The sequence below is a fragment of the Pseudomonas sp. PDM24 genome (genome assembly GCF_019218905.1).
Taxonomy (GTDB): domain Bacteria; phylum Pseudomonadota; class Gammaproteobacteria; order Pseudomonadales; family Pseudomonadaceae; genus Aquipseudomonas.
This window is the reverse complement of sequence record NZ_JAHUWR010000001.1, coordinates 1-57,671: the sequence shown is the minus strand read 5'-3', so window position 1 is coordinate 57,671 and position 57,671 is coordinate 1. Positions and strand designations below refer to the sequence as shown.

The window sequence follows — 57,671 nt, the reverse complement described above, 5'->3', positions numbered from 1 at the left end:
GTGGCAACTGGTCGGCTTCTTCCTCGGCTGGCAAGGCCTGCCGGGCCGCGGTCGCGCCCTGGGTTCCGGCGAAGTGAAATTCTTTGGCCAGGTACTGCCGACCGCCAAGAAAGTCACCTATAACATCCATATCAAACGTGTCCTGAAGGGCAAGCTGAACATGGCTATCGCCGATGGTTCGGTGACCGTTGACGGCCGCGAAATCTATACCGCCGAAGGCCTTCGGGTCGGCGTTTTCACCTCCACTGACAACTTCTAAGGGTTATTCGCATGCGCCGCGTCGTTATCACTGGTCTGGGCATCGTTTCGTGCCTGGGCAATGACAAAGAGACCGTCTCCGCTAACCTGCGTGCAAGCCGCCCTGGCATCCGGTTCAACCCGGAATATGCTGAAATGGGTCTGCGTAGCCAGGTTTCCGGCTCCATTGACCTTCCCCTCGAAGAGCTGATCGATCGCAAGATCTATCGCTTCGTCGGCCATGCGGCGGCTTACGCCTACCTGGCCATGAAAGATGCCATCGCAGACTCCGGCCTGACCGAAGAGCAGGTTTCCAACGTGCGTACCGGCCTGATCGCCGGTTCCGGTGGCGCGTCGACCTTGAACCAGATGGAAGCGCTGGACATCCTGCGCGAAAAAGGCGTCAAACGCGTAGGCCCGTACCGCGTCACGCGGACCATGGGCAGCACCGTTTCGGCTTGCCTGGCGACGCCGTTCAAGATCAAGGGTGTGAATTACTCGATCTCCTCCGCGTGCGCCACCAGTGCTCACTGCATCGGTAACGCTGTGGAGCAGATTCAGTTGGGCAAGCAGGACATCGTGTTCGCCGGCGGCGGTGAAGAAGAACACTGGAGCCAATCGTTCCTGTTCGACGCCATGGGCGCCCTGTCCAGCCAGTACAACGAGACCCCGGAAAAAGCTTCCCGCGCCTACGACGCCAAGCGTGACGGTTTCGTCATCGCCGGCGGTGGCGGCATGGTCGTGGTCGAAGAGCTGGAACACGCTCTGGCCCGCGGCGCGAAGATCTACGCGGAAATCGTTGGCTACGGCGCGACCTCCGACGGCTACGACATGGTCGCCCCAAGCGGCGAAGGCGCCATCCGCTGCATGCAGATGGCCATGGCCACCGTCGACACTCCGATCGACTACCTGAACACCCACGGCACCTCGACTCCGGTCGGCGACGTCATGGAAATGAAAGGTGTGCGTGAAGTGTTCGGTGACAAGGCTCCAGCCATCAGCTCCACCAAGAGCCTGTCGGGTCACTCCCTGGGCGCCGCCGGCGTTCACGAAGCGATCTACTGCCTGCTGATGATGGAAGGCAACTTCATGGCGGGTTCCGCCAACATCGACGAACTGGACCCGGAAGTGGCAGACATGCCAATCCTGACCAAGACTCGCGAAGACGCCACCATCAACACCGTAATGAGCAACAGCTTCGGCTTCGGTGGCACCAATGCCACGCTGGTACTGAAGCGCTGGCAGGCGTAAAAGCTGCCGCAGGCTGCGATCTTTTGATCTTTAGCGCCCGTTAAGACGCTGAAAAGATCGCAGGCTTCGCCAGCTCCTACAGGTTTCGCATAAACCTGATAGAGCCCCACACAAAAACGCCCCGACTGGTTCGGGGCGTTTTTTTGCCTCTGTTTTCCTGTAGGAGCCAGGCTTGCCGGCGAAGGCGTACTCAAGGACGCTTTCGCCGGCAAGCCTGGCTCCTACAAGTGGTAATCGGGTTCAAATCCGTGGTTTTCTGCCTTCTGAACATGAAACATTTGTCATGAAACTCAATGGCCTGCGACTGAATGTCGCGTATTTCGCGGGCTGCAGGACTTTTGCCGATTCTGCAAGAATGGGTTGCCGAACTCTGCCGTTTACTTAGCCAGCTAACAAAACATATAACGGAGGCCTGCACACGCCTTGCTGCAGATAACAGAGATTGGAGCTAGCAGATGACTGTAAAAGTAACTGAACGCGACGATTCACATATGTCCCATGAAGGCATCGCCGCCGGTATCCGCATCTGGGATGTACATCAACAAGACCTGTTGGTCGGGATGTTTCACTCCGAAACCGAAGCCCACAAATACAAGGCCGAACTTGAAACACTGGAGCAGCAGCGCGAAGCGCGTTCTGCATAATGACCGCATTGAAAACGACAAACCCCGCCATGAGCGGGGTTTGTCGTTGTTGCAGTCTCTAACGGCTTACCACATCAGATCGTCAGGAATCTGATAGGCCGCGTACGGATCGTCTTCGGCGCTGACTTCTTCTGTCTTCACATTCAGCTGCACGATGCGCTGTGGATCTCGCTCCTGAATCTTCAGGGCCGCTTCACGAGGGATCACTTCGTAACCGCCGGCATGATGCACGATCGCCAGCGAACCGCTGCTGAGCTTATTGCGCATCAGCGTGTTGACGGAGATGCGCTTGACCTTCTTGTCGTCGACGAAGTTGTAGTAGTCCTCGGTGGTCAGCTTGGGCAGACGCGAGACTTCGATCAATTGCTTGACCTGGGCGGCGCGGGCCTTCGCCTCTGCTTTCTCCTGCTGCTGACGGTTCAGTTCCTGGTCGCGCTTGACCTTCTCGGCCATGGCTTCCTGAGCGGCACGCTGCTGGGAGTCATCGAGTTCAATCTGACCTTTGTGGGCCAGACGTTGCTGCTTCTGCTTCTCTTTGCCGACCTGTTTGGCCTGCTTTTGGTTGACCAGCCCTGCTTTGAGCAACTGGTCGCGAAGGGAAAGGCTCATGGTGCTTATTTCTCACTTAGGCAACTGCTCAACCGCAGCTGGGCAAATTCTTTTCCTGACGTTTGGCTTCGCCCCACAAGGCGTCCAACTCTTCGAGGGTGCAATCTTCTATGGGACGGTGGGTGTCGCGCAATGCCTGTTCGATAAATCGGAAGCGTCTTTCAAACTTTGAGTTCGCGCTGCGCAGTGCGGTTTCCGGATCGACCTTGAGGTGTCGCGCCAGATTGACCACGGAAAACAGCAGGTCGCCGACTTCATCGGCAATCGCCGTCGAGTCATTGTCGGCCATGGCTTCGAGCACTTCATCGAGCTCTTCGCGCACCTTGTCGAGCACCGGCAAGGCGTCCGGCCAGTCGAAACCGACCTGCCCTGCGCGCTTCTGCAGTTTTGCCGAACGGGACAGCGCCGGCAACGCGGCAGGCACATCGTCGAGCAAGGACAACTGCTGCGGCGCCGAAGACTTCTCGGCGCGCTCTTCAGCCTTGATCTCTTCCCAGCGCTGCTTGACCTGCTCTTCATTCAGACGCGGGATGTCCAGCGGCGCATACAGATCACCGGTGGGGAACACGTGAGGATGACGGCGGATCAGTTTGCGCGTGATGCTATCGACCACGCCATCGAACTCGAAACGCCCTTCTTCCCGGGCCAGCTGGCTGTAATAAACCACCTGGAACAACAAATCGCCCAACTCACCCTGCAAATGATCGAAGTCCCCGCGCTCAATCGCATCGGCGACTTCGTAGGCTTCTTCCAGGGTGTGCGGGACGATGGTCGCGTAGGTTTGCTTGATGTCCCACGGGCAGCCGTATTGCGGGTCGCGCAGACGGTTCATCAGGTGCAGCAGGTCTTCAAGTGAATACATCTTCTAATCTCTACACACTTCACTTGTAGGAGCGAGGCTTGCCCGCGAAGGCGGCATACCTGACACACCGCCTTCGCGGGCAAGCCTCGCTCCTACAGGTGTCACCATCAATTTCCGTGCAGGTCTCTCACGGTGTACGGTTACGGCGGGTTTCGATGATGTTCGGCAACTGGGAAATCCGCCCCAGCAACCGCCCCAGCGCATCCAGCCCCGGAATTTCGATGGTCAGGGACATCAACGCCGTGTTGTCCTCTTTGTTCGAACGGGTGTTGACCGCCAGCACATTGATCCGCTCGTTGAGCAGCACCTGCGACACGTCACGCAGCAAACCGGAACGGTCGTAGGCGCGAATGATGATGTCCACCGGATAGGTGAGCACCGGCACCGGGCCCCAGCTGACCTGGATGATCCGCTCCGGCTCGCGCCCGGCCAGTTGCAGCACCGAGGCGCAGTCCTGACGGTGAATGCTCACGCCACGGCCCTGAGTGATGTAACCGACGATCGCATCCCCCGGCAGCGGCTGGCAGCAGCCGGCCATCTGGGTCATCAGGTTGCCTACGCCCTGGATCTGAATGTCGCCACGCTTGCCCGGTTTGTAGCCGGTGGCTTTGCGCGGGATCAGTTCCAGCTGTTCGTTGCCGCGTTCCGGCTCGACCAGTTGCTGCGCCAGATTCACCAATTGCGCCAGGCGCAAATCGCCTGCGCCCAATGCAGCGAACATGTCCTCGGCGGTCTTCATGTTGGCCTTCTCGGCCAGCTTGTCGAAGTCCACCTGCGGCAGACCGAGGCGATTGAGTTCGCGCTCGAGCAAGGTTTTACCGGCCGCGACGTTCTGATCGCGGGCCTGCAATTTGAACCAGTGAACGATCTTCGCCCGCGCCCGCGAGGTGGTGATGTAACCCAGGTTCGGGTTCAGCCAGTCGCGGCTCGGCGTGCCGTGCTTGCTGGTGATGATCTCGACCTGTTCACCGGTTTGCAGGCTGTAGTTGAGCGGTACGATCCGCCCGTTGATCTTGGCGCCGCGGCAGTTGTGACCGATTTCGGTGTGTACGCGGTAGGCGAAGTCCAGCGGTGTCGCGCCCTTCGGCAAGTCGATGGCGTGACCGTCCGGGGTGAAGATATAGACCCGGTCCGGTTCGATATCGACCCGCAGTTGTTCGGCAAGGCCACCAATATCACCCAGCTCTTCGTGCCACTCGAGCACCTGACGCAGCCAGGAGATTTTCTCTTCATAGTGGTTCGAGCCGGACTTGACGTCGGTGCCCTTGTACTTCCAGTGCGCGCACACGCCCAGCTCGGCTTCTTCGTGCATGGCATGGGTGCGGATCTGCACTTCCAGCACTTTGCCTTCAGGGCCGATCACCGCGGTGTGCAGCGAGCGGTAGCCGTTCTCTTTCGGGTTGGCGATGTAGTCGTCGAACTCTTTCGGGATATGCCGCCACAGGGTGTGGACGATGCCGAGCGCGGTGTAGCAGTCGCGCATTTCCGGCACCAGCACGCGAACCGCGCGCACGTCGTAGATCTGGCTGAACTCCAGACCCTTGCGCTGCATTTTGCGCCAGATCGAATAGATGTGTTTGGCCCGACCGCTGATGTCCGCATCGACGCCGGTGGCCTGCAACTCTTCTTTGAGTTGGGTCATCACGTCGGCGATAAAGCGCTCGCGATCCAGCCGTCGCTCGTGGAGCAACTTGGCGATCTGCTTGTACTGGTCAGGCTCAAGATAGCGGAAGGACAAGTCCTCCAGCTCCCACTTGATGTGACCGATACCGAGGCGGTGGGCGAGCGGCGCGTAAATGTCGAACACTTCACGGGCTACGCGGTTGCGCTTCTCGTCGTCGGCGGTTTTCACCGCGCGGATCGCGCAGGTGCGTTCAGCCAGTTTGATCAGCGCGACGCGCACGTCGTCGACCATGGCCACGAGCATTTTGCGCAGGTTTTCGACCTGGCCTTGAGTGCCCAGCACCATGGATTGACGGGGGCTCAGGCTGGCGCTGATCGCCGCCATGCGCAACACGCCGTCGATGAGTTTGGCGACCACCGGACCGAAGCGTTGGCTGACCGCCGGCAACTGGATCTGGCCTTCGCGCACGCCGCGGTAAAGCACGGCTGCGACCAACGAATCCTGGTCGAGTTTGAGGTCGGCGAGAATCTCGGCGATCTCAAGGCCCGTGCGGAAACTCGAGGTCCCTTCGGACCACAGATTCTTCGCCGCATTGGCTTGTTGTTCGGCCTCGCGAGCGAACTCGCAGGCTTCCTTCAAGGCTTCGCGATCCAGTGCCAGATCGACACTGACCGCATGATCGAGCCAAGCCTCGAGGTTGATACTGCCGTCAGTATTGATCGGCTGGTGTGCTCTCACCTGTACCATCTTGCTTTACCTTCCCTACGACGCAGATTCAATGCGTCAAATCGCTGACCTTCGCTGCCCGTGTGCACTCGCGGGGCTAAGACGAATGCGCTTTGCACGAGCGGGTCAGTCGGACCAGACGAGCCGTCCTAGCTCGCTTCAAATAACGCCATGGCCTCGACATGTGCCGTCTGAGGAAACATATCGAGAATCCCGGCACGTTTTAACCGGTAGCCCTGCTTGATCAATTCGACTGTGTCGCGCGCCAGCGTTGCAGGGTTACACGACACATACACCAATCGTTTGGCGCCCAAAGACGCCAGCTTGCGCACCACCTCAAAAGCACCGTCGCGAGGTGGGTCCAAGAGTACCGCACAAAAGCCTTCATCGGCCCATTCGGCATCGGCCAAAGGCTGGGATAAATCGGCCTGAAAAAACTTCGCGTTATGCAGATTATTGCTGACAGCATTCGCGGCGGCACGCTCGACCATCGCCTGCACCCCCTCCACCGCCACCACTTCGCGAACGGTTTTGGCCAGCGGTAAAGCAAAGTTGCCCAACCCACAAAACAGGTCCAGAACCCGCTCATCAGATTTCGGTGCCAACCACGCCAACGCCTGGGCCACCATCGCTTCGTTGACCCCGGCGTTGACCTGAATGAAATCTCCCGGCCGATACGCCAGGTTCAAGTCCCACTGCTCAAGGCGATAGCCCAGCGACTGATCGGCCTCGACCGGTTGCGGCTCGCCGTCGCCATGCAGCCACAACTGGGCTTCATGGAACGCGCAGAAGTCCTTGAGGATGGTCATGTCGGATTCGGACAACGGCGCCATGTGCCGCAGCAATACCGCCAATGACGAACCGCTGAACAACTCCACATGCCCCAACGCCTGAGGTTTGCTCAAGCGCCGCAGCATCTCCGGCAAGCGGGTCATGATCGATTGCAAGGGCTGTACCAGCACCGGGCATTCGTTGATGGCGACGATGTCCTGACTGCCGGCAGCACGGAAGCCGACTTCGAGTTTTTTCGCTTTCATGTCCCAACGCACCGCCACTCGGGCGCGACGACGGTAGCCGAATTCCGGACCGCTCAACGGCGCTGCCCACTCTTCAGGTTCGACACCGGCAACCCGCGACAATTGCTCGGCGAGCATGCGCTGTTTCAGGGCGAGCTGTTCGTTGTGGGGCAAATGCTGCACGCTGCAACCGCCGCAGCGAGCGACATGAGCGCACGGTGCCGGGCGGCGCAATTCACTGGCCTGGAACACGCGTTCGGTGCGCGCCTCGACCACTTTGCCGTGGGCACCCAAGACCCGCGCCTCGACGTCTTCACCGGCCAATGCGCCGATGACGAACCACGTGCGACCTTCGAAAAACGCGATACCGCGACCGTCATTGGCCAGGCGCTCAATCGTCAAGCGCTGCTTTTTGCCGGTCGGGACTTGCGGGGCCTTGCTGCCGCCTGTGGGCTGGAAGCGCAGGCCTCTCTCTTGCCTGGCCATCAGTTGGGCGCGTCGAAAATGCCGGTCGACAAGTAACGGTCGCCACGGTCGCAGATGATCGCGACGATCACCGCGTTTTCAACTTCTTTGGACAGGCGCAGCATCGCCGCCACGGCACCGCCCGAAGACACACCGCAAAAGATGCCTTCTTCGCGTGCCAGACGACGGGTCACGTCTTCGGCTTCGCTTTGCGCCATGTCGACGATCCGGTCCACGCGCTCGGCCTGGTAGATCTTCGGCAGGTATTCCTGCGGCCAGCGACGGATGCCCGGAATCGCCGAACCTTCCATCGGTTGCAGCCCGATGATCTGCACGTTGTCGTTCTGCTCTTTCAAGTAGCGCGAAACGCCCATGATGGTGCCGGTGGTGCCCATCGAGCTGACGAAATGAGTGATGGTACCTTCGGTCTGACGCCAGATTTCCGGACCGGTGGTGGTGTAGTGCGCCTCGGGGTTGTCACCGTTGGCGAACTGATCCAGCACCTTGCCGCGGCCTTCGGCTTCCATTCGCTGGGCGAGGTCGCGAGCGCCTTCCATGCCTTCTTCCTGGCTGACCAGAATAAGCTCGGCGCCATAAGCCGTCATGGCGGCTTTACGCTCGGCGCTGGAGTTGTCCGGCATGATCAGGATCATCTTGTAACCCTTGATCGCCGCAGCCATGGCCAAGGCAATCCCGGTGTTGCCCGAGGTCGCTTCGATCAGCGTATCGCCGGCGTGGATCTGCCCGCGCAATTCGGCACGGGTGATCATCGACAGCGCCGGACGGTCCTTGACCGAACCCGCCGGGTTATTCCCTTCGAGCTTGAGCAAAAGGGTATTGCTGGTGGCGCCAGGCAGGCGCTGCAAACGGACCAGCGGAGTGTTGCCGACGCAATCGGCGATGGTTGGGTACTGCAAGGTCATGGCGTATTCGCAATCCAGACTGCGGGGGCGCCTATCATACCGGCAAACGTGCGCAGGCCATATCACGCAAAGTAAGGGGCTTATGGCGAATGGGAATAAGAGGAAGATTACCCGCTCTTCTCCTGCTCAAAATCCAGCGCATAAAACTCATGCAATTTAGCCTGCAACAACTGCTTGTCCGGCAGGCGAGTCTGGTATTCGGCAATTAACGCTGGCGACAGGCTACGGTTAAGGGCGTACTCGACCACCTCGTCATCCTTGCTGGCACAAAGCAACACACCAATGGCAGGATTTTCGTGGGGTTTGCGCTCATTGCGATCCAGCGCTTCCAGATAGAAATCCAGCTTGCCCAAATACTCCGGCTCAAACCGACCGACCTTGAGCTCAATGGCTACCAGACAGTTGAGCCCACGGTGGAAGAACAGCAGATCCAGGGCGAAATCACGCCCGCCGACTTGCAGCGGGTATTGGGAGCCGACAAAGCAGAAGTCACGACCCAGTTCGATCAGAAATTCCTTGAGACGCGCCAGCAGCCCCTTATGCAGATCGGTTTCGGCATGGCCGCCGGGCAGGTCGAGAAACTCGACCATGTAGGCATCGCGGAAAATCTCAAGCGCCGCAGGGTGAGTATGTCTTAGCACTGCGGAGGTTTTTGCCGGTTGGGTCACGCTACGCTCGAACAGTGCAGTTTTGAACTGACGCTCCAACTCGCGCTTCGACCACTTCTCCTGAACCGCCATTCGTAGATAAAACTCCCGCTCTTCCGGGAGTTTGCCCTGACTGAAGATGACCAGATTATGGGTCCAGGGTATTTGTCTCACCAGTGGTGAGACTTTCTCGTCCCCCCGGTAAGTCTCGTAGAACTGACGCATGCGGAACAGATTGGGGCGAGTAAAACCGCGCAACCCAGGTTGAGACGTGGCCAGATGCTCAGCCAGTTGGCTGACCACAGAATCGCCCCACTCAGCCTTTTCCAGCTTGCGACTGATATAGGCACCCACCTGCCAATACAGCTCAATCAGCTGAGTATTCACCGCCTGCATGGCTTGCTGTTTGGCACTTTGAATCAACGCAAGCACTTCATTGAAACGGTTGTCGGGGACGCTGGATGCATTCATGCCGAACTCCTTGAGGACGAGGAAAAACGCGAGTCTATTCCGTCGAATCAGGCATAAGGTGTCGGCAATCCCCTTTAGGAAAGGTCGTACAAATAAACGGGAACGCTCCGGCATGATCAGTGCGGTGGTGGCTGGGAGGGCCTCTTCGCGAGCAAGCCCGCTCCCACATTTGATCGGGGTTGATCACATATTGTTTGCCTGGCACATTTCCAATGTGGGAGCGGGCTTGCTCGCGAAAGCGGTCTGACAAACACCACCATCATCAGCTACTAAACGCATATTCAGCCGCAACCCTGCCCCAGCATTCTCCGCCCACAAACGCCCGCCCTGGCGCTGCACCGCATTCCTCGCAATGCTCAACCCCAACCCGAACCCACCATCCCCCGGTCGCGATCCATCAAGCCGGATGAACGGCGAGAAGATCCGTTCAAGATCCTCGTCCGCCACTCCACCGCCCTCGTCCTCCAGCCACAGGTGCCAGAAGTCGCCATCGCGCCGACCAGCGAGCGTCACGACACCGCCCGCAGGTGAATGACGAATGGCGTTGCGCAGTATGTTTTCCAGCGCTTGGGCCAGGGTATTGAGATGGCCGCGCACCCAGCAGGATGCATCCACGGCACAGTGCAACTGACCCGCCGGCCAGCCACTTTCATAGCAGGCGTTTTCCGTGAGCATTTCCCACAAGGCCTGGACCTGGATCGCTTCATCGGGTAACGGCGCGCGCTCGGTGTCGAGCCAGGCGAGTTGCAGGGCGTCCTCGACCAGACGTTGCATGCCGTCGACTTCCCGGCCAATGCGTTCGCGCAATTGCCCCTTGTCTTGCTCGCTATCGCTGGCCACCCGCAGCCGGCTCAGTGGCGTACGCAATTCGTGGGAAAGGTCGCGCAGCAATTGTTGTTGCAGAGCCACCGTGCTTTGCAGGCGCTCGGCCATATGATCGAAGGCCCGGCCCAGTTCACCCAATTCATCCTTGCGGTTGGTGGTGCGACTCGATAAACGCACAGTCAGTTGGTCGGCGCGCCAGGCGTTGGCCTGCTCGCGCAGGCTGTTCAGCGGGACGACCAGCAATCGATACAGCCCCACGCACAGCAGCAGCGTGAACAGCCCGGGAATCACCCCATTGGTGATCACCCGCCAAAACACCCGGTAGCGTCCTGGCACAAAACGCTGAGGCAACTCGATCACCAGGCTGCCGGCAGACGGGTCATTGGGAAACGGGATCTTCAGCCACGGCCGGCCCTGGTGGCGCCGACTCACCGGCCAATCCAGACCGCGCAAAAAGGTCAGGCGCTGGATTTCCTGATGGGTCAGCGGGTAGTTGCTCAGGGATTGCAAGTCGCCACCGATGACACCGACCCAAGTCGACTCGCGCTCGCCGACACGCTGCAACCAGGCATCAATGCCTGCACTCTGCTGTTCGTTCCACGCCCGCTCCGCCTCGGCGGCGTAGCGCGTCAGGCTGCCCCGGGCCTCGTCGGACAGGAACAGGTTTTTCTTTTCCATGTAGCGGCCCCAGGACCAACTCAACCAGATCATCAGCAGACAGAACGCTACCAACAGGCAAGCCAGTTTCCAGAACAGTGAATGCTTGCCCGGCACGTCAGACCATTTCATCGGCCGCACTCAATACATACCCCTTGCCCCAGACAGTACGCACTTCACGCTCGGTGTAACCGATGGCCTTGAGCTTGCGGCGAATCTGGCTGATGTGCATGTCGAGGCTGCGGTCATGGGGCGCATAACCGCGCTGCAGTACCTGCTGATAAAGGAACGCCTTGCTCAGTACTTCATCACCGTTGCGATTCAATGTATCCAGCAACCGATATTCGCTGCGAGTCAGGCCGGCCGCGTGTTCGCCCAAAAAGACCTCGCACCGTTCATCGTCGAAATGCAGGTTGTCCATCGCAGGGGCAATCGATGCCGACGCTGGCCGCCGATCGAGCGCCACCCGCCGCAGGATCGCCTCGATGCGTACCCGCAGCTCGGCCATGCTGAACGGTTTGGGCAGGTAATCGTCGGCGCCGAGGCGAAAGCCACTGATGCGATCCGCCTCCGCCCCCAGCGCCGACATCAGCACCACTGGTGTTGAGTGGCTCTGGCGCAGTTGGGTCAGCACCGCCAGGCCATCCAGCCCCGGCAGCAGAATATCCATCAACACCACATCGAAGGCTTGCTCGCGCGCAATGGCCAACCCTTCCTGGCCGTTCTGACACCAGGTCACCTGAAATCCACAGCGCCCCAGATGCTCATGGACATAAGCACCGAGCACCAGATCGTCTTCGATGGAGAGGACGCGGGGGGGAACGACAGAGATGGGAGTCATGAGTATCTGCAAATAATTCTCAGTTGCCGATTATTCAAGATCGCCTCGCCAGGGGCAACCCATGGTTTGCTCCCCAAGACCAAAGCGCGGAACTGGCCGACGAATGACGACATCAATTTTACGAGGATTGCCTGCATGCAAATCGCTACACTGCGCAAGTGGCGCGTGCCGGACGCATGTGCAGGTCAATAAACAGCTGGATGCGGGAGAGATGCGTGCTCAAGAAACTGGGAATTAAAGGCCGCGTGCTGTTGCTGACCCTGTTACCGACCACCCTGATGGCGCTGGTTCTGGGCGGCTATTTCACCTGGATGCAGCAATCGGACCTGCAATCGCAACTCATGCAGCGCGGCGAAATGATTGCCGAACAGCTGGCACCGCTGGTGGCCCCGGCCATGGGTCGCAAAGACAACGACCTGCTGGAACGCATCGCCACCCAGTTCCTGGAACAAACCGACGTGCGCGCGGTGACTTTCCTCGCCCCCGACCGCACTCAGCTGGCCCATGCCGGCCCGACCATGCTCAATTCGGCGCCTTTGGGCAACGGTTCACAGCTGCTGCGCCGCAGTGGCAATGACGCCACGCGTTACCTGCTGCCAGTGTTCGGCAAGCACCGCAACCTGGCCGGCGACCTGATCCCCGATGAAGCCGACCGTCTGCTGGGCTGGGTCGAACTCGAACTGTCGCACAGTGGCATGTTGCTGCGCGGTTACCGCAGTCTGTTCGCCAGCCTGCTGCTGATCGGCGGTGGCCTGGTCGGTGCGGCGCTGTTGGCGTTGCGCATGGGGCGGACCATCAACCGGCCATTGAGCCAGATCAAACAAGCCGTGGCACAGCTCAAGGACGGTCACCTGGAAACCCGCCTGCCGCCCCTCGGCAGCCAGGAGCTGGATGAACTGGCGTCCGGCATCAACCGAATGGCCGGAACCCTGCAGAACGCGCAGGAAGAATTGCAAAACAGCGTCGACCAAGCCACCGAAGACGTGCGTCAGAACCTGGAAACCATCGAAATCCAGAACATCGAGCTGGACCTTGCGCGCAAGGAAGCCCTGGAGGCGAGCCGGATCAAGTCCGAGTTCCTGGCCAACATGAGCCATGAAATCCGCACGCCGCTCAACGGCATTCTCGGCTTCACCCATTTGCTGCAAAAAAGTGAATTGACCCCGCGCCAGCTCGATTACCTGGGCACCATCGAAAAATCCGCGGACAGCCTGCTGGGGATCATCAACGAGATTCTCGACTTCTCGAAAATCGAGGCCGGAAAACTGGTGCTCGACCATATTCCGTTCAACCTGCGCGACCTGCTGCAAGACACCTTGACCATCCTCGCCCCCGCCGCCCATGCCAAAGAGCTTGAGCTGGTGAGCCTGGTTTATCGCGATACACCGCTGTCGCTGGTGGGCGATCCGCTGCGACTCAAGCAGATTCTCACCAACCTTGTGAGCAACGCGATCAAGTTCACCCGCGAAGGCACCATCGTCGCCCGAGCCATGCTCGAAGAAGAGTATGAAGACAGCGTGCAATTGCGCATCAGCATTCAGGACACCGGCATTGGCCTGTCGAACCAGGACGTGCGCGCCTTGTTCCAGGCCTTCAGCCAGGCCGATAACTCGCTGTCCCGGCAACCTGGCGGCACCGGCCTGGGGCTGGTGATTTCCAAACGGCTGATCGAACAGATGGGTGGTGAGATCGGCGTCGACAGCACACCAGGCGAAGGCTCGGAATTCTGGATCAGCCTGAGCCTGCCCAAAACCCGCGACGACGCCGAGGACCTGCCCGGCCCACCCTTGCTCGGACAGCGGGTGGCGGTTCTGGAAAACCATGAGCTGGCCCGTCAGGCCTTGCAGCATCAACTGGAAGACTGCGGCCTGGCAGTCACGCCGTTCAACACCCTCGAAAGTCTGGCCAATGGCGTGACCGGTGCCCATCAGACCGATCAGGCCATCGGCCTGGCAGTGCTCGGCATCACCAGCAACGACATGCCGCCGGAGCGCCTCAACCAGCATATCTGGGACCTCGAACACTTGGGCTGCAGAGTGTTGGTGTTGTGCCCGACCACCGAACTGACGCTGTTCCACCTCTCGGTGCCCAACCCCCACAGCCAGCTGCAGTCCAAACCGGCCTGCACGCGCAAACTGCGTCGGGCCCTGTCCGATATGGTCAACCCTCGCCAGCAGCGCAGCGACCCCGGCGAGCCGCTTTCGAGTCGCGCACCGAAGGTCCTTTGCGTCGATGACAACCCGGCCAATCTGCTGCTGGTGCAAACCCTGCTCGAAGACATGGGCGCCAAGGTGCTCGCGGTGGAAAGCGGTTACGCCGCGGTCAAGGCCGTACAGAACGAGACCTTTGACCTGGTGCTGATGGACGTCCAGATGCCCGGCATGGATGGCCGCCAAAGCACCGAAGCCATTCGTCAGTGGGAAAGTGAACGGCATTGCACACCACTGCCGATCGTCGCCCTCACCGCCCACGCGATGGCCAACGAAAAACGCGCATTGCTGCAAAGCGGCATGGATGACTACCTGACCAAACCCATCAGCGAACGGCAACTGGCGCAGGTGGTGTTGAAATGGACCGGTCTGGCGTTGCGCAATCTGGGGCCGGAGCGCTCCAGCGAAAGCAACAACGATAATGACTTGCAGGTGCTTGATCACGACGAAGGCCTACGCTTGGCGGCGGGCAAGGCCGATCTGGCGGCGGACATGCTGGCAATGCTGCTGGCCTCCCTGGAGGCCGACCGCGAGGCCATCCGCGTCGCTCGTGAAGCCAATGACCAGAACGCGCTGATTGAGCGAGTCCATCGCCTGCATGGGGCGACCCGTTACTGCGGCGTCCCGCAATTGCGCGCCGCCTGCCAGCGCAGTGAAACCCTGCTCAAGCAACAGGACCCGAAAGCCCCCGGCGCGCTGGAAGAACTCGAACGAGCCATCAATCGCCTGGCGGCCCATGCGCGTATCAATGCCTGATGCAGCGCAATAACACGGAGTGCCTGGAAGGCTAAGCTCAAATACATTCTGTGTAGCAGCTGCCGAAGGCTGCGTCCGGCGGCGAAGCCGTCGTTAAATCAGGCACCGCAATCGTTCAGGTAAACCGCGGATGCAGGTTTTACGACGGCTTCGCCGCCGAACGCAGGCTTCGCCAGCTGCTACAGGATTTGAGACTTCCAGGAGGACAGCATGCGCACGCTTCTTTTCAGCAGCCAGACCTACGACCGCGACAGTTTTCTGAGCGCAGACCTGCCCGCCGGCATCGAGCTGTATTTCCAGCCAGCGCGACTGAGCCTCGACACGGCGGCGCTAGCCGAGCATCACGAAGTGGTTTGTGCCTTCATCAATGATGACCTCAGTGCTCCGGTTCTCGAACGCCTGGCCGCGGGTGGCACACACCTGATCGCCCTGCGCTCGGCCGGTTACAACCATGTCGATCTGGCGGTAGCGAAGCGCCTGGGGTTGGCGATTGTGCGGGTTCCGGCCTACTCGCCTCACGCGGTGGCCGAACACGCGGTGGCGCTGATTCTGGCGCTCAACCGCCGACTGAACCGTGCCTACAACCGTACCCGCGAGGGCGATTTCAGCTTGCACGGGCTGACCGGTTTCGATCTCGTGGGCAAAACCGTCGGCGTAGTCGGCACCGGGCAGATCGGCGCGACCTTCGCGAAAATCATGAACGGCTTCGGCTGCCAGTTGCTGGCCTGTGATCCTTACCCGAACCCGCAGGTCGAAGCGCTCGGCGCGCGCTACCTCAGCTTGCCGCAACTGCTGGCCGAGTCGCAGATCATCAGCCTGCATTGCCCGCTCAATGAACAGAGCAAACACTTGATCAACAGCGAATCACTGGCGCACATGCAGCCCGGTGCAATGCTGATCAATACCGGGCGTGGCGGTCTGGTCGACACCCCGGCGCTGATCGACGCGTTGAAGGACGGCCAACTGGGCTATCTGGGGCTGGATGTTTATGAAGAGGAGGCGCAGCTGTTCTTCGAGGATCGCTCCGACTTGCCGCTGCAGGACGATGTGCTGGCGCGCCTGCTGACCTTTCCAAATGTAATCATCACCGCGCACCAAGCCTTCCTCACGCGCGAAGCCCTGGGCGCGATTGCCGCAACCACCCTGCAGAACATCGCGGCCTGGGCGGCCGGTTCGCCACAGAATCAGGTCGAGAGCTGATCGGCTCAGGCCTTGGACAAAAGGATCATCAGGGCCAGCCAGCCGAAGCCCAGCAAGCGCTGCCCCAACGAATGCCCGCGACGCAGCAGGAACCAGACAAAAAACGGCGGCAGTAAGAAAATCATCAGTTTCAGCCAGAGTTCCACCGGACGCGGCCCGCCGGGTGCCGGCGCCGGGATCTCGGCCTCGACTTCGGCTTTACGTTTGCGCCCGAAAGCGGCCGGGGTCACCCTGGGTACGTTCTCATTGGTCGGTAAGCGCCCGAAAGAAAGAGGCGCCTGCGTTGCCGTCGATGTAGCCGCTTCTGCCACCGCAGGTGCACCGCAATGAATACAAGCAGGCGCCGTGGAGCTGATGCGTTGCTTGCACTCAAAACATTCGATCAACGCCATTTCCATTCCTTAGAGATGCAAAAGCGGCATTGTGCCATGACTCGGTAGGTCATTTGAACCAGATCGAAGGTTACATGCCCGCGCCATGCTGCGTTCATGCCCGTGCTAGCATATCGCGCATATTTGGAGGACCCATGGTCGAACACGATTTTCGCTATAGCCTGATGAACCCGCAACACACCCTCACCGAATGCCGCGCCCTTGTGCCGGGGCGTTATCAAGTCACCGGCAACGGCGGCTCGATTCGTAATAACGACGTGTTGGTAGTGACCCTTAAAGGCAGCAAGGACTTGTCCATGCGCCTGACTGTCGAAACGGTTCGCCACTTGATCAACCCGCCGGGCCAATGGGTCGCGGTGGCCAGTGGTCCGGTGTTCGGCGAACTGGCGATTCACACCTGGAAGGTCAACTGCGACAGCTGCGCCAAAGAACTGAGCTTTGAGTTCGCGGTCGACGCCAAGCTGGGCAACAAGGCGGAAAAACCGGCGGCCACTGCACGGATTGCCGAGCTGGGCTGGGCCACCGTCGGTGACAAGCACCTGTGCAAGAAGTGCCAGGAGCCTGCGTGATGAAGCGCCTTGCTCTGACCGCCATGGCTGGCGCCAGCCTGTTGGGCTGCGCCGCCGAGCCGGTGCAATTGCAACACAACCGCAGCTACATTCTGGAATGGATCGGCGAGCGTCCGCTGATGGACTACAGCCATCTGACCATCACCCTCGATGAAGATGGTCGGGCCTATGGCAATGGCGGCTGCAACCACTGGTTCGCGCCGTATACCCTGCAAGGCGACAAGCTGAGCTTCGGCAAGATCGGCAGCACCCGCAAAATGTGTGCGCCAGCGTTGATGGAGCAGGAAAAACGCTTCCTGCAGGCGCTGGAAAACGTCCAGCGCTGGGACGTTTCACCGATCGACCAGATGCGCTTCTGGCCGGCGCAAGGCAAACCGTTGCGTTGGTGGCTTGAAGAGGGTTGATCCTCTCGCTCCGATCGTTCCCACGCGGGGCGTGGGAACGATCAGTGAATTGCTTTTCGTAGGAGCCAGGCTTGCCGGCGAAGGCGCTCCAAAGTACGCCTTCGCCGGCAAGCCTGGCTCCTACAGATCAATTTTTAGCCTGCAACGCCTCAAGCCTCGCCATCACCCCCGCCGCCGTCTGCTCGCCCATCAACTGTTCCCGCACCTTGCCCTTGTCATCGATGATGTAAGTCACCGGCAACGCTTCACTGCGCGGTAATTCGAAAAGGTCGGCCGGGTCCTGGGCCAGCACGGTGAAGGCGATCCCCAGTTTCTCGCTGGCACTTTTCAGCTCTTCGCCCTGCACATTGTCGAAGTTGACCCCGAACACTCCGATCTTCTTGCCCTTGAGCTGCTCGGCCAGCACGTTCAACTCGGGAATCTCGGTACGGCACGGGCCACACCATTCGGCCCAGTAATTGAGCACCAGCCATTGTTTATCCAGACGTTCGGCGGCGACTTTGTGGCCGTTTTGGTCGGTACCATAGTCATTGCCGCAGCCCCCCAACAATAACGCCCCCATGATCGCCAATGCCGCTGCCAGTCGCCTTGTCATGTCTCGATCCTTGTCAAAAATGGAATGCACCTGCGACCCATCGCCTCCCAAGGTTCTGGATTACGCGCCGCCCAGTTAGAATAGCCGCCACCTTACGCAAGATGCGACCCGCACATGACCGATCTGACGCTTTATCACAACCCGCGCTGCTCGAAATCCCGCGGTGCGCTCGAACTGCTTGAAGCCCGTGGCCTGGCCCCGACCGTGGTCCGTTACCTGGAAACCCCGCTGGACGCCGCGCAAATCCAGAGCCTGCTGAGCAAGCTTGGTATCAGCGCCCGGCAATTGCTGCGCACCGGCGAGGACGAGTATAAAACCCTCAACCTGGCCGACAGCACCCTCGGCGAGGCGCAATTGATCGCTGCTATCGCCGCGCACCCGAAACTCATGGAGCGGCCGATTCTCGAAGTCGGCGACAAAGCCATCATCGGCCGCCCGCCGGAGAATGTACTGGAGTTGCTGCCGTGAGTGCCCCGTACATTCTGGTGCTGTATTACAGCCGCAGTGGCTCGACCAATGAAATGGCCCGGCAGATTGCCCGTGGTGTCGAGCAGTCCGGTATGGAAGCGCGCCTGCGCACCGTGCCGGCGATTTCCACCGAATGCGAAGCTGTGTCGCCGGACATTCCCGACGAAGGCGCGCTGTACGCCAGCCTCGACGATTTGAAGAACTGCGCCGGCCTGGCCCTCGGCAGCCCGACCCGCTTCGGCAACATGGCCGCACCGTTGAAGTACTTTCTCGATGGCACCAGCAATCTGTGGCTGACCGGCGCCCTGGTGGGCAAACCGGCCGGGGTCTTCACCTCCACCGCGAGCCTGCACGGCGGCCAGGAAACCACGCTGCTGTCGATGATGTTGCCATTGCTGCACCACGGCATGCTGATCACCGGCCTGCCTTACAGCGAGTCGGCGCTGCTGGAAACCCGCGGTGGCGGCACGCCTTACGGCGCCAGCCATCACGCCGGGGCCGATGGCAAAAGCGGTTTGAATGAACACGAAGTTGCGCTGTGCCGCGCCTTGGGCCTGCGGTTGGCGAAGACTGCGCAAAAGTTGGTGAGTTGAAATGGCCAAAAAGCCGAAGATTCTGCCTTCCATCGAATGGCTCGAACCGCGAGTACGGGCGATGCGCGTCATCAGCCTGCTGTGCTTTTTCGGCCTGGTGGGACTGCTCTGCGCCTACTACCTGATATTCGCCGACCTGCATGGCGCGCGGCCGTGGGTGATTCTGCTGATCGAACTGGTGCCACTGCTGTTGCTGGCGCCGGGGATGATCGTTGGCAGCGCCCGCGGGCATTCGTGGATGTGTTTTGTGGTGAACCTGTATTTCATGAAGGGCGCATTGGCCGCGTATGACCCGAACCGCCAGCTGTTCGGTTTACTGGAGATGGGCGCGAGCCTGGCGGTGTTCTGCTCGGCAATGTTGTATGTGCGGTGGCGGTTTCAGTTGAACCGCAAGTTGGCGGGTGAAGGCGAGACCAGCGTCGCCTGAACTGACGCCTTCGCGGGCAAGCCTCGCTCCTACAAGGGCACCACCATTCCCCGTAGGAGCGAGGCTTGCCCGCGAAGGCCGCGACTCGGTCTCAATGATTCACTGTGTAAGCCAGCATCATCGAAATCTGGCTCATCGGCCGCCCTCCGCTCTCTTCGTGCCACTGGTTGAACGCATTTTGCACCGTGGCCATGTCCCGCAGGCTGGTTGGCACCTTGTCGACGATCTTCTGCGCACTCAGCGCTGCCACCACGTCGTAGCTCGGCACGAACGTGTCCTTACCGACCATGCGCAAGAATCGCGGTGCCGATAACCCGCCCAACTGATGCCCGTGTTTTTTCAGGTAGGTCCACAAGCCGACAATATCGGTCACCGGCCATTCGGCGATCAACGCGCCAAAACTGCCCTTCTCATGGGCCACGTCCAGAATGAACTGTGCATTGCGCGGCACGCTCTTGAGCTTGCCCAGATGGCGGATGATCCGCGCGTCCTGCATCAGGCGCTCCAGGTGTTCGGCGCTCATCAGCACGACTTTTTCCGGGTCGAACTTGAAGAACACTTCTTCGAACGCCGGCCACTTGGCGTCCACCAGGCTGTGCTTGAGCCCGGCGCGGAATACCCGCAACGCCATGGTCGAGAGGTAGCGGTCGTCACTGATCTTGCGCAATTGCACCGGGGTCTTGGGAACGGGCAGATGGGCTTCCAGTTCAGCCGCCGAACCGAAGCGGTTCAGACAGTATTCGTGCAGCCACTTGTAATCGCGCATGCCCTCTCCTACGGATTGAAACAGAAAACCTGTGGGAGCGGGCTTGCTCGCGAATGCGTAGTGTCAGTCAACAATAATGTCGGCTGACACTACGCATTCGCGAGCAAGCCCGCTCCCACACAATTTGTTCAGAGGTTTACTACGTTGACGAACCGCGAAGCCGCGGTTTCATCGATGCGCAGGTTGGTGAAGTCGAACAGGTTGCGGTCCGCCAGTTGCGACGGGATCACGTTCTGCAAGCTGCGGAAAATGCTTTCGGTACGGCCCGGGGTCTTGCGTTCCCACTCCTGCAGCATCTCTTTAACCACCTGGCGTTGCAGGTTTTCCTGGGAGCCGCAGAGGTTGCACGGGATGATCGGGAATTGCTTGAAGTCCGAGTAGGCCTGAATGTCTTTTTCGTTGCAGTAGGCCAGCGGCCGGATCACCACGTTGCGCCCGTCATCGGCGCGCAGCTTCGGCGGCATGGCCTTGAGCGAGCCGTTGAAGAACATGTTGAGGAAGAACGTCTCGACGATGTCGTCGCGGTGGTGACCGAGGGCCATTTTGGTCGCGCCGATTTCATCGGCAAAGGTGTAGAGCGTGCCGCGACGCAGGCGCGAGCACAGCGAGCAGGTGGTCTTTCCCTCAGGAATAAGCTCCTTGACCACCGAATAAGTGTCTTTCTCGACGATGTGGTACTCGATGCCCAGATCCTTGAGGTAAGCCGGCAGCACGTGCTCGGGAAAGCCTGGCTGCTTCTGGTCCATGTTCACGGCCACGATCTCGAACTTGATCGGGGCGACCTTCTGCAAATGCATCAGCACGTCGAGCATGGTGTAGCTGTCTTTGCCACCGGACAGGCAGACCATGACCTTGTCGCCGTCTTCAATCATGTTGAAATCGGCGACAGCCTCACCCGCCTGGCGGCGAAGGCGCTTTTGCAGTTTGTTCTGGTTGACCGTAAGAGTGCCCATGACGCGAAATCCGTGAGGTGTGACGAAAGGCCGGCATTTTACGCAAAAACCCTTTCGGGGCGAAGCCTGCACTTAGAAGCCTGCACTTATATGACTTGAGCATACCCCTGTGGCGAGGGAGCTTGCTCCCGCTCGGCTGCGCAGCAGTCGCAAAACCTGCCGACACGGTTTGCCTGACACAACATCAGGGCCGCTTCGCGCCCCAGCGGGAGCAAGCTCCCTCGCCACAGGTTTCATTCGGCACAGACCTGGCGGCGATTAACAATAGTGTTTACAGCGCGATTTGCTCTAAGCCTCTCGCACTATTGCCAGTAACTCCTTTCTATACTGCGGCATAAGGTCGCACACGTATTCAGACCTGTACTTACCTGGCCACTTTGGCCCGTAAGCGCTCCGCTGGGGGGCGATGGCAACAACAAGAGGAGTGACTGGCATGATCCATCACGTAGTGGGGCTCTTCACCCACCCTGACCAGGAATGGAAAGAAATCCGTGGCGACCAGGAGGAAAGCATCAGCCACATGTACCTCACGCATACCCTGATTCTGGCGGCGATCCCTGCCGTGTCGGCGTTTATCGGCACCACGCAGGTCGGCTGGGTCATTGGTAATCGGGCGCCGGTGATGCTGACCACGGAAAGCGCGCTGTGGATGACCATCATGTCGTACCTGGCGATGCTCGGCGGTGTCGCGGTGATGGGCGCGTTCATCCACTGGATGGCCCGCACCTATGACGCCAACCCGAGCCTGGCACGCTGTGTCGCGTTTGCCACGTACACCGCGACGCCACTGTTCATCGGCGGTCTGGCGGCGCTTTACCCGCACATGTGGCTGGGAATGATCGTCGGCACCGCCGCCATCTGCTACACGGTGTACCTGCTGTATGTAGGCTTGCCAACGTTCATGAACATTCCGTCGGACGAGGGATTTCTGTTTTCCAGTTCGGTGCTCGCCGTAGGACTGGTGGTGCTGGTAGCCATCATGGCGTTCACCGTGATTGTCTGGGGCCTGGGCGTGGGCCCCGTCTATACCAACTGACAACCGACCGCCCACATAACAATCAATATCTGCCAATACAAGGCCGCCGCAAGGCGGCCTTCTAATGCTCAGCATAAAGAGCTCCGGGATAGAGGGCTCGACGACAGGAAGCGGCGACGACCATTCGGCGCCTCGACGATTCGCAAGCCCCGAAGGTTGCGGCATACTCGACGCCTCTGGAGATCCATCAAGCATGCCCGAGCAACTCAATATCCGCGTCGAAGACTGTTTCCAACAAGCTGAATCCTTTTTCAAACGACCTTTCAAACGCCCCATGGTGAGCCTCAAGCTGCGCGGGCAAAAAGCCGGTGTCGCGCATTTGCACGAGAACCTGCTGCGTTTCAATCCGCAGCTGTACCGGGAAAACACCGAAGACTTCCTCAAGCAGACGGTGGCGCATGAAGTCGCGCACCTGATCGCCCATCAACTGTTCGGCGACCGCATCCAGCCTCATGGCGAAGAGTGGCAACTGATCATGCGCGGTGTGTACGAACTGCCGCCCAATCGCTGCCACACCTACGACGTCAAACGCCGTAGCGTGACCCGCTACATCTACAAATGCCCGTGCCCCGACAGCGACTTCCCGTTTTCGGCGCAGCGACATGGTTTGGTGAGACAGGGGCGGCGGTATTTGTGCAGGCGCTGCCGCAGCACCTTGGAGTTTAGTGGCGAGATGCGGGTCGAGTAGCAGGATTTTTGGTGTTTGGGCCGGCCTCTTCGCGAGCAAGCCCGCTCCCACACTGGGCCTGCGTCGCGCCGAAGATCAAATGTGGGAGCGGGCTTGCTCGTGAAGGCGTCCTTACAATCACTACACAACCACCCTGGCACGCCGCAATTCCTCGATCCGCTCAACACTGAACCCCAACTCCCCCAACACCTGATCGGTATGCGCTCCCAGCGTCGCGCCAATATGCCGAGGCTCAGGCAAGCCGTCCGAAAACTTCAACGGGCAAGCCATCTGCGCCTGAGTCGAACCATCGCCCCTTGGCACCTCCGTCACCAATTCCCGCGCTTTCAACTGCGGATGCCGCACCGCTTCGCCCAGGCTTAATACCGGCTCGACGCACGCATCGACCCCGGCGAACAGCTCACACAACTGGGCAAAGTCGTATTTTTCGAATTCAATTTTCAACGCCTCCTTGAGCGCCTGTTGCCGGGCCGGCTCGGGTGACAGCCCTTGGGCCGCCAGTTCCGGCCGGCCCAGCGCCGTGCAGAGTTGCTGCATGAACACCGGCTCCAGACTGCCCACCGACAACCAGCGTCCATCGCGTGAACGGTAGTAGTCGTAGAAGCTACCCCCATTGAGCATCTGCTCTTCCCTGCCCGGCTCCACGCCACAGGCCAGGTACCCGGCACCGGCCATGGCATTCAGGCTGAAGGCGCAGTCGGTCATGCTCACATCCAGATGCTGCCCCTGCCCGGTCTGCTGTCGCGCGATCACCGCCGCCAGCAGGCCGATCACCCCATGCAGCGAGCCGCCCGCGACATCCGCCACCTGCATGCCCAACGGCACCGGGCCGCTGTCGGCGCGACCGGTGTAGCTCGAAAGCCCCGCCAGCGCCAGGTAGTTGATGTCGTGGCCGGCGCGATCTTTGTAGGGGCCAGTCTGGCCATACCCGGTGATCGACACATAAATCAGCTTCGGGTTGATCGCTTTCAGGGCTTCATACCCCAAACCGAGCCGGTCCATCACGCCGGGACGAAACTGCTCCAGCACGATGTCGTGGTCCTGCAGCAATTGCTTGATCACCTCCAGCGCCTCGGGCTGCTTGAGGTCCAGCGCCAGGCTGCGCTTGTTGCGATTGAGGTAGGCGTGGCTGGCCGAGACGCCTTGATCATGCGGCGGCAGCACCCGCAGCAGGTCCATGCGGGTCGGCGATTCGATGCGCAGCACCTCGGCGCCCATGTCTGCCAGCAGCAACGAGGCGAACGGCCCCGGCAGCAGTGTCGAGAAATCCAGAACCTTGAGTGATGCCAGTGGACCGAGCATAAGTGTTCTCCAGTGCAATCCCCCAAGCCTAGGCAGCCGAGGACATTGCAGCAATCACCTTATGTGTCAGCGGCGGTGACCGTTGTGCTCAAATCGCAGGTAAGAAAAAACCCGCCGAAGCGGGTTTTTCATGCAGCCAAAGTACTTACTTGACGCTGGCTGGGGTTGGGCCTTCAGCCACACCCAGGTCGTCTACTTCACGCTCGTCGGAGATACCGCGACCGCCGGAAGCCAGCTCGACTTGCAGCTTGTCTTCGTCCAGCTCTTTCACCCACTTGGCGACCACGAGGGTGGCCACGGCGTTACCCACAAGGTTGGTCAGCGCACGGGCTTCGGACATGAAGCGGTCAATACCGAGGATCAGCGCCAGGCCGGCCACCGGCAGAGTACCCACGGCCGACAGAGTGGCTGCCAGCACGATGAAGCCACTACCAGTCACACCCGCCGCACCTTTGGAGGACAACAGCAGCACCAGCAGCAAGGTGATCTGGTGAGTCAGGTCCATTGGGGTGTCAGTCGCCTGAGCGATGAACACAGCCGCCATGGTCAGGTAGATCGACGTACCGTCGAGGTTGAACGAGTAGCCAGTCGGGATCACCAGACCCACAACCGATTTCTGCGCACCCAGGCGTTCCATCTTGATCAGCATGCGTGGCAGCGCGGATTCCGAAGAGGAAGTGCCCAGCACGATCAGCAGTTCTTCACGGATGTAGCGAATCAGTTTCAGCACACTGAAGCCGTGCGCGCGGCAGATGGCGCCCAACACCACGACAACGAATACGATGCAGGTGATGTAGAAGCAGATCATCAACTGACCCAGCTGCACCAACGAACCGACACCGTAGGCACCGATGGTGAAAGCCATCGCACCGAACGCGCCGACTGGAGCGAGCTTCATGATCATGTTGATGATGTTGAACATCACGTGAGCAAAGCGATCGATGAAGTCCAGCACCGGTTTGCCGTAGGCACCCAGGCGATGCAGGGCGAAACCGAAGATCACCGAGAACATCAGCACTTGCAGGATGTCGCCGTTGGCGAAGGCGCCGACGATGGTGTTCGGGATCACGTTGAGGACGAAAGCAATGATGCTCTGGTCTTTACCGGCCGAGATGAAGCCAGCGATTTTGCTGGTGTCCAGGGTCGTCACGTCGATGTGCATGCCGGCGCCCGGTTGCACGACGTTGACCACGACCAGACCGATCAGCAAGGCAATGGTGGAGACGATTTCGAAGTACAGCAGCGCATAGCCGCCGGTCTTGCCGACCGATTTCATGTTCTGCATGCCGGCGATACCACTGACGACGGTACAGAAGATGATTGGCGCGATGACCATTTTGATCAGTTTGATGAACCCGTCACCCAGCGGCTTGAGGGCTACACCGGTCTGCGGGTAGAAGTGACCGAGCAGGATGCCGATAGCGATGGCAACGATCACCTGGAAGTACAGGGATTTATACAGTGGCTGACGAGTCGTCATTGCAAAGTTCCTCAAGAGTGCCTCAGTAACAACATCCATCTGTTGCCCCTGACACCTCAATTGCGAACCCTCCTGCACTGGAGGGATTTGTTTTGTCGAGCTGCACGCCGGCAGACCTCTGCGGCTTGTATCGCAAGCGCCGTGCCACCTTCGAAAAAAACCCCGCCAGCCTTGTGACATCAAGGGTTACAGGTTTTTTGGGTCACTAACCCGTCACAACGATGTGGCGGATTTCCGCCCATCAGCCAAACCTCGTCCTGCAATTTGGCGGATATCCGCCTTGTTCATTCTCGACAGGCACCGCTACCATCCATTGCTCAGTGGACGGACCTGCCCCTTATGCGCGAACGCACCATCGCCAGCCATTTCGCCCGCGCCGCCCTCGGTGGCGCGCGTCGGCGTGGCTACGACTATTGGAGTCTGTTGCAGCAACTGGGGATCAGCCCCGAGCTGCTCGAGGAGCCGCGCGCCCGAATCGCGCCCGAGCAGTTCGCTCGATTGATCCAGGGGCTGTGGCTGGCCCTGGACGACGAATACCTGGGCTTCGGGCAAGCGCCGAGCAAACCCGGCAGCTTCGCGATGATGTGCCATGCGGTGATCCACTGCCGCACGCTGGAGAAAGCACTCAATCGCGGTTTATTGTTTTACAGCCTGTTCCCCGGCGCGCCGCGTCTGACGCTGAGCCACGAAGGCGACAGGGTTCGCCTGAGCCTGGACGATTCGTCGCTGTGGGATCCGGACCACTTTCTCAGCGAAAGCCTGTTGGTGATCTGGCATCGGTTCGGCAGTTGGCTGATCGGCCAGCGCATTCGTCTGGAGCAGGCCACGTTCAGTTACCCGAGGCCCGAACACGGGGCCGAATACGACTTGCTGTTTTCCTGCCCGCTGAGCTTTTCCACCGTAAAGAGCACGACGGCGCAAAGCAGTCTGCTGTTTCACAGTCGCTACCTGAACATGCCGCTGTTGCAGGACGAACGAACCCTCAAGCACTTTCTCGAGCGCTCCCCCGCCGACCTGCTATCGCGCCCCGACGAAGGCGACAGCCTGAGCAGCCAGTTGCGGCGCTTGCTCAGCCGCGACAGCGCGCGCTGGCCAGACCTGGAAGCCGTGGCCGCGCACCTGCACATCAGCCCGCAAACCTTGCGGCGGCATTTGCGCGAAGAAGGCACGAGTTTTCAGGAATTGAAGGACCAGTTGCGGCGGGACATTGCGATTTATCACCTGGGGCGTGCGGATCTGTCGTTGCAACAGATTGCCGAGCAGTTGGGGTTTTCCGAGCCGTCGGCGTTTCACCGGGCGTTCAAGAAGTGGACCGGCCTTACGCCTGGGGCTTATCGAGCTCAGGAGAATTGAGTTCTAGCGCTGTTTTTTGGGTGTATTCACTGGCCTCTTCGCGAGCAAGCCCGCTCCCACAGGGGATCTGCTGCGAACACATCATTTGTGAACGCCAGCAATCCAATGTGGGAGCGGGCTTGCTCGCGAAGAGGCCCGAAAAAACACCACAGAACTTTGCAGACAGCCATGCTGTTGTGGCGAGGGAGCTTGCTCCCGCTGGGCTGCGAAGCGGCCCCAAATCCGGCAGTCACGGTTTTTCAGATGCACCGCACGCTCAGGTTTTGCGACTGCTGCGCAGCCGAGCGGGAGCAAGCTCCCTCGCCACAGGTTCTTCGCTAGCCTCGCGGATCGAAGTTATCCAGCACCCGGTTCACGGCCAGCTCCCCGAGCATGACCACGGATTGAATCCCCAACATCATGTTGCGATGTGGCATGTCCATCAACCCGGCGAACTCACTGAGCATCATGCTCGCTGACGCCAGGGATTCGCAGGCGTTGACCAGCAGGGTTTCGTTATCGACTTCGGCACCCACATGGTAAATGGTGCTGGGTTTGCGCTTGGTGTCTTTGGGAATGTCCGGTTTGAGGTAGTAATCGAGGGCGCGATCGGCGGCTTCGTTGAGTTTTTTCGAATCGAGGGATTCGTAGGGGGATGTCGGATCGGTTTCAGGTGGGTTGGGTGTAGGTTTGAACATGGCGAAACTCCGTGGTTGATTGAGCCGCCACGACCTATCGCTAAACAAGTAAAGGTGGCGGCTGTACGCAGGTTAGCGATCCGGGTCACAGAAACCCCGGGTAGACCTCGAAGGTCTCCCACGCACAGCCACCATTACGCGAATTGCAGGCACTAAAAACTGCAATCAGAACTTGGGCGCTTTTGCGTCTGTGTATGGGGTCGGATCGCTAAACCCGATCGCTGATTCGTCAGCGACCCGCAAACGATAGAACCCACGCCCCAGGCGCACAAGCCGGCGGATTCTGGCGTAGTCGTAGGCAGCGGCGCAAGGATGTGTAGCCTGAGTGAGTATCTGGAAGTGTCGTTTAAACAGTGCTTGTTTATCAGTCTGACACCGAGTCTTGTGGTGGCTGTACCGGCCTCTTCGCGAGCAAGCCCGCTCCCACAGTTGATTTGTGTCGGACACAAATAATGTGTTCACAGACGATCCAATGTGGGAGCGGGCTTGCTCGCGAAGGGGCCCGAGAGAACACCCTCCAACTTCCAGTCACACCACCGGAAAATGAATCCGGAACGCCGCCCCGCCCATTGGCGAATCCCCCAGCGTCAGCTTGGCGCTGTAGCTTTCGATGATGTCCTTGACCACCGCCAACCCGATCCCCTGCCCCGGATGCTGACGATCCAGCCGTTCGCCCCGCTGCAGAATCCGCGCACGCTGGTCCGGTGGCACGCCGGGGCCGTCGTCTTCGATACAGAGCTCAATGCCACTGAGGGTTTCGCGCACGCTGATGCGCACTTCGCCGAGGCACAGGCGATAGGCGTTTTCCAGCAGGTTGCCCATCATTTCCAGCAAGGCGCCCTGCTCGATCGGCACGTAACACTGCTCCGGCAGATCGAAAGCGACCCGCACCTGTTTGTCGCGGTAGACCTTGTCCAGCGTATCGCACAGGCTTTGCAACACCGGGCGCAGACGCACCTGGTGACGCACCAGACCGCTTTTGCGCAGGCTGGCGCGTTGCAACTGATAGCCGATCTGCTGGCTCATGCGTTCGATCTGGGTTTGCAGCACCCAGGCCTGCTCGCGCTCTTGCGGCTTTTGCGCCATGTCTTCGCTGACCCCTTGCAATACCGTCAGCGGGGTTTTCAGGCTGTGGGCCAGGTCGTCGAGGGAATCGCGATAACGGCTGCGCTGCTCGCGTTCGCTGTGCAATAAACGGTTGAGCGAGCCGGTCAGGCGCAGCAATTCACGCGGGTGTTGTTCGCTGAGGCTTTCCCGGGTGCCGCTTTCGATCTGGTCCAGCTCCTGGCTCAGCCGGCGCAACGCCTGCAAGCCCCAGGTCAGGCCGGTCCACAGCAAGGCGAGCAACACCAGCAAGGCTGCGCCAAAGCCCAGATAGAGGTTTTCCCGCAGGCCTTCGAGGGTGATTTCGTATTCACGCACCGGTTGCAACGCGACAATGCTGAACGCCGCGCTCTGGCCGCCCAGCAGTTTGACCTCGACGTCATAGACGAAGAACTCTTCACCATTGGCTTCGAGAATCCTTGCGAACTCATTACCGCGTCCGTCGTAACGCGGTTTGTAGTTGATCTTCTCTTCCTGGGTAGCTTTAGAGCGCCAGACCAGATGACCTTCGCGGTCAAAGATGTAACCGAGCAAACGGCTGTCAGTGAGGTTGAAGCGCTCGTCGGGCAACTGCGCCGGCATCTGCAAGCGGTTGTTATCCACCCGGGCAGCAGAGATCAGCGTGGTGACGTCCGACGCCAGGCGCTGCTCGATGGAGTCCTGCAACGCCAGGCTGAACGCGCCCTGCATCGCCGGCAGCAACGCCAGCATGAACAACACCGCCAGGAGGGTGGCGGCGAGCATCAACCGGACGCGAAGGGAACGAATCAAGTGCAGCGCTCATTGAACAGGTAACCAAGGCCACGCACGGTATCGATCGGCTTGAAGCCGGCCGGGCCTTCGAGTTTGCGGCGCAAGCGACCGACCAGCACTTCGATCACATTCGGATCGCGCTCGCCGTCATCCGGATAGAGCTGCTCCATCAAGCGGTCCTTGGCCACCACTTGCTGGTGATGGCGCATCAGGTACTCGAGGATCCGGTACTCGTAGGCGGTCAGCGCCAGCGGTTGTTCGTCGAGGGAGGCCTGTTTGCGATTGAGGTCCAGCAGCAAGGGGCCAGCGACGATGGTCGACTGGGTGAAACCGCTGGAGCGGCGCAGCAAGGCATTGAGCCGGGCGTCCAGCTCTTCGAACTGGAAGGGCTTGACCACGTAATCGTCGGCACCGGCGGCGAGGCCTTCGACTTTGTCCTGCCAGTTGCCGCGCGCGGTGAGGATCAGGATCGGAAAGGTTTTGCCCCGGGAGCGCAATTGACGAATCAGATCGAGCCCGCCCATGCCCGGCAGACCGAGGTCGATCACCGCCAGGTCATGGTTGAACTGCTCGGCCTGGTACAACGCTTCCTCGGCGTTGGCCACGGACTCGACCACGTGGCCGCTATCCGTCAGGCGGGTTTGCAGGTGATGGCGCAATAGCGCTTCATCTTCGACGACCAGCAATTTCATAACGCTCTCCTGGGCAAATCAACATCTCCAAAGACATAACGCCGCGGAACATGTGGGAGCAGGCTTGCTCGCGAAGGCGGTGTGTCAGGCGACATCAATGTTGACTGTGCCACCGTCTTCGCGAGCAAGCCCGCTCCCACAGGGATTTCGCTTAACCACTGGCTTCGGCGCCTACCCTCATAAAACGCTTTTTAGAAAGCGTAATTGGCGGACAGGTAGGTCTGGGCGCTGCTGGTCAAGTCCAGCGAACCCTGTTTGCTGCCGCCGCGCTCGCTCATCTCGGTGCTGGCGTTGCTGCGCAGGTAACGGTAACCCAGCTCGACCGAGGTGTTTTGCGAAACTTGCTGCAATACACCGACCTGGCCGCCAATGGCGTAACCGATGTCGCTGTCGCGGCTGAAGCCTGGCGAATCCTGGGTCAGCTTGGTCAAACCGGCGGTGGCACCGCCGAACAGTTTGGTGCTGCCACCCACCGGGTAGAACAGATCGTAACTGCCCAGCAGATTTTCCTGACGCAGTTTAATGCCATTGTGCGAGCCCGACACGTTGTCGTAAGTGGCGTAGTAGCGACCCTTGCTGTCTTGCTGGCCCAGACGCACGCCCCAGGTGTTGTCCTTGCCGATCACACCGTCGGCGTTCGGGTGGTTGAGGTTGTCGTTCAGGGCGCTGGATTTTTTAACCTTGTCGCTGGTCTGGCCAAAGGTCAGGCCGGCGAAATTGGTGGTGTCGGCGTGGGCCGCAATACTGGCGCCCATCATGGTGAAAGCCAGAAACAGTTTTTTAAAAGTAGTCATTGGGGAGTTTCCTCATGCGCTATGTGCTTTTTGGGTACGGGGCAAGGTTACTGACCCCTCCCTGTACTGCCCCTGAACGCACTCTGAACCTGAGCTGAATCAAATCGACTACGCTGTTCTCACGATTCTTAATATGGAGATTTGATCATGCGTGTGTTCCTCGCCCTCGTGTTACTGGCTCTGAGCGGGGTCAGCCAGGCCGCCATCCAGACCCAGGAAATTCCCTACCAGAGTGTCGACGGCACCAAGCTGATCGGCTATTACGCCTACGACGACGCCATCAAAGGCCCGCGCCCGGGCGTGGTGGTGGTGCATGAGTGGTGGGGCCTCAACGACTACGCCAAGCGCCGCGCCCGTGATCTGGCCGGTCTGGGCTACAGCGCGCTGGCGATCGACATGTTTGGCGACGGCAAGAACACCGAACACGCCAAGGACGCCATGGCCTTCATGCAAGCGGCATTGAAAGACAGTGCAGCAGCCAGTGCGCGGTTTCAGGCCGGGCTCGACTTGCTGAAGAAACAACCACAGACCGATCCGAATAAACTGGCGGCCATCGGCTATTGCTTCGGCGGCAAGGTGGTGCTGGATGCGGCGCGTCAAGGCGTGCCGCTGGCGGGCGTGGTGAGTTTCCACGGCGCGCTGGTGACCAATACCCCAGCGACGCCTGACAGCGTGAAGGCGAAAATCCTGGTGGAGCATGGCGCTCTGGACAGCATGGTCACGGCGGAAAACGTGGCAGCGTTCAAGACGGAAATGGACAAGGCCGGTGCCGACTACAAGTTTGTCACCCTCGAAGGCGCCAAGCATGGGTTCAGCAATCCCGAGGCGGATCGTCTGAGCCATGGCGACCACGGCGGGCCGGACATTGGTTACAGCAAGACCGCGGATGAGAAGTCCTGGGCGGACATGCAGGCGTTTTTCAAGAAGATATTTGGTTAAGACTCTGGATCGAGTAACGGCCTTCGCGGGCAAGCCTCGCTCCTACAGGATTGCATCGTCCTTGTAGGAGCGAGGCTTGCCCGCGAAGAACGATAACTCGGTCGAACTGCTACTACCCTCACGCGTGGCAACCCGGCAAAATGCCCGTCATGAATCCCGTCCCCGCCCTACCCATCTGCTGCACCCCACCCGACGCCCATTGGCCGCTGCCGTTTGTGCTGCCCGATACGGTCCTGTTGGGTACCCACTTCGATACCAAACAACTGGCCAGTGATGATTTCCAGCGCAGCGCCATCGAGCCGCCGGCGAGCATCCAGCGTTCGGTGGCCAAGCGGCAGGCCGAGTTTCTCGCCGGACGAGTCTGCGCCCGGGCGGCGTTGCAACAACTGGAAGGGCTGAGTTTCATCCCGGCCATCGGCGAAGACCGCGCACCGGTATGGCCGGCGCACATCACCGGCTCGATCACCCACAGCACTGGCCGGGCCGCAGCAATAGTCGCGAACAAAGCCCATTGGCGTGGCTTGGGAATGGATTTGGAAAGCCTGCTCGACGCAGAGCGCGCCGAACGCCTGGCCGGGGAAATCCTAACGGGGCCTGAGTTGCAGCGCATGGCTGCCGGGGCTGCCAATCAATTGGCAATGCTGGTGACGTTGACGTTTTCGGTGAAGGAGAGCCTGTTCAAGGCGCTCTACCCGATTGTCCAGAAGCGCTTCTATTTCGAACACGCCGAGGTGCTGGAGTGGAGCGCGGGCGGTGAAGTGCGGTTGCGGTTGCTGACTGACCTGTCCGGTGAATGGCGTAGCGGCACTGAGCTGGATGCGCAATTTGCAGTGATGGATGGGCAGTTGTTGAGTCTGGTCAGCATCAAGGCCTGAGGATTTGTAGCGCCTGTCAGGGCCTCTTCGCGGGCAAGCCTCGCTCCTACGGGAGTTGTGTGAATCCTGTAGGAGCGAGGCTTGCCCGCGAAGGCGATTGTCCAGACAACAAAAATCTCACCGCCGCTCCTGATTCCTCGGCCAGCTCAAACTGAAACAGGCCCCGCCCAGGCTTTTGCTCTTGCCGATCAATGCTCGCCCGTCATGCCAATGGATGATTCGCCGCACAATCGATAACCCCAACCCATGCCCGCCCGAAGCGCGAGTGCGGCTGTCATCGAGGCGCAGGAACGGCGTGAAGATTTTCTCCCAGGCCGTTTCCGGCACGCCCGGCCCATCATCCTCGACATCGACCCGACAGCGCTGCTGTCCGACCTGATAACTGACGGTCACCCGTGAATGGGCGTGGCGCATGGCGTTGCTCACCAGGTTCTGCAACGCCCGGTGCAGGTAGCGTGGCTCGGCCTCGACCCAGGCGTCGTCGCAATCGGCGGCCGACAGGCACAAACCGCGCTGCACCGTGATCTCGGCGCGCAACGGCGCCAGTTCTTCGATCACCTGATTGACCAACGCATCCAGATCGATCCGCTGAAAATTCAGCGCCGGCGAACCCTGCTCCAGCCGCGCATAGGTGAGCATCTCGTCGACCAGCCGATCAAGGTCCTCGATGTCGTGATCCATACCCTCGCGGTATTTTTCCAGCGCCTCAGGCGTGGTGGCCGAGCCGATCATCTCCAGGCCAAAACGCAAGCGCGCCACCGGCGTGCGCAGTTCATGGGACACGGCACGCACCAGCTCTCGCTGAATCGCCAACAATTGCTGCAAGTGCTCGGCCATGCCGTTGAACGCCGAGGCCAGGCGCCCCACCGAGTCCGCGCCGCGTGCCGGTACGCGGGTTTCCAGGCTGCCCTTGGCGATGCGCGTGGCAGCGGCTTCCAGCCCGCGCAAACGGCGCTCCAGTTGACGCACCAACAGATAGACAATCAAACCGATCAGGCTCAGGCCAAGGGCCGCAATCAGCACCAACCACTCAGGCGGGTACGGATTCATTTGATACAGCGGGCCGATTTCCAGTACCCACGGCGTACCGACCATGCCGGCAAACACCCGGATCGAATCGCCGCCCTTGCCCAGCGCCATCACCGTGTCGCCTTCGGATACGCGGCGGCTCTGGTCTTCGTCCATGTCGGCCTGATCGATCGTGACCAGCCGCAGATCAAAGCCGAAACCCTTCTCTTCCTTTAACTGCGCCAGACGCTTGGGCTGCTCGGCCACCGGGTAGCGCACCAGTTCATCGGCCAACAGGTAAATGGTCGCTCGCGCCAGTTGCTCGCTGATCTGCTGGACTTCCCCGGTGAGCACCAGTTGTTCCTTGTCGCTGACCAAGCGGTAAACCTTTGCCGCGTGCGGGCCGGTCTGCTCCACCAATGCCTGACCGCGCAGCACGCGGGTGCGCTGGGTCAGGTCGAGATCGGTCTGGGGGAATGTCTTCAGCGCCAACGGAATCCCGAGCAAGCGCTCCCACACCAGCAAGGCCCGGTGGCGTTCAGTTTCGTTCATCGGTTGCAGGTTATCGGCCATCAACGAGAACGTGCCGTGGGCCAGACGCTCGCGGTATTGCTCGCTGCGCACCTGGTTAAGCAGGTGCAAGGCCAGCACACCGAGCACCGCCACCAGAATCAGCGCCGCACACATGCCGCCATAAATGCGCAGGAAGATCGAGTTCACAGCGACAAGTCTGCGCAGGCTTCGGGAACGAACAGGTAGCCTTTGCTGCGGATGGTTTTGATCAGCCGCGGATGCTCCGGGTCATCGCCGATCTTCGGGCGGATGCGTGAGATGCGCACGTCGATGGAACGGTCCTGGCCGTCATAACCGATACCGCGCAGCGCCGTGAAAATTTCTTCGCGAGACAGAATACGCCCAGCGTTGGCCACCAGCAGCCAGAGCAAATCGAACTCGGCGCTGGTCAACTCGATGCCTTTGTCATGCAGCCAGGCCTCGCGCAACGCGTTGTCCACCACCAACGGGCCGAACTGCAGACGCCGCTGTTTTTCCGGGGCCGCTTCAGGCGCTTCGCTACGCCGCAACAAGGCCTGGATGCGCGCCAGCAGCAGGCGTGGGCGAACCGGTTTGCAGACGTAGTCATCAGCGCCGAGGTCGAGGCCGAGGATCTGATCGGTGTCATCGGTGCGTGCGGTGAGCATCAGGATCGGGCCGTCATACTTGTCGCGAACCTTGCGGCAAATGCTCAGGCCATCTTCACCCGGAAGCATCAGGTCGAGGATTACCAGGTCCGGTTTCTCCTTGATGATGCGTGCCGCAGCAAGGGCGCCGTTGCCCTCGATCGAGACGCGCAGGCCATTGGCTTCGAGGTAGTCGCGGGTCAGGTCGGCCAGACGCTGGTCGTCCTCGACAATCAATACCTGCCAGACTTCTTGCTCCACGGTGACCTCTGCTTGCCAACATCACTTTAAGAAAGGATCCACCCGTCTTTTTGTAATGATTGGGGAGGATAAGAATGCATCTGCATTGGCCGATTGTATAAACGGCGCACGTCTGGAACACAAGCGGGTAAATGCGTTCGGACACAGCGGTTTTTTGTGATAGGGTTCGCGCCCTTAAAAATCCGAACGACTGTTTTCAATCGCTGAAAATCAGTGAAAAACGGTCCGCTCCAGCTAGGTCGCGGCCTACACGCTCGTTCCACCTTTCACACACAATTTACGCACAGGTTTATCCACAGGTAGTACGTTGCAACACCCTCAAAAACGCATTATCTTGTACCTCGGCGCCAAAAAAACCCTACATGTAGGGTTTTGGCTTAAAAGCCTAACCACATTTCAGACCAGAAACTCAAGTGCTTTATTGCCTGTTTATGGTTGAACCAAGCACGTTTTTACAAGCCCAAACCGCATGCGCGGATGGCACCGTTTTTTCAGGCCAGAACAGCCAGAACGGTACGGGTGTTGCAGTCAAAACTGGCACCCCAGAAAGGAATCCGGTTTCGAGCCCTGGCTCGCGGCCAAAGACTTCGGCAAGGAAGCGGCATCATTAGCCTTTTTCCTACTGTCCCGAAGTTGTTATACCCGACGCCACGTCGGTTGTAGTGCTTCAGGACAGAACGGTGGGCACCGTGATGGTGCCCAAACAAACATAGAGAATGTGGAGACAACCCCCCATGCAAACCGACACAACTCGCGAGAACCCGCAGGGTACCTTGCCGCAGGCCGCCGATTCGAATTCGGATCTGTCCGCCACCGCGCCTGGCCAGCTGCGCGTGATCAAGCGAAACGGGACTGTCGTTCCTTACACCGATGACAAAATCACCGTCGCCATCACCAAAGCGTTTCTTGCAGTTGAAGGCGGCACCGCTGCCGCTTCGTCGCGCATCCACGACACCGTTGCCCGCCTGACCGAACAAGTCACCGCCACCTTCAAGCGTCGCATGCCATCGGGCGGCACCATCCACATCGAAGAAATCCAGGACCAGGTCGAACTGGCCCTGATGCGTGCCGGCGAGCAGAAAGTGGCGCGCGACTACGTGATCTACCGCGACGCCCGTTCCAAGGAACGCGCTGTACGCGCCCCTGCCGAGGACGCGGTACAGGCTCACCCGTCGATCCGCATCACCCGCGCCGATGGCAGCCTTGCACCTCTGGACATGGGTCGCCTGAACACCATCGTCACTGAAGCGTGCGAAGGCCTGGAAGAAGTCGACGGCGACCTGATCCAGCGCGAGACCCTGAAGAACCTGTACGACGGCGTGGCCCTGACCGACGTCAACACCGCTCTGGTGATGACTGCCCGTACGCTGGTCGAGCGTGAGCCGAACTACTCGTTCGTGACCGCCCGCCTGCTGATGGACACCCTGCGTGCCGAAGGCCTGAACTTCCTGGGCGTCGCCGAGAGCGCGACTCACCACGAAATGGTCGATCTGTACGCCAAGGCACTGCCGGCGTATATCGCCAAAGGTATCGAATTCGAATTGCTGAACCCGGTTCTGGCGTCCTTCGACCTGGAAAAACTCGGCAAGGCAATCAACCACGAGCGCGATCAGCAGTTCACGTACCTGGGCCTGCAAACCCTGTACGACCGTTACTTCATCCACAAGGATGGCGTGCGTTTCGAACTGCCGCAGATTTTCTTCATGCGCGTGGCCATGGGCCTGGCAATCGAAGAGAAGAACAAAGAAGACCGTGCGATCGAGTTCTACAACCTGTTGTCGTCCTTCGACTACATGTCGTCGACCCCGACCCTGTTCAACGCCGGTACCCTGCGTCCACAGCTGTCGAGCTGCTACCTGACCACCGTGCCGGATGACCTGTCGGGCATCTACCACGCGATCCACGACAACGCCATGCTGTCGAAATTCGCTGGCGGCCTGGGCAACGACTGGACGCCGGTTCGTGCGCTGGGCTCGTACATCAAGGGCACCAACGGCAAATCCCAGGGCGTTGTACCGTTCCTGAAAGTGGTGAACGACACCGCCGTCGCCGTTAACCAGGGTGGCAAGCGCAAAGGCGCTGTGTGTGCCTACCTGGAAACCTGGCACATGGACATCGAAGAGTTCATCGAACTGCGCAAGAACACCGGTGATGACCGTCGTCGTACCCACGACATGAACACCGCCAACTGGATCCCTGACCTGTTCATGAAGCGCGTCTTCGATGACGGCAAGTGGACCCTGTTCTCGCCGTCCGAAGTGCCGGACCTGCACGATCTGACCGGCAAGGCCTTCGAAGAGCGCTACGAGTACTACGAAGCCCTGTCCGAGTACCCAGGCAAGATCAAGCTGTTCAAGACCATCCAGGCCAAAGACCTGTGGCGCAAAATGCTGTCCATGCTGTTTGAAACCGGCCACCCATGGCTGACCTTCAAAGACCCGTGCAACCTGCGCAGCCCGCAGCAGCACGTGGGCGTGGTTCACAGCTCGAACCTGTGCACCGAGATCACCTTGAACACCAACAAGGACGAGATCGCCGTTTGCAACCTGGGTTCGATCAACCTGCCGAACCACATCACCAACGGCAAGCTGGACACCGCCAAGCTGGAACGCACCGTGAACACCGCTGTTCGCATGCTCGATAACGTTATCGACATCAACTACTACTCGGTGCCACAAGCGAAGAACTCCAACTTCAAGCACCGTCCGGTCGGTCTGGGCATCATGGGCTTCCAGGACGCTTTGTACCTGCAGCACATCCCTTACGGTTCCGACGCTGCCGTCGAGTTCGCCGACAAGTCGATGGAAGCGGTCAGCTACTACGCGATCCAGGCGTCCTGCGACCTGGCCGACGAGCGCGGCGCTTACGAGACGTTCCAGGGTTCGCTGTGGTCCAAAGGCATCCTGCCGCTGGATTCGCAACAGATCCTGATCGAGCAACGTGGCCAGAAGTACATCGACGTTGACCTGAACGAATCCCTGGACTGGGCACCGGTTCGCGCCCGTGTGCAGAAAGGTATTCGTAACTCCAACATCATGGCCATCGCACCGACCGCGACCATCGCCAACATCACTGGCGTGTCGCAGTCGATCGAACCGACTTACCAGAACCTCTACGTGAAATCGAACCTGTCGGGCGAATTCACCGTGATCAACCCGTACCTGGTTCGCGACCTGAAGGCTCGCGGTCTGTGGGACTCGGTCATGATCAACGACCTGAAGTACTACGACGGTTCGGTTCAACAGATCGAGCGCATCCCGCAAGAACTCAAAGAGCTCTACGCGACTGCGTTCGAAGTGGACACCAAGTGGATCGTTGACGCGGCAAGCCGTCGTCAGAAGTGGATCGACCAGGCTCAATCGCTGAACCTGTACATCGCTGGCGCTTCGGGCAAGAAGCTGGACGTGACCTACCGCATGGCCTGGTACCGTGGTCTGAAAACCACCTACTACCTCCGTGCCCTGGCCGCGACCAGCACCGAGAAGTCGACCATCAACACCGGTAAGCTGAACGCTGTTTCCAGCGGCGGCAACCACGGTGACGACTCGGTCCTGGCAGCCCCTGCCGGCCCTGCTCCAGTGCCGAAGGCGTGCGCCATCGACGAGCCGGATTGCGAAGCTTGCCAATAAGCTGAGCCGGTGAGCGCTGAAAGGCGCTGACCTCGATAACCCCCGATCAGTCCTCTGGATTGGTCGGGGGTTTTCTTTTGCCTTGAGGAATGTGGTGGCCGATCTGACGCCTTCGCGGGCAAGCCTCGCTCCTACAGGATATACGCTGATCATATGGGCGACATATATCCTGTAGGAGCGAGGCTTGCCCGCGAAGAGGCCAGCACAAACAACCAAAACCTCAACTCCCGACAAAAATCCAGGCCATAAAAAAACCCCTCTTGCGAGGGGTTCTTTATGCAGCACTATCAAGCATCAGGTCATCTGAATGATGGTCTGCATGATGGTGCTCTGGGTGGAGATGGTCTTGGCGTTTGCCTGGTAGTTGCTCTGGGCCTTGATCAGCTCGACCAATTCGTTGGTCAGGTTGACGTTGGACTCTTCCAGGGAGTTGGACACGACCGAACCCAGCGTGCCGGTTGTCGGCGCATCGACACCCGCCACGCCCGAGGCGAAGGTTTCTTTCCAGCGGGTACCACCGATCGGTTGCAAGCCTTGCTCGTTAGCGAAGCTGGCGACTGCAACCTGGCCGATGGCCTTGGTTTGCTGGTTGCTGAAGTTGGCGGTCATGACGCCGGTGGCGTCGATCGTCAGGCTGGAGATCTGGCCGGTGGCGTAACCATCCTGGAACTGGGCGGTACGAGCGGTTGGCGAGTTGTAAGAAGTGGTCAGCGCCATGTTGAACGCGATACCGCCAGTGGCAGCGACGGAACCGTTCGGACCCCAGGTCACAGGAGTCGTCGCGGCGTTGGTAATGGTACCTGGCACCCAACCGGTCATGGTCAGCGTGTTGCCGGTCTTGGTCCAGCCAGCACCCGCCGTCAGCGTATTGATGCTGCCATCGGAGTTGAAAGTGATGTCGGCGGTAATCGCCACTGGTGGCGTGGTAGCAGGGTTGGCCGGAGAACGACCATCCATGTAGGTATGGACACGCCAGGCGTTGGTACCCGTTTTCACGTAGTACTGATCCATGGTGTGCTCGTTACCCTGGCTATCGTAGACCTTGGTGGAAATGGTCTTGTTATAGCTGTTGGTATCGGTCGGGCTGAACGTGGCCACGGTCGGTAATGTTTCCGCCGAATTCAGGTTCATCGTCTGATCGACCTTGGTGGTCGGGTTTGGCTTGAGGCTCGACGTATCAATCTTCAAATCCGTCAACACACCGTTGATGATCTTGCCGTTGGCATCAACGCCATAACCCTGCAAACGGTTGCCGTTGTTATCGACCACATAGTTTTCAGCATCAGTCTTGAACGCACCGGCACGGGTGTAGCTCAGGGAGCCGTTGTCGCTGAGGATGAAGAAGCCGTTGCCCTGGATGCCCATGTCCAGCACGTTGCCGGTATTGTTCACGTCGCCCTGGCCAAACTGCTGGGAAACGTTGGCCAGGCGCACGCCGTTGCCGACGGTCTTGCTGCCGGTACCCAGGCGAGTGGCCGAGTACACGTCTTCGAATTCTGCACGGGAGGATTTGAAACCGGTGGTCGCGACGTTGGCGATGTTGTTGCCGGTCACGTCCAGTTGTTTGTTGGCTGCATAGAGACCGCTAAGGCCGATATTGAAAGACATATTCCACTCCTTGTGCCGTGTTAGTCGGCTCTATATACCAATGGTTTGTACTTTGGACAGGGCAACGCTGCCCATGCCTGCCAGGTTCAGCATCAACTCACCGCCGGTCTGGCTGATGGTCACGCTGTTAACGGTCGCTGGCAGATAAGTAATCAGCGATGTCGCCTTGCTGTCGATGGTGGCCGTTGCGCCGAAGGTGTAAGTACCCGCCGGTGCCACCGCGCCCGCATCGTCCTTGCCGTCCCAGATAAAACTGGCGTTACCGGCACTTTGACTGCCCAACTCGAGCGTACGGATGGTCTTGCCTTCCGAGTTGGTGATCTTGACGGTGGCCGCGGAAACCGAGGTAGGCACCACGACGGTTCCGTTGAGGCTCTTGGAGGTGTCGACCAGGGTTTTGTCGGTCTGCGCAATGACGGAGCGGCCCACCAGCGAAGAAGCCTGCAAGGCTTGCGAGGAGCTGTAGCTGCTGGCAAGGCCACTGACCGTATCGTTCAGCGTGGTGATACCTTCCAGGCTACTGAACTGCGCCAGTTGTGCCACGAACTCGCTGTTGTCCTGAGGATCGAGCGGGTTCTGGTTTTTCAGCTGAGTCACCAACAGTTGCAGGAACGCGTCCTTGCCCAGCGCCTGGCCGCCGGTAGCGGCCGAGGTCAGGCTGTCTTTGTTGGTCGGGGTCTGGACCGAGGAGTTGGCCAGAACATCGCTGATAACGCTCATATGAATCGCCCCTTATCACTGACCTAGGGTCAGGACCTTCTGCATCATGGTTTTGGCGGTGTTCATCATTTCGGCGTTGGTCTGGAACGAACGGCTCGCGGAAATCATGTCGGCCATTTCTTCGACGACATTGACGTTCGGGTAATAGACGTAGCCCTTGCCATCAGCAGCCGGATGGTTCGGCTCGTAGCGCGCTTCAAGGTTGCTCTGGTCTTCGACCACGCCCAGCACTTGCACGCCTTGACCGGCAGCGTCCTGGTTCTGGAACAGCGAATCGCTGCCGCCGCTCTGGCCGCCCTGGAACATGGTGGCGAATACCGGGTGGCGGGCACGGTAGGTCTGGTCGATGCTCGACGAGACGGTCTCGGCGTTGGCGATGTTCGAGGCGACGGTGTTCAAGCGAGTGGTCTGGGCACTCATGCCGCTACCGGCAATGTTGAAAACACTGGATAGAGACATGGATTACTCTCCGCGCAGGGCTGACACCAGCCCTTTGAATTTACTGTTGAGCAGGGTGAAGCTGGCCTGGAAGTTGACCGCGTTTTCCGCGTAATTCGACTGTTCCAGCTGGGCGTCCACGGTGTTCTGGTCGATCGACGGTTGCATCGGCGTGCGATACATCAGCGACTCGTCGCCATTGCCCATGCCTTCAGCTTCGATGTGACGGCTGTTGGTCATGTTCAAGGCGAACTTGCCGTTTTTGGTTTTCTCGTTCTGCTCGGCGAGCACTTTCGAGAAGTCCAGATCCCGAGCCTTGTAGTTCGGGGTGTCGGCGTTGGCGATGTTGTTGGCCAGGACTTCGGCACGCTGAGCGCGGAAGCCCAGGGCTTGTTCATGGATACCGAGCGCTTTATCGAAGCTGATGCTCATGTCGGGAAACCTTCGGGTGACCTGATTTTTCGTAACATGGACATAGCAAGCGGCGTGCCAATTCAAAAAAGCCCGTAAACCGGGGCTTTGCGCGCGGTGGCAAGCCGGCAATGCCAGAAAAGCGGCAACCGATTTCCGCCGCCTGCCGCTTTTCTGCCGCTTATCAGGAACTACACCGACCACTGTAGGAGCGAGGCTTGCCCGCGAAGGCGATGTGTCAGTCAGCGATTTTGTGTCTGATACACCGCCTTCGCGGGCAAGCCTCGCTCCTACAGGTAGTGCGGCGAGAATGAGAAATCAGGCACAAAAAAACGGGAGCCCCTGAGGACTCCCGTTTTTTTATGCCGTCAACGAATCACTTCGCCTGGTAAATGATCCCCGGACTGCACTGGACCATCTGGTAATGGTCCGGCAAACCGTTCAGCGCCTCGGACGCGCCAAGAAACAGATAACCGCCCGGCTTCAGCGTGCTGTGGATGCGCAACAGGATGTCTTTCTTCACCTCGGCGGAGAAGTAGATCAGCACGTTGCGGCAGAACACGATGTCGAACTTGCCCAGGCTCGCATAGCTGTCCAGCAGGTTGAACGAGCGAAATTCCACCCGACTCTTGATCGGCGCCTTGATCGCCCAACGTCCCGGCCCTTTCGGGTCGAAGTAACGCTGAAGGCGCTCGGGCGACAGACCGCGGCCGATGGCCAGGCTGTCGTACTCGCCGGTCTTGCAGTTGGTCAGCATGGTGCCGGACAGGTCAGTGGCAACGATCTGCACGCCCATCTTCAACTGCCCCATGTTGACCCGTTCGAACTCATCGATGGACATCGACAGCGAATACGGTTCCTGACCCGACGAACACGCTGCCGACCAGATCCGCAGGCGCTGGCCGGGGCTTGCCTTGATCGCTGCAGGCAAGACCTTGTTCTTCAAGACTTCAAACGGATAGGTGTCACGAAACCACAAGGTTTCGTTGGTGGTCATGGCATCCACCACCATCTCGCGCAAACCACTGCGCGGCTGGGTCTGGATGCGCTGAACCAGCTCACCCAATGATTTGATGCCCTGCTGCTCCATCAGTTTGTTGAGACGGCTCGAGACCAGGTATTGCTTGTTTTCACCGAGCAAAATGCCACAGGCTTTTTCCAGGAATACCCGGAACTGTTCGAAATCCAAATTACCCGTAGACAAAGATGCCGCCTCTTAAATCGTTTTGACCGCCAGGGGCAGAAGGCCCCTAGCTGTTATCTGCTGCTTTGATCCGGTCGACTACCCGGGATGCCAGGTCATCAGGACGGAATTTGGCCAGGAAGTCATCGGCCCCGACCTTCTTGACCATCGCCTGATTGAACACACCCGACAACGAAGTATGCAGGATGATATGCAGCTTTTGCATGCGTGGGTCGTTGCGGATCTCAGCCGTCAGGGTGTACCCGTCCATCTCCGGCATCTCGATGTCGGAGATCATCATCAGGAACTCTTCTTCCGGCTTCTTGCCCTCATCGACCAGCTTGCGCAGGTAATCCAGCGCTTGCCGGCCGTCATTCAACGCCACCACTTCGACGCCGACGGTTTGCAGGCAACGGGTCACCTGCTTGCGCGCCACCGATGAGTCATCGACCGTCAGCACGCGCAAGGACAACGCCTTGTGCTGAGTCTCGACATCCACCACGCCCACCGAAATCGCTTCCGGTGTCGGTGACACTTCCGCCAGCACCTTCTCGACGTCGATGATTTCGACCAACTGATTGTCGACCCGAGTCACCGCCGTCAGGTAGTGATCGCGCCCGGTGCCCTTGGGTGGCGGATGAATCTCCTCCCAGTTCATGTTGACGATGCGCTCTACCGATCGAACCAGGAAACCCTGAGTCTTGGTGTTGTACTCCGTGATGATCACGAAGGGATTGCTTTGATCTTTCAGCGCTCCGGAGCCGGTCGCCATCGCCAGATCCAGAATCGGAATGGTCGCCCCCCGAATATTCGCCACACCGCACACGACAGGACTGGACTTGGGCATCAGGGTCAGTTTGGGGCATTGCAGCACCTCACGAACCTTGAACACGTTGATCCCATACAGCTGCTGGCCGTCGAGACGGAACAACAACAGCTCAAGGCGATTCTGCCCCACCAGTTGCGTGCGCTGGTTCACCGAATCCATTACACCAGCCATGCCCAGACTCCTACACCAACGCTAAGTGTGTTGCGACGCACATTCTTCACTAAACGGCACGGCGCTTGCTTTTTAACTCTTATGAACACAGAACCGACATTTTTCCGACACCTGACATCAGCCTGCCGCAGATTACTCTGTGCGATGTCGGCCGTTTGCCTGTTCAACGCTGGCAGCCCTGCCCTTGCTGACGCGGTTACCTTGCCTGACATGCTTATCGGCGTCACTCAGGGCTTTCTTGAATTCACCGTAGAAGACTATCTGGCCACCAGTCAAACGCAAGGACGCTACGAAATCGAGGTCAACCAGCTCGATCCGCGCCTGCGCATGCCTATGTGCGACAAGGAATTGACAGCCACCCTCGAGAGCCCCGCGAGGCCTCTGGGCCGGGTTACGGTCAAGGTTCGCTGCGACGGTGCCTCCCCCTGGACAGTCTTCGTACCCGCTCAAGTACGGCTGTTTCGCGACATCGTGACCACCACTCGTCCGCTCAAGCGCACAGGGATTATCGAACCTCAGGACGTGACCCTTCGCGAACGCGATATCAGCCTGATAAATCAGGGTTTTCTGACTTCCGTCGATCAAGCGATCGGACAAAAACTGACCCGACCAATGGTCGCCGATCAGGTGATTACCCTGGTGCACCTCGAACAGGCGGAAGTCATTCGCAAGGGCGATCAAGTAGTGATTACCGCCCGCAGTGGTACGCTCAGTGTGCGTATGCCGGGTGAAGCGCTGTCCAATGGCGGCATGAGCGAACAGATTCGCGTGAAAAACCTCAACTCCCAGCGGGTCATCAAGGCGCAAGTCACCGCGCCCGGCCAGGTGGAAGTTTCCATGTAAGCGGCCATGTAGTTTGTGAAGAGATGGCGCGCCACTGGGCTGTTGCCTAAACTGTGCCGCATGCAGGACACACGCTGGCGCATGCACGCTCATTGATAAATGGGCCTAAAGTTTTCACAAGAAGAGCCGAAAACATGGCAAGCGTCCAAATACCCAGAGGTTTTTTGTCATGGTCATCGATTTCAGTCGTTTAAACAGCTCCTCGTCACTTACGGGCAGTACACGTACCAGCGCCGCGAAGGAAACCGCCGAAGCCGGCCAATCCGCACCGCTGAATACCCCGGCCGAACAGGCCAGTACCACCAAAAGCGGGGAGTCGGTACACCTCAGCAATGAGGCTCAACAGTTGCAGAAGGTCACTGACAAGCTGCGCGATCAGCCTGCCGTCGACAACGCCCGCGTGGCCGAGTTGAAAGCAGCGATTGCCGATGGCAGCTATAAAGTCGACAGCAACCGTGTAGCCAGCAAACTGCTCAACTTCGAAGCCCAGCGCTAGGCCACGGCCGCGCCAGGCTTTTGGACGCTTAAAACCCAAGGCCAGCCATGCACGACACTAATTTACTGCAACTGATCATCGACGACTTTGCCCCGGCGCAACACTTGCTGGAGCTGCTGCAAACCGAGTCCCTCGCGCTGCACGGTCGCGACATGCCACTGCTCGAAGAGATTCTGGCGCAGAAACAGGCATTGATCATTTTGCTTGAGCAGCATGGCCGCAAGCGCAGTGAAATCCTCGCCAGCCTCAACCTGCCGACCAATCGCCAGGGCCTGGAGCAACTTGCCAGCCATTCGAGCATTGGCGATCAGTTGCTGGCACAGAGCGATGTGCTGACCGACCTCCTGGCCCAGTGCCAGGCCGCCAACGTTAACAATGGCCAGTCGATTCTGGTGCAGCAGGCCGCCACGGCCAACCAGCTGAAAATCCTCACCGGCGGCGAGCCGCCAGCGCTCTATGATGCCCGCGGTTCAACCTCCAAGCTCGCAAAGCCACGCCCGCTCAGTCAGGCTTGAGCCTTTCAATGAGCACGCTCTATCAAGACGCGAAACATGCTGGCAGAATGCTAGCCAGTAGTCATATTTGTCTGGAGATTGATGCCCCGTGTTCAATGCCTTAAACGCGGAAGATGCTCCGCAGCCACCCAAGGTGCTCACTACGCCCCTGGAAATCTCCGGCAATCTGCGTCAGCTGCAAGACAGCCATGACCCGCTGATCATCACGTTCCATGAGCGCAGCCAGCGCTTCCAGAGTTATCTGGTGGACATCGACCGTGACAGCAACATGATCGCGCTGGACGAAATGATCCCGCGCGATGGCGAACGTTTTCTGCTGGCCGGCGAACCGTTCAAGGTCGAAGGCTTCCACGACGGCGTGCGCATCGCCTGGGAAAGCAATGGCCCGCTGACCATCGACGACTCCGGCGATGGCCGCTGCTACCGTGGCGCGCTGCCCGATGAGGTGGTTTATCACCAGCGCCGCAATGCTTTCCGCGCCGCGTTGAAGCTGGCGCAACTGGTCAACGTCGATCTGGGTGGCGACAAACTCAAATCGGCCATCAGCGGCAAACTGCTGGACATCTCCGCCACCGGCTGCAAATTGCGCTTCGAGGGCGACATCACCGCTAGCCTGCAACTGGGCCAGGTCTATGACCGCTTCGTCGCTGCCCTGCCCTTCGGCAGCATGACGGCACCGGTCGAACTGCGTTACCTGCATTTCGAAGAAAAGATCAACACCACCTTCGCTGGCGTGCGTTTTCACAACATGAGCGGCCTGGTGCAGCGCCAGGTCGAGCGGTTCGTCTATCAGCTTCAGCGCGAAGCGCGGCGTTTCGATAAAGACGACTTCTGATACGCCACGCCCATAAAAAACGGGCAGTCCCTTGCGGTGACTGCCCGTTTTTTTATGCCTTGGTCAAGGCCGCGCTTCGGTAAAACTTTGCTCGCGACCTGCGTCAGGGTCTTCGGGTTCCGAATCTGTTTCAGCTTCGGTTTCCGGCTCGGCATCCGGATTGAAATCAGCCTCCGGGTTGACCGGGTTCTGCATCTGATCCTGCACTACCTGTTCATCGACTCGCGGGTCCAGGCAAGCGACCAATGGCGAGCTCGACATGCTGTCCGGCATGGCCACGTGATGCAGCGGAGCATCGTCCACCTGATGCAGGTTGGTGACCGCTTTGGGGCGAATTCGCCACACCAGCACCAGCGCAAAGAAGCTGAAGAAGGCATAGAGCATCTGACTGCCGAACAGCTTCATCAACACCCCGGCTACCAACGGTCCGATACTCGCGCCGACACCATAAGTCACCAGCAGCATCGCCGTCAGCGACACCCGGCGATCACCCTCGACGTGGTCGTTGGAGAACGCCACCGCCAACGGGTACAGGCAGAACTGCACCAACGAGCAGAGGAACCCGGCAATGAACAGCACCTCCAGCGGCACCTGCTGCATGATTGCCAGCGGCAACGCGGCCAACGCCAGGCTGAACGCGAAACAGCGGATCAACAGCGCCCGGTCATAGCGGTCCGACAGCCAACCCAACGGCCACTGCACCACCAGGCCTGCAAAAATGCAGCTACCCATGAACAGACCGACCTGTTCGGTGGACAGCCCTTGCTGCGAGGCATACAGCGGCGCCAGACCGTAGAACGAACCGACGATCAAACCCGACCCCAACACCGTGCTCAACGACTGCGGCACACGCTTGATGAAGAAGCGTGGTTCCATCGGCGCCGGGTGCAAAGGCGCCGGGTGAATCCGCCGCGTCAGGGCCACCGGTACCAGGCACAGGGCGAAACACAGTGCGACCAGCATCAGCAGTTCCAGGCCCAGGCCCGGGTGCATGACCAGAATCAGCTGACCCAGCACCAGCCCCAGGTACGAAGCGATCATGTAGCCGCTGAACACCACGCCACGCTTATTGGCTTCTGCCTGCTCATTGAGCCAGCTTTCGATCACCATGTACTGGCACATCATGCCCAGGCCGACGATCACCCGCAGGAACAGCCACGCGGGCAACCAGTCCACCAGGCCATGGCCCAGCACTGCCGCGCCGACGATCCCGGCGCAGGCTGAATAAGCTCGAATATGCCCGACCCGGGCAATCAGCCGATGGCCGATCTTGCCGCCCAGCACCAGGCCGAAATAGTTGGCCGCCATCAACGCACCGACCCACAGGCTATCGACTTTATCGGCCGCCAGGCGCAGGGCAAGGTAAGTACTCAACAGGCCCGAGCCGATCAACATCATCAGCGAGGCGAAATAAAGCCCCCGAAAAGATTTCAAGATTTGGCGCATCGGCGTTCCGAGCGGCTCCTTGCAGTGAGTATCGGGCTATCGACAAACGATAGCCCGACGGCGACGGGTCGTCAGGCCTGGGCTGCTAGAACACGCCGTTCCCAGGGAGTAATTTCATCAAAGAAGCTGGTCAACTCCATGGTCTTCGAAGCGATGTAGCCTTCGATGAACTCCTTGCCGAACAGTTCCTTCGCCAATTGGCTACGTTTCAGACGTTCGAGAGCGGCATGCAAGGTACACGGCAACGAAAGATTATCCGGCACAACGAACTCACCCTGGATCGGCTCGCTCGGCTCCAGTTTGTTCTCGATGCCATACAACCCTGACGCCAGGCTCGCGGCGATCGCCAGATACGGATTGGCATCGGCCCCCGGCAAGCGATTTTCGACCCGACGAGCGACCGGTGAACTGGCCGGAATGCGCAGTCCGGCCGCGCGATTGTCGTGGGACCAGCAGGCATTGTTCGGCGATGCGAAAGGATGGCACAGGCGCTGATAGGAGTTCACGTTCGGCGCAAACAGCGCAGTGAAATCCGCCATGCCGGCCTGCTGGCCACCGATGAAATGACGGAAGGTCGCGGTCGGCTCGCCGGCCTTGTCGCTGAACACGTTACGCCCGGTGCCGATCTCGACGATGCTCTGATGAATATGCATCGAACTGCCCGGTGTGTGCGCCAACGGCTTGGCCATGCAGACCACGGTCAGGCCATGCTTGAGCGCCACTTCTTTGAGCAGATGCTTGAACAGTAAAGTCTGGTCGGCCAACAGTAGCGGATCGCCGTGCAGCAGGTTGATCTCGAACTGGCTGACACCCATCTCGTGCATGAAGGTATCGCGCGGCAAGCCCAACGCCGCCATGCATTCGTAGACTTCATTGAAGAACGGCCGCAAGCCGTTATTGGAACTGACGCTGAACGCCGAATGACCGTCCTCGCGACGACCGTCCAGGCCCAGTGGTGGCTGGAAGGGTTGCGTCGGGTCAGGGTTGGGCGCGAAGACGAAGAACTCCAGCTCGGTCGCCACCACCGGCGCCAGACCGAGGGCGGCATATCGAGCGATCACGGCCTTGAGTTGGCCGCGGGTCGACAATGGCGAGCTCTCGCCAGTCAGTTCGTCCGCATCACAAATGGCCAGCGCCCGAGGCTGCGGGCTCCAGGGCAAACGGTGGATCTGCGCGGGATCAGGCACCAGCGCCAGGTCGCCATCATCACTGCCGTAAAAGCGCGCCGGCGGATAACCGCCCATGATGCATTGCAGCAGCACTCCCCGCGCCATCTGCAAACGCCGCCCTTCAAGAAATCCTTCGGCGGTCATCACCTTGCCGCGTGGTACGCCGTTCAGGTCCGGCGTGACACATTCAATCTCATCAATGCCCGTCAATCGCTGCGCGAGTGAACGATGGCCATCGGTTGTCATGACGCAATCCTTGTTGTTGTACGAGCCGCGAACGGCGACCCGTACAAAATAGGCTTCGGCTGTTCGGAATATCAAGCAGCGTCAAACAAAAAGGTGGAGGAACCGCCGAAGGCTGCGATCTTTTGACTTTGCTTTTTAAAGGCAACATCAAAAGATCGCAGCCTTCGGGGATTGTGTCTGTCAGGGGAGATACAGGCTGAACACGCCACCGCCCAACGGGCCGCCATTGCTGATTTCGGTGCGTCCGCCCACGCCGTTGCGCTGATGCAAGGCGGCAATCCGTCCGGCAAAGTACAGGCCCAGGCCGGTGCTGCCACTGCTGTGGTTGATGCCCTGCACGTAATCGGCCTGACGCTCGATCATCTCGGGCGGATAACCCTCACCATCGTCGTTGATGGTCAGCACCAGTTGCCCGGCCTCATCGCTGACGCTGATCAACAAGGCATGGCGGGCGTAACGAATGGCATTGTTGATGCAGTTGGCGAGTACCGAGGCAATCAGTTCCCGGTCGAAGAAACCCAGCGGGCTCAACGGGTCCACTTCATAGCTCGCGATAATGCCGCGGCTGGCGAACACTTCCTGGTGAGCCGCCAGTTGCGCCTCGATGAAATCATCCAGCTCATGGTAGGCCGGCTGCAACGGCATCTGGTTGACACCGAGTTTGTACAGCCCCAGCAATTGCACCAGCATGCCATTGAGGTGGGCGAACTCGAAGTCGATCACGCCCTGCTCCGGGGTGTGTTGCTCGGGATCGGGCAAGCGCGCCAGCCATTGACTGTGCGCCTGCATCAGCATGGCCAGGGAGTTCTTCATGTCATGCACGGTGGAAGCAATCACCGTGGAAAAGTCGAGTGACGGTTCGCTGTCGATCATTCGCCGAACGCCTTGATTTTCAGTTTCTGGTAGCGCGGATAACGCGCGTCGGTATCGGGCATCAGGCCGACGGTTTTCAGGCAGGCCCGGCATTCTTCCAGTTCGGCCGACGGCACGCTGGTGTCAGTGCCGTGCAGCAACGACTGCGCCATGTTCAGGGCAATACTGATGTTCTTCGGCTGCAACGCCAGGGCTTTGCGGAATACATCCCGGGCTTCCACCAGGTTGCCGGTCTTGTACACCCGCACGCCCTGACGGTTAAGGTCGGCGGCTGCGTTACCGGAGTTGAGGATGGTCGGGTCGTCAGTCAGTTTGGCGATGCCTTTCATCACGGTCGGATCGTCGCCGTAGATTTCCGCACAGTTTTTCAGCATCGAAGCGCCGGCACTTGCCTGCCCCAGCATTTGCAGCTGTTTGGCCACCAGCAGCGCCGCTTCGGCGCTCATGAACTGCTCCATGCCATCGAGACGCATCATCGCCTGCTCGGTGAGCTTCTCGGCGGTTTCGGCATCGTTGAGCAACAGACTGGTGGCTTTCATCAGGCGCGCACGAATCTGCAGGCCGGGGTCGGAAGGGTTCTCCTTCGCCACCGCACTCAGCGTGGTGTTGATTTCGAGGCGGGTCCGGGTGTCCAGGCCTTTCTCACTGCCCTTGCTGATCAAGGCATGGGCCAGGCCGAGGTTACTTTCCGCATCCTTGAAACGTGACTGCGCCCCTTGGGCCACCGCCTGGCGATAGGCTTTGGAAGCGGTATCGAAATCCTCGTTGGCCATTGCCAGCTTGCCCAGTAACGCTTGCCGGCGCACCGCCAGCGGCGACAGGCGAATAGCCTCTTCCAGGACTCTCTGCGCCCCCTTGGTGTCGCCTTCGGCGACCAGCACATCGGCCATGCCGTCGTAGAGGGCCGGCATCATCGGGAAGACTTTCAGGGCTTTTTCATAAATGCCTTTGGCCTGGCTGACCTGGCCGCGCTTGAACAGCAACTGGCCCAACCCGGCAAATGCCCATGGCAAAGGCCGATCAGCAATGATGCTGTCATAGAGACGCTCCAGCGCTTCGTTCTGGTTCAAATCGCGCAACGCATCGGCGCGGTAACGCAGGCACAGTGGTGAATACCGAATGTCCTGTTTGCACAGGGCAATGCAGGCATTGAGCACTTCAACCGGTTTACCCCGGTCAAGGGCTTGCAGGATCGGTTTGAGCAACGTTTTGCGCTGCTCCAGCCGTTCCAGGCGCTGGGCCAGGCCGGAACGGTTGAACGGCTTGGTCAGGTAAGCATCAGGCTCGTGCTCCAGTGCGCTGAGCACCATGGCCTGGCTGGTTTCGGCAGTGACCATGACAAACACGCTTTCATGGCTGATCAGCTTCTCGATCATCAGGTCTTCGAGTACTTGCTGACCGTTCTTCTTGCCGTCGCCCAGGTGGAAGTCCTGCAGGATGAAATCGTAAGACTTCTGCGAGCACATGCGCAGCGCCTGTTCACCGGTATCGGCGGTGTCCACGTCCTTGACGCCCAGCTCCCGCAGCATGGACCTGACGGAACTGCGGAAATCCGAGAAATCATCGACGATCAGGAAGCTTTTTTGGTGATACGACAGCATCGAAGATTTCCAGGCAATTTAAGAAGAGCAACTTAAAGGCAGCTAACGGGCGAGCTCGGCTTCGCGGCCTTTTCGGCGCGCAGATGATAGCGGGAGGCCATAGGCTATCAAGCGATTTCGCATAAACCCGTGATGATGCTTACCGGTCGGCGGTGACGAAAACCACAACGACCGACCGGGTTATCGGCCAGTAGTCGCGTTCCCTTGAAGCGGCGGGTGTGCAATCGCGTATTTCGTTGTCACGACAGACTTTCCACGTAAGCCGTCGGGTGGTTCGAGCATGAAAAAAACCGACATAGGAATGCCCTGGCGGGGCTTTTTTAACCGCTGACGTTGCAACTTGAGGGTGTCCCAGCACTGGAAATACGCAGCCAGACCTTGCCGCATAAGGGTTTCAGCTCATTTGAGGTGCACCCGTGTTGAGTGTCTACGCCCCCTTCGCCAAAAACAAATCGACATAATATTGACACCAAAACCTCCACTTGTCGGAATATTGGCACATCGTACTGTTACCTTCGGTTAACACCTTTACAAAGCCTGAGCCCACAACTAAACACACATCAAACTGATATCAGGAAAGGCCGTACTCCTGAGTCAGGGCTATCCCAAGACACGGCCTCATTCAGCCATTACTTCAGGAGTCCCTTCCACATGGGAGCTCTCAGATTACTGCGCGCCGTGCGCAATGCAGCCTCAGGCTCGGGCCGACGTTCGCCCAACCTGAACTGCGATCCGCTCCTCGAATGCGGCGAGCTTTTCCACCCCCGCAACACCCGCGCGCCTCTGCCGGCAGCGCTTGTCCCGTCAGCTGGCCGACGATGTCCGGCGGCCGCCTCGCACCACTCTTGAACGACCTGAGCGGTGCAAGAACGGGACTTCGCCCTGTTAGCAGTCCCTAGCGATTCCAAAAATAAAAAAATGGCATTTTCGGGAGAAAGACATGGCTACCACCACAACGACCAGCGGCGGCACCGTTACTTCGCTTTCCAACACTCCGCAGGCGCAGGACGACATTTTCACTGCCGGAGTTATTGGCACGAGCACCGCGGCCATCACCGAAGACCTGCTGGGCGTCGTGTACCTGGACGTCATGTCCAATGACCTCGGTGGCAACGCGAAGACACTCTGGTCACTCGATGACGCGACCAGTCTTTCCACTGCCACCAAGGTTTATGCGCCGGCCGACCTGCTGGTCCAGGACACCGGCAGAATTGAGGCGACAAGTACTGACACCAGTTTCAACGGGGCAAAGATCTGGATTACCGCCGATGGCAAGGTCGGCTACGACGCCGCTACGTTGTCGACTACGTTCAAGGCACAACTCCAGGCGCTGGCAGCTGGAGGGTCCCTGACGGACAGTTTTACCTATGCGATTCGTCTGGGTAACGGCACGCTCAGCTGGGCTACCGCGCAGGTACAGTTCGCTGGCATGAATGACAGTGTGACGATGAGCCTCGGCGCCCAGGCCAGCACGGTAACCGAAGATGCGAGCACGACTCCGAGCACCACTGACTCGCTGAGCGCGACAGGCACTATTGCTTTTAGCGATGTAGACCTGAGCGACACGCATACCGCCTCTTTCGAGGCTGCGGGAGGCAATACAACCGCGCTGGGCACCTTCGTCCTTGCCCCCGTGACCGAAGCGGCCAACACTGCCGACGGCTCCGTTAACTGGACTTACACCCTGAATAATGCGGCAGCCCAATCCCTGGCCCAGGGGCAAACAGTTACTGAAACCTATGTGGTCACCATCAATGATGGGCATGGCTCGTCGACCACGCAGAATGTGATGATCACCATCACCGGCACCAACGATCAGGTGCAGATCACCAGCGGCGTGCAAGCCGGCGATGCCGGGGAAGACAGCGGCGACTACTCAGCCAGCGGCAACATCACCTTCACCGACGTCGACCTGATCGACACCCACAGCGTCACCGTCACGCCGGGCGCATCCGGCTATCTTGGCAGTTTCACCACTAATCCACTGAGCGACAGCACCGGCACGGGCAGCGGTTCGCTGGGCTGGAACTTCGCGGTGAACAACACCGCCCTGCAGTTCCTCGGCGAAGGCCAGAGCGTCACGCAAACCTATAACGTGGCGATTGGCGACGGCGCGGTGCAGACCGTGACCATTACTCTCACCGGTACTAACGATCGGCCGACGCTGACGATCGCCGACAGCAGCGGCGCAATGAACGAAGGTAATGGCACCGCCACGCTGAGCGACAGCGGTGCACTGAGTTTTGCCGATGTGGACAACATCGACGTGGTGACTGTGTCGCACACCTCCAACGGCAACATCGCCTGGAGCGGCGGCACGCTCAATGCGGGCGTGGCTTCGGCACTGGTGGCCGGCTTCTCGGTCGATCAGAACAGCTGGGACTACAGCAGCAACCAGAACCTCGACTTCCTCGGTGCGGGTGAAACCATCACCTTCTCGTACACGGTGGTTGCCACCGACAACAGTGGCGCGGCTAATGCTGCTTCGGCGACGCAGACTGTGACCATCACCCTCACTGGCACCAATGACGCACCCGTGCTCAGTTTCGCGACAGGCAACGATATCGGCGCCGTGCAGGAAGACACCACACTCAACGTCAGCGGCCAGTTCAGTTCGGCCGACATCGATCACGCTGCCACCGCCACCTGGAGCATTGCCGGTAGCAATACCGGCAGCTACGGTTCGATCGCCGTCGACAGCACCGGCCAGTGGACGTACACCCTGGCCAATGGCACCGATGGCGTTGCCAGTGCCGTGCAATCGTTGAAGGCTGGCGAAAGTCACAATGAAGTGTTCAGCGTGCAGGTCAGCGATGGCCTCGGCGGTGTCGATACTCATCTGGTGACCGTCACCGTCAGCGGCACTAACGATGCGCCCGTGCTCAGCTTCGCGACGGGTAACGATGCCGGCGCGGTAAAGGAAGACACCACGCTCAGCGTCAGTGGCCAGTTCAGCTCGGCCGACATCGATCACGACGCCACGACCAGTTGGACCATCAATGGCTCGGCTACGGGAACCTACGGCTCGATCGCCGTCGACAGCACCGGCCAGTGGACGTACACCCTGGCCAATGGCACCGATGGCGTCGCCAGTGCCGTGCAATCGTTGAAGGCTGGCGAAAGTCACAATGAAGTGTTCAGCGTGCAGGTCAGCGATGGCCTCGGCGGTGTCGATACTCAGCTGGTGACCGTCACCGTCAGCGGCACTAACGATGCGCCCGTGCTCAGCTTCGCGACCGGCAATGATATCGGCGCGGTAAAGGAAGACACCACCCTCAGCGTCAGCGGCCAGTTCAGCTCGGCCGACATCGATCACGACGCCACGACCAGTTGGACCATCAATGGCTCGGCTACGGGAACCTACGGTTCGATCGCCGTCGACAGCACCGGCCAGTGGACGTACACCCTGGCCAATGGCACCGATGGCATCGCCAGTGCCGTGCAATCGTTGAAGGCTGGCGAGAGTCACAATGAAGTGTTCACCGTGCAGGTCAGCGATGGGCTCGGCGGCATCGATACTCAGCTGGTGACCGTTACCGTCAGCGGCACTAACGATGCGCCCGTACTCAGTTTCGCGACGGGTAACGATGCCGGCGCGGTAAAGGAAGACACCACGCTCAGCGTCAGCGGCCAGTTCAGTTCGGCCGACATCGATCACGACGCCACGACCAGTTTGAGCATTGTCGGTAGCAATACCGGCAGCTACGGCTCGATCGCCGTGGACAGCACCGGCCAGTGGACGTACACCCTGGCCAATGGCAGCGACGGTGTCGCCAGTGCCGTGCAATCGTTGAAGGCTGGCGAGAGTCACGACGAAGTGTTCAACGTGCAGGTCAGCGATGGCCTCGGCGGCGTCGACACCCAGCTGGTGACCGTCACCGTCAGCGGCACTAACGATGCGCCCGTGCTCAGCTTCGTGACCGGCAATGATGCCGGCACCGTGCAGGAAGACACCACCCTCAGCGTGAGTGGCCAGTTCAGCTCGGCCGACATCGATCACGACGCCACGACCAGTTGGACCATCAATGGCTCGGCTACGGGAACCTACGGCTCGATCGCCGTCGACAGCACCGGCCAGTGGACGTACACCCTGGCCAATGGCAGCGACGGTGTCGCCAGTGCCGTGCAATCGTTGAAGGCTGGCGAGAGTCACGACGAAGTGTTCAACGTGCAGGTCAGCGATGGCCTCGGCGGCGTCGACACCCAGCTGGTGACCGTCACCGTCAGCGGCACTAACGATGCGCCCGTGCTCAGCTTCGTGACCGGCAATGATGCCGGCACCGTGCAGGAAGACACCACCCTCAGCGTGAGTGGCCAGTTCAGCTCGGCCGACATCGATCACGACGCCACGACCAGTTGGACCGTCAATGGCTCGGCTACGGGAACCTACGGCTCGATCGCCGTCGACAGCACCGGCCAGTGGACGTACACCCTGGCCAATGGCACCGATGGCGTCGCCAGTGCCGTGCAATCGTTGAAGGCTGGCGAAAGTCACAATGAAGTGTTCAGCGTGCAGGTCAGCGATGGCCTCGGCGGCATCGATACTCAGCTGGTGACCGTTACCGTCAGCGGCACTAACGATGCGCCCGTGCTCAGCTTCGCGACCGGCAATGATGCCGGCGCGGTAAAGGAAGACAGCACCCTCAGCGTCAGCGGCCAGTTCAGCTCGGCCGACATCGATCACGACGCCACGACCAGTTGGACCATCAATGGCTCGGCTACGGGAACCTACGGTTCGATCGCCGTGGACAGCACCGGCCAGTGGACGTACACCCTGGCCAATGGCAGCGACGGTGTCGCCAGTGCCGTGCAATCGTTGAAGGCTGGCGAGAGTCACAATGAAGTGTTCAGCGTGCAGGTCAGCGATGGCCTCGGCGGCATCGATACTCAGCTGGTGACCGTTACCGTCAGCGGCACTAACGATGCGCCCGTGCTCAGCTTCGTGACCGGCAATGATGCCGGCACCGTGCAGGAAGACACCACCCTCAGCGTGAGTGGCCAGTTCAGCTCGGCCGACATCGATCACGCTGCTACGGCCACTTGGAGCATCGCGGGTACGAATACCGGCACCTATGGTTCGATCGCGGTGGATAGCACTGGCAAATGGACTTACACCCTAGCCAATGGCACCGATGGCATTGCCAGCGCGGTGCAATCGCTGGGGGCTGGCGAAAGTCACGATGAAGTGTTCACCGTGCAGGTCAGCGATGGCCTTGACGGCGTGGACACTCAGCTGGTGACCGTTACTGTCACCGGTACTAACGATGCCGCCGTGTTGTCCGCCGACATCGCCAATCTGACCGAAACCAATGCCCCACTGACCACCAACGGCACCTTGACCATCAGCGACATCGACAGCGCCGCAACCTTCGTCGCCCAACCCAACA

The 57,671-nt window shown here is 59.7% G+C and carries 51 protein-coding genes (1 of these 51 running past the window's edge); 21 read left to right on the top strand and 30 right to left on the bottom strand.

Annotation, left to right across the window (positions count from 1 at the left end):
* The 3 genes from fabA to KW837_RS00245 all read left to right on the top strand — a co-directional run.
* Positions 1–259: the 3' portion of a 3-hydroxyacyl-[acyl-carrier-protein] dehydratase FabA gene (gene fabA / locus KW837_RS00255; protein ID WP_007899046.1), read on the top strand. The gene continues 257 nt to the left of window position 1, outside the view; only the last 259 of its 516 coding nucleotides appear in the window; its start codon lies beyond the left edge, outside the window; it ends in the stop codon at positions 257–259.
* Positions 260–270: 11 nt separating this feature from the next.
* Positions 271–1,488, top strand: a complete 1,218-nt coding sequence (gene fabB / locus KW837_RS00250) for a beta-ketoacyl-ACP synthase I (RefSeq protein WP_008074958.1) — start codon at positions 271–273, stop codon at positions 1,486–1,488.
* A gap of 455 nt (positions 1,489–1,943) precedes the next feature.
* The gene (locus KW837_RS00245) at positions 1,944–2,132 is read left to right on the top strand and encodes a hypothetical protein (protein ID WP_008011665.1); all 189 of its coding nucleotides are present in this window, start codon (positions 1,944–1,946) and stop codon (positions 2,130–2,132) included.
* Positions 2,133–2,198: 66 nt separating this feature from the next.
* Here the strand turns inward: KW837_RS00245 and KW837_RS00240 are convergent, their stop codons facing one another.
* From KW837_RS00240 to KW837_RS00205, 8 genes are all read right to left on the bottom strand, one after another.
* Positions 2,199–2,741 carry a DUF2058 domain-containing protein gene (locus KW837_RS00240; RefSeq protein WP_123495908.1) on the bottom strand — a complete coding sequence of 181 codons (543 nt, stop codon included), beginning with the start codon at positions 2,739–2,741 and terminating at the stop codon, positions 2,199–2,201.
* A 28-nt stretch (positions 2,742–2,769) separates the two neighbouring features.
* Positions 2,770–3,603, bottom strand: a complete 834-nt coding sequence (mazG, locus tag KW837_RS00235) for a nucleoside triphosphate pyrophosphohydrolase (RefSeq protein ID WP_218394135.1) — start codon at positions 3,601–3,603, stop codon at positions 2,770–2,772.
* 127 nt (positions 3,604–3,730) lie between these two features.
* On the bottom strand, positions 3,731–5,974 hold the full coding sequence (gene relA / locus KW837_RS00230) for a GTP diphosphokinase (RefSeq protein WP_192345649.1): 2,244 nt from the start codon (positions 5,972–5,974) through the stop codon (positions 3,731–3,733).
* Positions 5,975–6,102: 128 nt separating this feature from the next.
* Positions 6,103–7,455, bottom strand: a complete 1,353-nt coding sequence (rlmD, locus tag KW837_RS00225; RefSeq protein ID WP_218394134.1) for a 23S rRNA (uracil(1939)-C(5))-methyltransferase RlmD — start codon at positions 7,453–7,455, stop codon at positions 6,103–6,105.
* Positions 7,455–8,357, bottom strand: coding sequence for a cysteine synthase CysM (cysM, locus tag KW837_RS00220; RefSeq protein ID WP_007899067.1), 903 nt, complete (start codon positions 8,355–8,357; stop codon positions 7,455–7,457). Before cysM ends, rlmD begins: the two co-directional genes overlap by 1 nt.
* A gap of 107 nt (positions 8,358–8,464) precedes the next feature.
* The gene (locus tag KW837_RS00215; RefSeq protein ID WP_218394133.1) at positions 8,465–9,475 is read right to left on the bottom strand and encodes a YhcG family protein; all 1,011 of its coding nucleotides are present in this window, start codon (positions 9,473–9,475) and stop codon (positions 8,465–8,467) included.
* Positions 9,476–9,658: 183 nt separating this feature from the next.
* Positions 9,659–11,089, bottom strand: a complete 1,431-nt coding sequence (locus KW837_RS00210) for a sensor histidine kinase (protein WP_218394132.1) — start codon at positions 11,087–11,089, stop codon at positions 9,659–9,661.
* The gene (locus tag KW837_RS00205) at positions 11,076–11,798 is read right to left on the bottom strand and encodes a response regulator transcription factor (protein ID WP_218394131.1); all 723 of its coding nucleotides are present in this window, start codon (positions 11,796–11,798) and stop codon (positions 11,076–11,078) included. The genes KW837_RS00210 and KW837_RS00205 overlap by 14 nt, the downstream gene beginning before the upstream one ends.
* Before the next feature lie 215 nt (positions 11,799–12,013).
* Between KW837_RS00205 and KW837_RS00200 the strand changes: the two genes are divergently transcribed.
* Positions 12,014–14,764, top strand: a complete 2,751-nt coding sequence (locus KW837_RS00200) for a response regulator (RefSeq protein ID WP_123495892.1) — start codon at positions 12,014–12,016, stop codon at positions 14,762–14,764.
* 210 nt (positions 14,765–14,974) lie between these two features.
* A complete protein-coding gene (locus KW837_RS00195; RefSeq protein WP_218394130.1) occupies positions 14,975–15,964 on the top strand; it encodes a 2-hydroxyacid dehydrogenase in 990 nt (329 codons plus the stop codon).
* A gap of 5 nt (positions 15,965–15,969) precedes the next feature.
* Here the strand turns inward: KW837_RS00195 and KW837_RS00190 are convergent, their stop codons facing one another.
* Positions 15,970–16,356 (bottom strand): hypothetical protein, encoded by a 387-nt coding sequence (locus KW837_RS00190; RefSeq protein WP_218394129.1) that lies wholly within the window; start codon positions 16,354–16,356, stop codon positions 15,970–15,972.
* Positions 16,357–16,490: 134 nt separating this feature from the next.
* Here KW837_RS00190 and KW837_RS00185 point away from each other — a divergent pair, with 134 nt between their 5' ends.
* Both KW837_RS00185 and KW837_RS00180 read left to right on the top strand, forming a co-directional pair.
* Positions 16,491–16,925 carry a hypothetical protein gene (locus tag KW837_RS00185; protein ID WP_218394128.1) on the top strand — a complete coding sequence of 145 codons (435 nt, stop codon included), beginning with the start codon at positions 16,491–16,493 and terminating at the stop codon, positions 16,923–16,925.
* Entirely contained in the window at positions 16,925–17,329 is a 405-nt protein-coding gene (locus KW837_RS00180; protein WP_008074973.1) for an META domain-containing protein, read from the top strand. Before KW837_RS00185 ends, KW837_RS00180 begins: the two co-directional genes overlap by 1 nt.
* A 127-nt stretch (positions 17,330–17,456) precedes the next feature.
* Here KW837_RS00180 and KW837_RS00175 read toward each other — a convergent pair whose 3' ends face one another.
* Entirely contained in the window at positions 17,457–17,924 is a 468-nt protein-coding gene (locus tag KW837_RS00175; protein ID WP_218394127.1) for a TlpA disulfide reductase family protein, read from the bottom strand.
* 114 nt (positions 17,925–18,038) lie between these two features.
* Between KW837_RS00175 and arsC the strand changes: the two genes are divergently transcribed.
* From arsC to KW837_RS00160, 3 genes are read left to right on the top strand one after another with little or no spacing between them, the layout of a single operon-like run.
* Positions 18,039–18,392, top strand: coding sequence for an arsenate reductase (glutaredoxin) (arsC, locus tag KW837_RS00170; protein ID WP_192345641.1), 354 nt, complete (start codon positions 18,039–18,041; stop codon positions 18,390–18,392).
* Complete coding sequence (gene wrbA / locus KW837_RS00165; protein ID WP_008011647.1) at positions 18,389–18,985, top strand: NAD(P)H:quinone oxidoreductase; 597 nt, start codon at positions 18,389–18,391, stop codon at positions 18,983–18,985. The genes arsC and wrbA overlap by 4 nt, the downstream gene beginning before the upstream one ends.
* 1 nt (position 18,986) lies before the next feature.
* Positions 18,987–19,412, top strand: a complete 426-nt coding sequence (locus KW837_RS00160) for a DUF2069 domain-containing protein (protein ID WP_192345640.1) — start codon at positions 18,987–18,989, stop codon at positions 19,410–19,412.
* 91 nt (positions 19,413–19,503) lie between these two features.
* Here KW837_RS00160 and KW837_RS00155 read toward each other — a convergent pair whose 3' ends face one another.
* A complete protein-coding gene (locus KW837_RS00155; RefSeq protein WP_218394126.1) occupies positions 19,504–20,178 on the bottom strand; it encodes a DNA-3-methyladenine glycosylase I in 675 nt (224 codons plus the stop codon).
* A gap of 128 nt (positions 20,179–20,306) precedes the next feature.
* The gene (gene ttcA / locus KW837_RS00150) at positions 20,307–21,131 is read right to left on the bottom strand and encodes a tRNA 2-thiocytidine(32) synthetase TtcA (protein ID WP_218394125.1); all 825 of its coding nucleotides are present in this window, start codon (positions 21,129–21,131) and stop codon (positions 20,307–20,309) included.
* A gap of 433 nt (positions 21,132–21,564) precedes the next feature.
* On the opposite strand from ttcA, the gene KW837_RS00145 reads away from it, so the two are divergent.
* Entirely contained in the window at positions 21,565–22,167 is a 603-nt protein-coding gene (locus tag KW837_RS00145; protein ID WP_017340184.1) for a Yip1 family protein, read from the top strand.
* Between the two features lie 193 nt (positions 22,168–22,360).
* Positions 22,361–22,855 carry a SprT family zinc-dependent metalloprotease gene (locus tag KW837_RS00140; RefSeq protein ID WP_218394124.1) on the top strand — a complete coding sequence of 165 codons (495 nt, stop codon included), beginning with the start codon at positions 22,361–22,363 and terminating at the stop codon, positions 22,853–22,855.
* Positions 22,856–22,975: 120 nt separating this feature from the next.
* Here KW837_RS00140 and KW837_RS00135 read toward each other — a convergent pair whose 3' ends face one another.
* Together KW837_RS00135 and KW837_RS00130 are read right to left on the bottom strand one after the other, a co-directional pair.
* The gene (locus KW837_RS00135; protein ID WP_218394123.1) at positions 22,976–24,157 is read right to left on the bottom strand and encodes a CaiB/BaiF CoA-transferase family protein; all 1,182 of its coding nucleotides are present in this window, start codon (positions 24,155–24,157) and stop codon (positions 22,976–22,978) included.
* Between the two features lie 145 nt (positions 24,158–24,302).
* Complete coding sequence (locus KW837_RS00130) at positions 24,303–25,637, bottom strand: dicarboxylate/amino acid:cation symporter (RefSeq protein WP_218394122.1); 1,335 nt, start codon at positions 25,635–25,637, stop codon at positions 24,303–24,305.
* A 339-nt stretch (positions 25,638–25,976) separates the two neighbouring features.
* Here KW837_RS00130 and KW837_RS00125 point away from each other — a divergent pair, with 339 nt between their 5' ends.
* Positions 25,977–26,990 carry an AraC family transcriptional regulator gene (locus KW837_RS00125; protein ID WP_218394121.1) on the top strand — a complete coding sequence of 338 codons (1,014 nt, stop codon included), beginning with the start codon at positions 25,977–25,979 and terminating at the stop codon, positions 26,988–26,990.
* Between the two features lie 317 nt (positions 26,991–27,307).
* On the opposite strand, the gene KW837_RS00120 is transcribed toward KW837_RS00125, so the two are convergent.
* The 4 genes from KW837_RS00120 to KW837_RS00105 all read right to left on the bottom strand — a co-directional run bounded on the left by KW837_RS00120 (position 27,308) and on the right by KW837_RS00105 (position 31,010).
* Positions 27,308–27,667: a DUF6124 family protein gene (locus KW837_RS00120; RefSeq protein WP_063342851.1), complete on the bottom strand. Its 360-nt coding sequence runs from the start codon at positions 27,665–27,667 to the stop codon at positions 27,308–27,310.
* Between the two features lie 528 nt (positions 27,668–28,195).
* Positions 28,196–29,542, bottom strand: coding sequence for an ATP-binding protein (locus KW837_RS00115; RefSeq protein WP_218394120.1), 1,347 nt, complete (start codon positions 29,540–29,542; stop codon positions 28,196–28,198).
* Complete coding sequence (locus tag KW837_RS00110; RefSeq protein WP_007899104.1) at positions 29,539–30,216, bottom strand: response regulator; 678 nt, start codon at positions 30,214–30,216, stop codon at positions 29,539–29,541. Before KW837_RS00110 ends, KW837_RS00115 begins: the two co-directional genes overlap by 4 nt.
* A gap of 191 nt (positions 30,217–30,407) precedes the next feature.
* On the bottom strand, positions 30,408–31,010 hold the full coding sequence (locus KW837_RS00105; RefSeq protein ID WP_218394119.1) for a porin family protein: 603 nt from the start codon (positions 31,008–31,010) through the stop codon (positions 30,408–30,410).
* A gap of 147 nt (positions 31,011–31,157) precedes the next feature.
* On the opposite strand from KW837_RS00105, the gene KW837_RS00100 reads away from it, so the two are divergent.
* Complete coding sequence (locus KW837_RS00100; RefSeq protein ID WP_218394118.1) at positions 31,158–31,949, top strand: dienelactone hydrolase family protein; 792 nt, start codon at positions 31,158–31,160, stop codon at positions 31,947–31,949.
* A 149-nt stretch (positions 31,950–32,098) separates the two neighbouring features.
* Positions 32,099–32,824 (top strand): 4'-phosphopantetheinyl transferase, encoded by a 726-nt coding sequence (locus tag KW837_RS00095; RefSeq protein ID WP_218394117.1) that lies wholly within the window; start codon positions 32,099–32,101, stop codon positions 32,822–32,824.
* Between the two features lie 117 nt (positions 32,825–32,941).
* On the opposite strand, the gene KW837_RS00090 is transcribed toward KW837_RS00095, so the two are convergent.
* Positions 32,942–34,552 carry an ATP-binding protein gene (locus KW837_RS00090; protein ID WP_123495864.1) on the bottom strand — a complete coding sequence of 537 codons (1,611 nt, stop codon included), beginning with the start codon at positions 34,550–34,552 and terminating at the stop codon, positions 32,942–32,944.
* Positions 34,549–35,271 carry a response regulator gene (locus KW837_RS00085; RefSeq protein WP_218394116.1) on the bottom strand — a complete coding sequence of 241 codons (723 nt, stop codon included), beginning with the start codon at positions 35,269–35,271 and terminating at the stop codon, positions 34,549–34,551. Before KW837_RS00085 ends, KW837_RS00090 begins: the two co-directional genes overlap by 4 nt.
* A 734-nt stretch (positions 35,272–36,005) precedes the next feature.
* On the opposite strand from KW837_RS00085, the gene KW837_RS00080 reads away from it, so the two are divergent.
* Positions 36,006–38,900 carry a ribonucleoside-diphosphate reductase subunit alpha gene (locus KW837_RS00080; RefSeq protein WP_218394115.1) on the top strand — a complete coding sequence of 965 codons (2,895 nt, stop codon included), beginning with the start codon at positions 36,006–36,008 and terminating at the stop codon, positions 38,898–38,900.
* Positions 38,901–39,194: 294 nt separating this feature from the next.
* On the opposite strand, the gene flgE is transcribed toward KW837_RS00080, so the two are convergent.
* The 6 genes from flgE to KW837_RS00050 form a co-directional block, all read right to left on the bottom strand.
* On the bottom strand, positions 39,195–40,508 hold the full coding sequence (gene flgE, locus KW837_RS00075; RefSeq protein ID WP_123495858.1) for a flagellar hook protein FlgE: 1,314 nt from the start codon (positions 40,506–40,508) through the stop codon (positions 39,195–39,197).
* 30 nt (positions 40,509–40,538) lie between these two features.
* Positions 40,539–41,228, bottom strand: coding sequence for a flagellar hook assembly protein FlgD (gene flgD / locus KW837_RS00070; RefSeq protein ID WP_218394114.1), 690 nt, complete (start codon positions 41,226–41,228; stop codon positions 40,539–40,541).
* 15 nt (positions 41,229–41,243) lie between these two features.
* Positions 41,244–41,687: a flagellar basal body rod protein FlgC gene (gene flgC, locus KW837_RS00065; RefSeq protein ID WP_007899122.1), complete on the bottom strand. Its 444-nt coding sequence runs from the start codon at positions 41,685–41,687 to the stop codon at positions 41,244–41,246.
* A gap of 3 nt (positions 41,688–41,690) precedes the next feature.
* Positions 41,691–42,098 (bottom strand): flagellar basal body rod protein FlgB, encoded by a 408-nt coding sequence (gene flgB / locus KW837_RS00060; protein ID WP_095634357.1) that lies wholly within the window; start codon positions 42,096–42,098, stop codon positions 41,691–41,693.
* Positions 42,099–42,453: 355 nt separating this feature from the next.
* Positions 42,454–43,281, bottom strand: a complete 828-nt coding sequence (cheR, locus tag KW837_RS00055) for a protein-glutamate O-methyltransferase CheR (protein WP_008071786.1) — start codon at positions 43,279–43,281, stop codon at positions 42,454–42,456.
* Positions 43,282–43,327: 46 nt separating this feature from the next.
* Complete coding sequence (locus KW837_RS00050; RefSeq protein ID WP_123495854.1) at positions 43,328–44,260, bottom strand: chemotaxis protein CheV; 933 nt, start codon at positions 44,258–44,260, stop codon at positions 43,328–43,330.
* An 81-nt stretch (positions 44,261–44,341) separates the two neighbouring features.
* On the opposite strand from KW837_RS00050, the gene flgA reads away from it, so the two are divergent.
* The 4 genes from flgA (at position 44,342) to KW837_RS00030 (ending at position 46,949) form a co-directional block, all read left to right on the top strand.
* Positions 44,342–45,103 carry a flagellar basal body P-ring formation chaperone FlgA gene (gene flgA / locus KW837_RS00045; protein ID WP_032830386.1) on the top strand — a complete coding sequence of 254 codons (762 nt, stop codon included), beginning with the start codon at positions 44,342–44,344 and terminating at the stop codon, positions 45,101–45,103.
* Positions 45,104–45,272: 169 nt separating this feature from the next.
* Entirely contained in the window at positions 45,273–45,599 is a 327-nt protein-coding gene (gene flgM, locus KW837_RS00040) for a flagellar biosynthesis anti-sigma factor FlgM (RefSeq protein WP_123495850.1), read from the top strand.
* A gap of 47 nt (positions 45,600–45,646) precedes the next feature.
* Positions 45,647–46,114 carry a flagella synthesis protein FlgN gene (locus tag KW837_RS00035; protein ID WP_008071798.1) on the top strand — a complete coding sequence of 156 codons (468 nt, stop codon included), beginning with the start codon at positions 45,647–45,649 and terminating at the stop codon, positions 46,112–46,114.
* Positions 46,115–46,202: 88 nt separating this feature from the next.
* Entirely contained in the window at positions 46,203–46,949 is a 747-nt protein-coding gene (locus tag KW837_RS00030; RefSeq protein ID WP_008071799.1) for a flagellar brake protein, read from the top strand.
* Positions 46,950–47,012: 63 nt separating this feature from the next.
* Here KW837_RS00030 and KW837_RS00025 read toward each other — a convergent pair whose 3' ends face one another.
* The 4 genes from KW837_RS00025 to KW837_RS00010 all read right to left on the bottom strand — a co-directional run bounded on the left by KW837_RS00025 (position 47,013) and on the right by KW837_RS00010 (position 52,284).
* Positions 47,013–48,395 (bottom strand): MFS transporter, encoded by a 1,383-nt coding sequence (locus KW837_RS00025; RefSeq protein WP_218394113.1) that lies wholly within the window; start codon positions 48,393–48,395, stop codon positions 47,013–47,015.
* A 71-nt stretch (positions 48,396–48,466) separates the two neighbouring features.
* Positions 48,467–49,708, bottom strand: a complete 1,242-nt coding sequence (locus tag KW837_RS00020; protein WP_218395132.1) for a glutamine synthetase family protein — start codon at positions 49,706–49,708, stop codon at positions 48,467–48,469.
* 282 nt (positions 49,709–49,990) lie between these two features.
* A complete protein-coding gene (locus tag KW837_RS00015) occupies positions 49,991–50,683 on the bottom strand; it encodes a sensor histidine kinase KdpD (protein ID WP_192345623.1) in 693 nt (230 codons plus the stop codon).
* Positions 50,680–52,284, bottom strand: coding sequence for a tetratricopeptide repeat-containing response regulator (locus KW837_RS00010; RefSeq protein WP_052966588.1), 1,605 nt, complete (start codon positions 52,282–52,284; stop codon positions 50,680–50,682). The genes KW837_RS00015 and KW837_RS00010 overlap by 4 nt, the downstream gene beginning before the upstream one ends.
* 940 nt (positions 52,285–53,224) lie before the next feature.
* Between KW837_RS00010 and KW837_RS00005 the strand changes: the two genes are divergently transcribed.
* Positions 53,225–57,671: VCBS domain-containing protein (locus tag KW837_RS00005; RefSeq protein WP_218394112.1), on the top strand; the 4,447-nt coding region annotated here is incomplete at its 3' end.

What these genes read in the sequence shown, in the direction of transcription:
- fabB (WP_008074958.1), top strand. Translation starts at nt 271, where the DNA reads ATGCGCCGCGTCGTTATCACTGGTCTGGGCATCGTTTCGTGCCTGGGC.
- KW837_RS00245 (WP_008011665.1), top strand. Translation starts at nt 1,944, where the DNA reads ATGACTGTAAAAGTAACTGAACGCGACGATTCACATATGTCCCATGAA.
- KW837_RS00240 (WP_123495908.1), bottom strand. Translation starts at nt 2,741, where the DNA reads ATGAGCCTTTCCCTTCGCGACCAGTTGCTCAAAGCAGGGCTGGTCAAC.
- mazG (WP_218394135.1), bottom strand. Translation starts at nt 3,603, where the DNA reads ATGTATTCACTTGAAGACCTGCTGCACCTGATGAACCGTCTGCGCGAC.
- relA (WP_192345649.1), bottom strand. Translation starts at nt 5,974, where the DNA reads ATGGTACAGGTGAGAGCACACCAGCCGATCAATACTGACGGCAGTATC.
- rlmD (WP_218394134.1), bottom strand. Translation starts at nt 7,455, where the DNA reads ATGGCCAGGCAAGAGAGAGGCCTGCGCTTCCAGCCCACAGGCGGCAGC.
- cysM (WP_007899067.1), bottom strand. Translation starts at nt 8,357, where the DNA reads ATGACCTTGCAGTACCCAACCATCGCCGATTGCGTCGGCAACACTCCG.
- KW837_RS00215 (WP_218394133.1), bottom strand. Translation starts at nt 9,475, where the DNA reads ATGAATGCATCCAGCGTCCCCGACAACCGTTTCAATGAAGTGCTTGCG.
- KW837_RS00210 (WP_218394132.1), bottom strand. Translation starts at nt 11,089, where the DNA reads ATGAAATGGTCTGACGTGCCGGGCAAGCATTCACTGTTCTGGAAACTG.
- KW837_RS00205 (WP_218394131.1), bottom strand. Translation starts at nt 11,798, where the DNA reads ATGACTCCCATCTCTGTCGTTCCCCCCCGCGTCCTCTCCATCGAAGAC.
- KW837_RS00195 (WP_218394130.1), top strand. Translation starts at nt 14,975, where the DNA reads ATGCGCACGCTTCTTTTCAGCAGCCAGACCTACGACCGCGACAGTTTT.
- KW837_RS00190 (WP_218394129.1), bottom strand. Translation starts at nt 16,356, where the DNA reads ATGGCGTTGATCGAATGTTTTGAGTGCAAGCAACGCATCAGCTCCACG.
- KW837_RS00185 (WP_218394128.1), top strand. Translation starts at nt 16,491, where the DNA reads ATGGTCGAACACGATTTTCGCTATAGCCTGATGAACCCGCAACACACC.
- KW837_RS00180 (WP_008074973.1), top strand. Translation starts at nt 16,925, where the DNA reads ATGAAGCGCCTTGCTCTGACCGCCATGGCTGGCGCCAGCCTGTTGGGC.
- KW837_RS00175 (WP_218394127.1), bottom strand. Translation starts at nt 17,924, where the DNA reads ATGACAAGGCGACTGGCAGCGGCATTGGCGATCATGGGGGCGTTATTG.
- arsC (WP_192345641.1), top strand. Translation starts at nt 18,039, where the DNA reads ATGACCGATCTGACGCTTTATCACAACCCGCGCTGCTCGAAATCCCGC.
- KW837_RS00160 (WP_192345640.1), top strand. Translation starts at nt 18,987, where the DNA reads ATGGCCAAAAAGCCGAAGATTCTGCCTTCCATCGAATGGCTCGAACCG.
- KW837_RS00155 (WP_218394126.1), bottom strand. Translation starts at nt 20,178, where the DNA reads ATGCGCGATTACAAGTGGCTGCACGAATACTGTCTGAACCGCTTCGGT.
- ttcA (WP_218394125.1), bottom strand. Translation starts at nt 21,131, where the DNA reads ATGGGCACTCTTACGGTCAACCAGAACAAACTGCAAAAGCGCCTTCGC.
- KW837_RS00145 (WP_017340184.1), top strand. Translation starts at nt 21,565, where the DNA reads ATGATCCATCACGTAGTGGGGCTCTTCACCCACCCTGACCAGGAATGG.
- KW837_RS00140 (WP_218394124.1), top strand. Translation starts at nt 22,361, where the DNA reads ATGCCCGAGCAACTCAATATCCGCGTCGAAGACTGTTTCCAACAAGCT.
- KW837_RS00135 (WP_218394123.1), bottom strand. Translation starts at nt 24,157, where the DNA reads ATGCTCGGTCCACTGGCATCACTCAAGGTTCTGGATTTCTCGACACTG.
- KW837_RS00130 (WP_218394122.1), bottom strand. Translation starts at nt 25,637, where the DNA reads ATGACGACTCGTCAGCCACTGTATAAATCCCTGTACTTCCAGGTGATC.
- KW837_RS00125 (WP_218394121.1), top strand. Translation starts at nt 25,977, where the DNA reads ATGCGCGAACGCACCATCGCCAGCCATTTCGCCCGCGCCGCCCTCGGT.
- KW837_RS00120 (WP_063342851.1), bottom strand. Translation starts at nt 27,667, where the DNA reads ATGTTCAAACCTACACCCAACCCACCTGAAACCGATCCGACATCCCCC.
- KW837_RS00110 (WP_007899104.1), bottom strand. Translation starts at nt 30,216, where the DNA reads ATGAAATTGCTGGTCGTCGAAGATGAAGCGCTATTGCGCCATCACCTG.
- KW837_RS00105 (WP_218394119.1), bottom strand. Translation starts at nt 31,010, where the DNA reads ATGACTACTTTTAAAAAACTGTTTCTGGCTTTCACCATGATGGGCGCC.
- KW837_RS00100 (WP_218394118.1), top strand. Translation starts at nt 31,158, where the DNA reads ATGCGTGTGTTCCTCGCCCTCGTGTTACTGGCTCTGAGCGGGGTCAGC.
- KW837_RS00095 (WP_218394117.1), top strand. Translation starts at nt 32,099, where the DNA reads ATGAATCCCGTCCCCGCCCTACCCATCTGCTGCACCCCACCCGACGCC.
- KW837_RS00080 (WP_218394115.1), top strand. Translation starts at nt 36,006, where the DNA reads ATGCAAACCGACACAACTCGCGAGAACCCGCAGGGTACCTTGCCGCAG.
- flgE (WP_123495858.1), bottom strand. Translation starts at nt 40,508, where the DNA reads ATGTCTTTCAATATCGGCCTTAGCGGTCTCTATGCAGCCAACAAACAA.
- flgD (WP_218394114.1), bottom strand. Translation starts at nt 41,228, where the DNA reads ATGAGCGTTATCAGCGATGTTCTGGCCAACTCCTCGGTCCAGACCCCG.
- flgC (WP_007899122.1), bottom strand. Translation starts at nt 41,687, where the DNA reads ATGTCTCTATCCAGTGTTTTCAACATTGCCGGTAGCGGCATGAGTGCC.
- flgB (WP_095634357.1), bottom strand. Translation starts at nt 42,098, where the DNA reads ATGAGCATCAGCTTCGATAAAGCGCTCGGTATCCATGAACAAGCCCTG.
- KW837_RS00050 (WP_123495854.1), bottom strand. Translation starts at nt 44,260, where the DNA reads ATGGCTGGTGTAATGGATTCGGTGAACCAGCGCACGCAACTGGTGGGG.
- flgA (WP_032830386.1), top strand. Translation starts at nt 44,342, where the DNA reads ATGAACACAGAACCGACATTTTTCCGACACCTGACATCAGCCTGCCGC.
- flgM (WP_123495850.1), top strand. Translation starts at nt 45,273, where the DNA reads ATGGTCATCGATTTCAGTCGTTTAAACAGCTCCTCGTCACTTACGGGC.
- KW837_RS00035 (WP_008071798.1), top strand. Translation starts at nt 45,647, where the DNA reads ATGCACGACACTAATTTACTGCAACTGATCATCGACGACTTTGCCCCG.
- KW837_RS00025 (WP_218394113.1), bottom strand. Translation starts at nt 48,395, where the DNA reads ATGCGCCAAATCTTGAAATCTTTTCGGGGGCTTTATTTCGCCTCGCTG.
- KW837_RS00020 (WP_218395132.1), bottom strand. Translation starts at nt 49,708, where the DNA reads ATGACCGCCGAAGGATTTCTTGAAGGGCGGCGTTTGCAGATGGCGCGG.
- KW837_RS00015 (WP_192345623.1), bottom strand. Translation starts at nt 50,683, where the DNA reads ATGATCGACAGCGAACCGTCACTCGACTTTTCCACGGTGATTGCTTCC.
- KW837_RS00010 (WP_052966588.1), bottom strand. Translation starts at nt 52,284, where the DNA reads ATGCTGTCGTATCACCAAAAAAGCTTCCTGATCGTCGATGATTTCTCG.